This is a genomic window from Saccharothrix saharensis (genome assembly GCF_006716745.1).
GTDB lineage: Bacteria > Actinomycetota > Actinomycetes > Mycobacteriales > Pseudonocardiaceae > Actinosynnema > Actinosynnema saharense.
This window is the reverse complement of sequence record NZ_VFPP01000001.1, coordinates 689,793-747,463: the sequence shown is the minus strand read 5'-3', so window position 1 is coordinate 747,463 and position 57,671 is coordinate 689,793. Positions and strand designations below refer to the sequence as shown.

The 57,671-nt window shown below is 72.7% G+C and carries 44 protein-coding genes and 3 pseudogenes (1 of these 47 only partly in view); 33 read left to right on the top strand and 14 right to left on the bottom strand.

Annotated elements, in window-relative coordinates; all coding sequences use genetic code 11:
• The 8 genes from icmF to FHX81_RS02680 form a co-directional block, all read left to right on the top strand.
• Positions 1-2,934, top strand: partial view of a fused isobutyryl-CoA mutase/GTPase IcmF gene (gene icmF / locus FHX81_RS02715; RefSeq protein ID WP_141975046.1) — the 3' portion only. 306 nt of this gene lie to the left of the window's left edge; 2,934 of the gene's 3,240 nt are visible here — the last part of the coding sequence; the start codon falls outside the window, past its left edge; the stop codon is at positions 2,932-2,934.
• Between the two features lie 85 nt (positions 2,935-3,019).
• On the top strand, positions 3,020-3,574 hold the full coding sequence (locus FHX81_RS02710; protein WP_141975045.1) for a hypothetical protein: 555 nt from the start codon (positions 3,020-3,022) through the stop codon (positions 3,572-3,574).
• Positions 3,571-6,237: a hypothetical protein gene (locus FHX81_RS02705; RefSeq protein ID WP_141975044.1), complete on the top strand. Its 2,667-nt coding sequence runs from the start codon at positions 3,571-3,573 to the stop codon at positions 6,235-6,237. Before FHX81_RS02710 ends, FHX81_RS02705 begins: the two co-directional genes overlap by 4 nt.
• 28 nt (positions 6,238-6,265) lie before the next feature.
• Entirely contained in the window at positions 6,266-7,054 is a 789-nt protein-coding gene (locus tag FHX81_RS02700; protein WP_141975043.1) for an MBL fold metallo-hydrolase, read from the top strand.
• An 85-nt stretch (positions 7,055-7,139) separates the two neighbouring features.
• On the top strand, positions 7,140-7,571 hold the full coding sequence (locus tag FHX81_RS02695) for a hypothetical protein (RefSeq protein WP_141975042.1): 432 nt from the start codon (positions 7,140-7,142) through the stop codon (positions 7,569-7,571).
• On the top strand, positions 7,568-8,737 hold the full coding sequence (locus FHX81_RS02690) for a zinc-dependent alcohol dehydrogenase (protein WP_141975041.1): 1,170 nt from the start codon (positions 7,568-7,570) through the stop codon (positions 8,735-8,737). Before FHX81_RS02695 ends, FHX81_RS02690 begins: the two co-directional genes overlap by 4 nt.
• A gap of 82 nt (positions 8,738-8,819) precedes the next feature.
• On the top strand, positions 8,820-9,323 hold the full coding sequence (locus tag FHX81_RS02685; RefSeq protein ID WP_141975040.1) for a hypothetical protein: 504 nt from the start codon (positions 8,820-8,822) through the stop codon (positions 9,321-9,323).
• Positions 9,324-9,419: 96 nt separating this feature from the next.
• Entirely contained in the window at positions 9,420-10,355 is a 936-nt protein-coding gene (locus tag FHX81_RS02680; RefSeq protein WP_246107590.1) for a hypothetical protein, read from the top strand.
• Between the two features lie 4 nt (positions 10,356-10,359).
• Here FHX81_RS02680 and FHX81_RS02675 read toward each other — a convergent pair whose 3' ends face one another.
• A complete protein-coding gene (locus tag FHX81_RS02675) occupies positions 10,360-11,394 on the bottom strand; it encodes a LacI family DNA-binding transcriptional regulator (RefSeq protein WP_141975039.1) in 1,035 nt (344 codons plus the stop codon).
• A 271-nt stretch (positions 11,395-11,665) separates the two neighbouring features.
• Here FHX81_RS02675 and FHX81_RS02670 point away from each other — a divergent pair, with 271 nt between their 5' ends.
• Genes FHX81_RS02670 through FHX81_RS02655 form a run of 4 tightly spaced genes read left to right on the top strand, consistent with a single transcriptional unit; the run spans position 11,666 to position 16,098 of the window.
• Positions 11,666-12,913, top strand: coding sequence for an ABC transporter substrate-binding protein (locus FHX81_RS02670; RefSeq protein ID WP_141975038.1), 1,248 nt, complete (start codon positions 11,666-11,668; stop codon positions 12,911-12,913).
• Positions 12,913-13,833, top strand: coding sequence for a carbohydrate ABC transporter permease (locus FHX81_RS02665; protein ID WP_141975037.1), 921 nt, complete (start codon positions 12,913-12,915; stop codon positions 13,831-13,833). Before FHX81_RS02670 ends, FHX81_RS02665 begins: the two co-directional genes overlap by 1 nt.
• A gap of 16 nt (positions 13,834-13,849) precedes the next feature.
• On the top strand, positions 13,850-14,731 hold the full coding sequence (locus FHX81_RS02660) for a carbohydrate ABC transporter permease (protein ID WP_141975036.1): 882 nt from the start codon (positions 13,850-13,852) through the stop codon (positions 14,729-14,731).
• Complete coding sequence (locus FHX81_RS02655; protein WP_141975035.1) at positions 14,728-16,098, top strand: GH1 family beta-glucosidase; 1,371 nt, start codon at positions 14,728-14,730, stop codon at positions 16,096-16,098. Before FHX81_RS02660 ends, FHX81_RS02655 begins: the two co-directional genes overlap by 4 nt.
• 72 nt (positions 16,099-16,170) lie before the next feature.
• Here FHX81_RS02655 and FHX81_RS02650 read toward each other — a convergent pair whose 3' ends face one another.
• Complete coding sequence (locus tag FHX81_RS02650; RefSeq protein WP_141975034.1) at positions 16,171-16,965, bottom strand: DUF3152 domain-containing protein; 795 nt, start codon at positions 16,963-16,965, stop codon at positions 16,171-16,173.
• Positions 16,962-18,539 (bottom strand): putative glycoside hydrolase, encoded by a 1,578-nt coding sequence (locus tag FHX81_RS02645; RefSeq protein WP_141975033.1) that lies wholly within the window; start codon positions 18,537-18,539, stop codon positions 16,962-16,964. Before FHX81_RS02645 ends, FHX81_RS02650 begins: the two co-directional genes overlap by 4 nt.
• Positions 18,540-18,668: 129 nt before the next feature.
• On the opposite strand from FHX81_RS02645, the gene FHX81_RS02640 reads away from it, so the two are divergent.
• Positions 18,669-19,712 (top strand): polysaccharide deacetylase family protein, encoded by a 1,044-nt coding sequence (locus FHX81_RS02640; RefSeq protein ID WP_246107589.1) that lies wholly within the window; start codon positions 18,669-18,671, stop codon positions 19,710-19,712.
• 33 nt (positions 19,713-19,745) lie between these two features.
• Here the strand turns inward: FHX81_RS02640 and FHX81_RS02635 are convergent, their stop codons facing one another.
• Both FHX81_RS02635 and FHX81_RS02630 read right to left on the bottom strand, forming a co-directional pair.
• The gene (locus FHX81_RS02635) at positions 19,746-21,752 is read right to left on the bottom strand and encodes a hypothetical protein (RefSeq protein WP_246107588.1); all 2,007 of its coding nucleotides are present in this window, start codon (positions 21,750-21,752) and stop codon (positions 19,746-19,748) included.
• A gap of 97 nt (positions 21,753-21,849) precedes the next feature.
• The gene (locus FHX81_RS02630) at positions 21,850-22,347 is read right to left on the bottom strand and encodes a hypothetical protein (RefSeq protein WP_246107587.1); all 498 of its coding nucleotides are present in this window, start codon (positions 22,345-22,347) and stop codon (positions 21,850-21,852) included.
• Between the two features lie 145 nt (positions 22,348-22,492).
• On the opposite strand from FHX81_RS02630, the gene FHX81_RS02625 reads away from it, so the two are divergent.
• From FHX81_RS02625 to FHX81_RS40250, 7 genes and pseudogenes are all read left to right on the top strand, one after another.
• On the top strand, positions 22,493-25,987 hold the full coding sequence (locus FHX81_RS02625) for an ATP-binding protein (RefSeq protein WP_141975031.1): 3,495 nt from the start codon (positions 22,493-22,495) through the stop codon (positions 25,985-25,987).
• Positions 25,988-26,016: 29 nt separating this feature from the next.
• A pseudogene (locus FHX81_RS42935) lies at positions 26,017-27,345 on the top strand (DNA gyrase subunit A); the annotation flags it as partial.
• 6 nt (positions 27,346-27,351) lie between these two features.
• A pseudogene (locus FHX81_RS42930) lies at positions 27,352-28,239 on the top strand (LAGLIDADG family homing endonuclease); the annotation flags it as partial.
• 390 nt (positions 28,240-28,629) lie between these two features.
• Positions 28,630-30,705 (top strand): annotated as a pseudogene (locus FHX81_RS42925) (DNA gyrase subunit A); the annotation flags it as partial.
• A gap of 271 nt (positions 30,706-30,976) precedes the next feature.
• Complete coding sequence (locus tag FHX81_RS40255; RefSeq protein ID WP_170231903.1) at positions 30,977-31,150, top strand: hypothetical protein; 174 nt, start codon at positions 30,977-30,979, stop codon at positions 31,148-31,150.
• A gap of 105 nt (positions 31,151-31,255) precedes the next feature.
• The gene (locus tag FHX81_RS02615; protein ID WP_141975029.1) at positions 31,256-31,510 is read left to right on the top strand and encodes a hypothetical protein; all 255 of its coding nucleotides are present in this window, start codon (positions 31,256-31,258) and stop codon (positions 31,508-31,510) included.
• Positions 31,507-31,674 carry a hypothetical protein gene (locus FHX81_RS40250; protein WP_170231902.1) on the top strand — a complete coding sequence of 56 codons (168 nt, stop codon included), beginning with the start codon at positions 31,507-31,509 and terminating at the stop codon, positions 31,672-31,674. The genes FHX81_RS02615 and FHX81_RS40250 overlap by 4 nt, the downstream gene beginning before the upstream one ends.
• Before the next feature lie 13 nt (positions 31,675-31,687).
• Here the strand turns inward: FHX81_RS40250 and FHX81_RS02610 are convergent, their stop codons facing one another.
• Positions 31,688-32,752 (bottom strand): acyl-CoA dehydrogenase family protein, encoded by a 1,065-nt coding sequence (locus FHX81_RS02610; protein ID WP_141983681.1) that lies wholly within the window; start codon positions 32,750-32,752, stop codon positions 31,688-31,690.
• 139 nt (positions 32,753-32,891) lie between these two features.
• Between FHX81_RS02610 and FHX81_RS02605 the strand changes: the two genes are divergently transcribed.
• From FHX81_RS02605 to FHX81_RS02570, 8 genes are all read left to right on the top strand, one after another.
• Positions 32,892-33,965, top strand: coding sequence for an LLM class flavin-dependent oxidoreductase (locus FHX81_RS02605; RefSeq protein ID WP_141975028.1), 1,074 nt, complete (start codon positions 32,892-32,894; stop codon positions 33,963-33,965).
• Positions 33,962-34,540: an FMN reductase gene (locus tag FHX81_RS02600; protein ID WP_141975027.1), complete on the top strand. Its 579-nt coding sequence runs from the start codon at positions 33,962-33,964 to the stop codon at positions 34,538-34,540. The genes FHX81_RS02605 and FHX81_RS02600 overlap by 4 nt, the downstream gene beginning before the upstream one ends.
• A 64-nt stretch (positions 34,541-34,604) precedes the next feature.
• Positions 34,605-35,312: a GNAT family N-acetyltransferase gene (locus FHX81_RS02595; protein WP_141975026.1), complete on the top strand. Its 708-nt coding sequence runs from the start codon at positions 34,605-34,607 to the stop codon at positions 35,310-35,312.
• Between the two features lie 48 nt (positions 35,313-35,360).
• Positions 35,361-36,488 (top strand): acyltransferase family protein, encoded by a 1,128-nt coding sequence (locus FHX81_RS02590; RefSeq protein WP_141975025.1) that lies wholly within the window; start codon positions 35,361-35,363, stop codon positions 36,486-36,488.
• A gap of 175 nt (positions 36,489-36,663) precedes the next feature.
• On the top strand, positions 36,664-37,527 hold the full coding sequence (gene hisG, locus FHX81_RS02585) for an ATP phosphoribosyltransferase (protein WP_141975024.1): 864 nt from the start codon (positions 36,664-36,666) through the stop codon (positions 37,525-37,527).
• 185 nt (positions 37,528-37,712) lie between these two features.
• Positions 37,713-38,261, top strand: coding sequence for an NADPH-dependent FMN reductase (locus tag FHX81_RS02580; RefSeq protein ID WP_141975023.1), 549 nt, complete (start codon positions 37,713-37,715; stop codon positions 38,259-38,261).
• A gap of 13 nt (positions 38,262-38,274) precedes the next feature.
• Entirely contained in the window at positions 38,275-39,222 is a 948-nt protein-coding gene (locus FHX81_RS02575) for an ATP-binding cassette domain-containing protein (RefSeq protein WP_141975022.1), read from the top strand.
• Positions 39,219-40,061 carry an ABC transporter permease gene (locus tag FHX81_RS02570; RefSeq protein WP_141975021.1) on the top strand — a complete coding sequence of 281 codons (843 nt, stop codon included), beginning with the start codon at positions 39,219-39,221 and terminating at the stop codon, positions 40,059-40,061. Before FHX81_RS02575 ends, FHX81_RS02570 begins: the two co-directional genes overlap by 4 nt.
• Here FHX81_RS02570 and FHX81_RS02565 read toward each other — a convergent pair.
• Entirely contained in the window at positions 40,046-42,949 is a 2,904-nt protein-coding gene (locus FHX81_RS02565) for an ATP-binding protein (RefSeq protein ID WP_141975020.1), read from the bottom strand. The genes FHX81_RS02570 and FHX81_RS02565 overlap by 16 nt on opposite strands.
• Positions 42,950-43,012: 63 nt before the next feature.
• A complete protein-coding gene (locus FHX81_RS02560; RefSeq protein WP_141975019.1) occupies positions 43,013-43,603 on the bottom strand; it encodes a TetR/AcrR family transcriptional regulator in 591 nt (196 codons plus the stop codon).
• Between the two features lie 79 nt (positions 43,604-43,682).
• Between FHX81_RS02560 and FHX81_RS02555 the strand changes: the two genes are divergently transcribed.
• Entirely contained in the window at positions 43,683-44,576 is an 894-nt protein-coding gene (locus FHX81_RS02555) for an SDR family NAD(P)-dependent oxidoreductase (RefSeq protein WP_141975018.1), read from the top strand.
• Between the two features lie 46 nt (positions 44,577-44,622).
• On the opposite strand, the gene FHX81_RS02550 is transcribed toward FHX81_RS02555, so the two are convergent.
• On the bottom strand, positions 44,623-44,841 hold the full coding sequence (locus tag FHX81_RS02550; protein ID WP_141975017.1) for a hypothetical protein: 219 nt from the start codon (positions 44,839-44,841) through the stop codon (positions 44,623-44,625).
• A 332-nt stretch (positions 44,842-45,173) separates the two neighbouring features.
• On the opposite strand from FHX81_RS02550, the gene FHX81_RS02545 reads away from it, so the two are divergent.
• Entirely contained in the window at positions 45,174-47,246 is a 2,073-nt protein-coding gene (locus FHX81_RS02545; RefSeq protein WP_170231901.1) for a glycosyl hydrolase, read from the top strand.
• Here the strand turns inward: FHX81_RS02545 and FHX81_RS02540 are convergent.
• On the bottom strand, positions 47,236-49,362 hold the full coding sequence (locus FHX81_RS02540) for a putative bifunctional diguanylate cyclase/phosphodiesterase (RefSeq protein ID WP_141975015.1): 2,127 nt from the start codon (positions 49,360-49,362) through the stop codon (positions 47,236-47,238). The two genes, FHX81_RS02545 and FHX81_RS02540, sit on opposite strands and share 11 nt — an antisense overlap.
• Positions 49,359-50,204 carry an SAM-dependent methyltransferase gene (locus tag FHX81_RS02535; RefSeq protein ID WP_141975014.1) on the bottom strand — a complete coding sequence of 282 codons (846 nt, stop codon included), beginning with the start codon at positions 50,202-50,204 and terminating at the stop codon, positions 49,359-49,361. Before FHX81_RS02535 ends, FHX81_RS02540 begins: the two co-directional genes overlap by 4 nt.
• A gap of 152 nt (positions 50,205-50,356) precedes the next feature.
• Here FHX81_RS02535 and FHX81_RS02530 point away from each other — a divergent pair, with 152 nt between their 5' ends.
• Both FHX81_RS02530 and FHX81_RS02525 read left to right on the top strand, forming a co-directional pair.
• The gene (locus FHX81_RS02530) at positions 50,357-51,487 is read left to right on the top strand and encodes a cytochrome P450 (RefSeq protein ID WP_141975013.1); all 1,131 of its coding nucleotides are present in this window, start codon (positions 50,357-50,359) and stop codon (positions 51,485-51,487) included.
• A gap of 18 nt (positions 51,488-51,505) precedes the next feature.
• Positions 51,506-52,504 carry an alpha/beta hydrolase gene (locus tag FHX81_RS02525; protein ID WP_141975012.1) on the top strand — a complete coding sequence of 333 codons (999 nt, stop codon included), beginning with the start codon at positions 51,506-51,508 and terminating at the stop codon, positions 52,502-52,504.
• A gap of 49 nt (positions 52,505-52,553) precedes the next feature.
• Here the strand turns inward: FHX81_RS02525 and FHX81_RS02520 are convergent, their stop codons facing one another.
• Complete coding sequence (locus FHX81_RS02520; protein WP_342787255.1) at positions 52,554-52,940, bottom strand: ATP-binding protein; 387 nt, start codon at positions 52,938-52,940, stop codon at positions 52,554-52,556.
• A gap of 137 nt (positions 52,941-53,077) precedes the next feature.
• Between FHX81_RS02520 and FHX81_RS02515 the strand changes: the two genes are divergently transcribed.
• Positions 53,078-53,914 (top strand): alpha/beta fold hydrolase, encoded by an 837-nt coding sequence (locus FHX81_RS02515; protein WP_141975010.1) that lies wholly within the window; start codon positions 53,078-53,080, stop codon positions 53,912-53,914.
• Here the strand turns inward: FHX81_RS02515 and FHX81_RS02510 are convergent.
• Together FHX81_RS02510 and FHX81_RS40245 are read right to left on the bottom strand one after the other, a co-directional pair.
• A complete protein-coding gene (locus FHX81_RS02510; protein ID WP_170231900.1) occupies positions 53,868-56,744 on the bottom strand; it encodes a DEAD/DEAH box helicase in 2,877 nt (958 codons plus the stop codon). The genes FHX81_RS02515 and FHX81_RS02510 overlap by 47 nt on opposite strands.
• An 86-nt stretch (positions 56,745-56,830) precedes the next feature.
• On the bottom strand, positions 56,831-57,361 hold the full coding sequence (locus tag FHX81_RS40245; protein ID WP_170231899.1) for a hypothetical protein: 531 nt from the start codon (positions 57,359-57,361) through the stop codon (positions 56,831-56,833).
• Positions 57,362-57,671 lie beyond the last annotated feature (310 nt).

Below are 57,671 nucleotides of genomic sequence, written 5' to 3'. Positions count from 1 at the left end.
GGCGTCATCGTGCCGGAGGAGATCGAGCTGCTGCACTCGCGCGGCGTGGCGCGCATCTTCTCCCCGGCCGACGGCCAGCGGCTCGGCCTCGCCCGCATGATCAACACGATGGTGGAGGCGTGTGACTACCCGCTGGCCGAGCGCGCGCCGTCGTCGTGGGACGGCTTGTTCACCGGCGGCGAGGACGTGCTGGCCCGTGCGATCACGCTGATCGAGGCGGGTGCGCTGCCCGCGGACGTGCGCGACCGGATGGCCCACGTCGCGGCCGAACGGCCGGTGCCGGTCCTCGGGATCACCGGAACGGGTGGTTCGGGCAAGTCGTCGCTGACCGACGAGCTGGTGCGCCGGTTCCGGCTGGACCAGCAGGACAAGCTGCGGGTGGCGGTGCTGGCGGTGGACCCGACCCGGCGCAAGGGCGGCGGCGCGCTGCTGGGTGACCGGATCCGGATGAACTGCCTGGACGGTGACCGGGTGTTCTTCCGCTCGCTGGCCACGCGCCGGGCGGGCTCGGAGGTGCCCGAGGGGTTGGCGGACGCGATCGTGGCGTGCAAGGCGGCCGGGTTCGACCTGGTCGTGGTGGAGACGCCGGGCATCGGTCAGGGTGACGCGGCGATCGTGCCGTTCGTCGACCTCTCGCTGTACGTGATGACGCCGGAGTTCGGCGCCGCGTCGCAGCTGGAGAAGATCGACATGCTGGACTTCGCCGACGTGGTGGCGATCAACAAGTTCGAGCGGCGGGGCGCGGAGGACGCGCGGCGGGACGTGGCCAGGCAGCTGGTGCGCAACCGGGAGGCGTTCGGGGCGTCGTGGGAGGACATGCCGGTGTTCGGCACGTCGGCGGCGACGTTCAACGACGACGGTGTGACGGCGCTGTACCAGCACCTGCGCGGTGAGCTGGCGCAGCGCGGGTTGGACGTCGCGGAAGGCGCGTTGCCGGTCGTGGCGGGCCGGGTGTCGACGTCGGCGGCGACCGTGGTGCCCCCGACGCGGGTGCGGTACCTGGCGGAGATCGCCGAGACGGTGCGCGGCTACCACCGCGCGACCGAGACGCACGTGGACGCGGTGCGGCGGGTGGCGCACCTGCGGGCGGCGCGGGCGGAGCTGGAGGCGGCCGGGCACGACACGGCGGCGATCACGTCGTTGCTGGAGTCGGCGCACAAGCAGGTCGACGCGGTGTCGGCGGAGTTGCTGGCGTCGTGGCCGGAGGTGGTGGAGGCCTACAGCGGTGACGAGATGGTCGTGCGGGTGCGGGATCGGGAGATCCACACCAAGCTGACCCGGGAGACGTTGTCGGGCAACAAGGTGCGGCGGGTGTCGTTGCCGCGCTACGAGGACGACGGCACGTTGCTGCGGTTCCTGCGCAAGGAGAACCTGCCGGGTCGCTTCCCGTACACGGCGGGGGTGTTCCCGTTCAAGCGGGACGGTGAGGACCCGGCGCGGATGTTCGCGGGTGAGGGTGACGCGTTCCGGACCAACCGCCGGTTCAAGTACCTGTCGAAGGGTTCGGAGGCGACGCGGTTGTCGACCGCGTTCGACTCGGTGACGTTGTACGGGCGTGACCCGGACACCCCGCCGGACGTCTACGGCAAGATCGGCACGTCGGGTGTGTCGATCGCGACGCTGGACGACATGAAGGCGCTGTACGCCGGGTTCGACCTGACCGCGCCGACGACGTCGGTGTCGATGACGATCAACGGTCCGGCGCCGACGATCCTGGCGTTCTTCCTGAACACGGTGGTGGACCAGCAGGTGGACAAGTTCCGCGCCGAGCACGGCCGCGAGCCGTCCGAGGCGGAGGCGGACGAGCTGAAGGCGTGGGCGTTGTCGACCGTGCGCGGCACGGTGCAGGCGGACATCCTCAAGGAGGACCAGGGGCAGAACACCTGCATCTTCTCCACCGAGTTCTCGTTGCGGATGATGGCCGACATCCAGGAGTGGTTCATCCAGCACGAGGTGCGCAACTTCTACTCGGTGTCGATCTCGGGCTACCACATCGCCGAGGCGGGGGCGAACCCCATCAGCCAGTTGGCGTTCACGCTGGCCAACGGGTTCACCTACGTGGAGTCGTACCTGGCGCGGGGGATGGACGTCGACGACTTCGCGCCGAACCTGTCGTTCTTCTTCTCCAACGGCATGGACGCGGAGTACAGCGTGATCGGCCGGGTGGCGCGGCGGATCTGGGCGGTCGCGATGCGGGAGCGGTACGGGGCGAACGAGCGGTCGCAGAAGTTCAAGTACCACGTGCAGACGTCGGGTCGGTCGTTGCACGCGCAGGAGATGGACTTCAACGACATCCGCACCACGTTGCAGGCGTTGTGCGCTTTGTACGACAACACGAACTCGTTGCACACCAATGCTTACGACGAGGCGATCACGACGCCGACGGAGTCGTCGGTGCGCCGGGCGATGGCGATCCAGTTGATCATCAACAAGGAGTGGGGGCTGTCGGCGAACGAGAACCCGTTGCAGGGATCGTTCGTGATCGAGGAGCTGACGGACCTGGTGGAGGAGGCGGTGCTGGCGGAGTTCGACCGGCTCTCCGAGCGCGGTGGTGTGCTGGGCGCGATGGAGACCGGGTACCAGCGCGGTCGGATCCAGGACGAGTCGATGCGGTACGAGCAGCGCAAGCACGACGGTTCCCTGCCGTTGATCGGGGTCAACACGTTCCTGCCGGAGGGTGGCGAGCGTGAGCACGTGACGATCGAGCTGGCGCGGGCGACGGAGGAGGAGAAGCGGTCGCAGGTGGAGCGGACGCGGGCGTTCGCGGCGGCGCACGCGGCCGAGGCGGAGCCTGCGTTGCGGCGGTTGAAGGAGGCCGCGGCGTCGGGGGAGAACGTGTTCGCGGTGCTGATGGACGCGGCGCGGGTGTGCACGCTGGGTCAGATCACCGAGGCGTTCTTCGAGGTGGGTGGCCAGTACCGGCGCAACGTCTGATCGGCTGAACCGTGCCGCCGGGTTCTTGCCCCGCGCGGCGGAGCCCGGTACTACCCTCCTGATCACCACATCGGGGAGGGGTAGCGTGACGGATCCGCTCGCGCTCTCGGTGCTCGGCGCCGCGGCGCTGACCGAGGGCATCAAGTTCCTGTACGGCCAGGCGACGGAGTTGCTGCGGCGGCGCCGGGAGCGCCGGGACGAGGCGGCGGCGCTGGAGGTGGAGCCCGCCGAGGTGCCCGAGCTGGACGGTGAGCTGCGGCTGCCGTTGCGCGCCGACGGCGCGGTGCTGGAGCGGGTGGAGCCGGACCTGAAGGAGTTGCGCCGCAAGCTCCAGGACTACGCCGACGGCGTCGAGGAGGTCGCCTCGGACGACCGGGGCCTGCTGGAGTCCGCGGACGCGGTGCGGCGGCTGCTGGAGGCGGTCTACGGGCAGCGCATCACGTTCCGGGGCGAGCAGCGGGCGGCGTCCGGGCCGGTGGTCGAGGGTGGGATCGACGTGGACGTGGTCGCCGGGTACGTGGCGGCGGTGCGGGCGCGGGCCGTCACGGGTGGCGCGACCGTGCGGGCGTCGGTGCGGGCGAACGAGGTCGCCGAGGGTGCCGAGGTGATCGGCGTGGACGTGGATCGGATCGGCGGTTGACCGATCCGGGGTTGTCCGGGCTGACCGGGGCCGAGCTGCTCTTCGAGGACGTGGTGCGGGAGCACCTGGCCCGCGGCCTGGTGGAGCGGACGTGGTTGCTGGACCGGGTCGAGCGGCACTTCCGGGACCCGGGGTGCCGGTTCGTGCTGCTGCTGGGCGGTCCGGGCACGGGCAAGAGCACGGTGCTGGCGTGGCTGGCCCGGCGTTACGGCTTGTCGCCGCGGTACTTCCTGTCCGGGCTGCGCGGCGGACCGCCGGCCGGCGGTGACGCGAAGTCGCTGCTGATCCGGCTGGGCAACCAGCTCGCCGCGCTGAGACCCGGGGTGATGGGCGCGGACCTGGACGTGCGGGTCGAGCAGGCCGTGGGGGAGGTGCGCGGTCGGGCGGTCGGCGTGCGGGTCGACGTGCTGAAGGTGTCCCCGTTCCGGCACACGGCGATGCGGGTGGCGCAGCGGGCGGACGTCGTGTCGGGCGAGGTCATCGGCGTCGAAGTGGGGCTCGTGGTGTCGGAGACCCGGCTGCTCCAGGTGCCCGACCTGCAAGAGTTCGCGTTGTTGGACCCGGCGCGGCGGCTGGCCGAGCAGGAGCCGGACGCGCTGGTGGTCGTGCTGGTCGACGCGTTGGACGAGCTGCGGTTCCGGGCGACCGGTGCGGGGACCGCGGACGTGCTGGACTGGCTGGCCGAGGTGCCGGAGCTGCCCGCGAACGTGCGGGTGGTGGCGACCGCGCGGCCCGACGAGCGGCTGTTGGCGCGGTTCCGGCAGGGGCAGGGCCGCTGGATCTGCGAGGAGCCGATCGAGGCGTCGGCCGAGGAGGTCCGGCGCGACCTGGTGGAGCACGCCCGTGCGCTGCTCGCGGACCCGGTGGTGGCCGGGCTGCCGGTGGTGCGGGCGACCGGTGCGGACCGGCTGGCGCGGCGGATCGCCGGTCGGTCGGACGGCAACTTCCTGTACCTGGCGTTGTGGGGCGCGGCGCTGCGGGAGGCGAGCGAGGCGGGTGACGCCGTCCGGGTGGCCGCGTTGGCGGACTTCGAGGTGCTGCCGGCGGGGCTGGACGGGTTCTACGAGTACTTCCTCGCGTTGGTCGTGCGGGCGGTGGAGCAGCACGAGGCGCCGGGTGGGCTGCGGTTCTGGGACGAGGTGTGCCGTCCGCTGCTGGACGTGCTCGCGGTGGCCTTCGCGCCGTTGCCGCCCGTGGCGCTGTTCGCCCTCGCCGGGGTGGCGCGCCGGCGGCGTGAAGCGGCGCGGGCGTTGGACCACCTCGGCGGGCTGCTGGCGCGCGACGGCGACGGGGTGCGGCTGTGCCACCTGAGCTTCGCCGAGTTCCTGACTTCGGCGGAAGATCAACGGGTGGTGGATCATTGGCACGTGGACGCCGACGAGAACCACTACCTGATCGCGGACCGGCTGATCGACCGCTGGGGGTCGGGCTGGGCCGCCTGCACGGACGACTACGCCCTCGACCACACCGTGGCGCACCTGGTCTCGGGGATCCGGACGGCCCGGTCGCCCGAGGTGCGGGCCGACTGCGCCCGCGCGTTGACGGCGTTGCTCGCCGCGCCGGACCACGGGCTGGCCAAGGCGCGCCGGCGGGGGCTGGACGTGGTGCTGTCCGACTACGTCGACGCCGTCACGGCGGTGGACGGGGCGGGGACGGCAGCCGGGTCGGCGCTCGCGGGCGGGCTGAGCGGCGTGGTGGCGCGGCTGGTGGACGACGGCGTGCCGGACCTGGCGGGCGTGCTGCACGCGGTGCTGGGGTACCGGCCGGTCGCGGCCGAGCTGAACCGGGAGGTCCTGGCCCGGCTCACCGACCCGGAGTACCTCGCGGACGCGGTGGCGGACGAGGAGCGGCGGTCGGCCGCGCTGATCGCGTTCTCCCACGGCCAGGCGACCCGGCTGCGTCGCACCGGTGTGCCCGCGGACCTGGAGGAGGCCCGTCGTCTGCTGCTCGACGCGGTGGCGGGGGTGCGGGACATCGACCGGAGCACGTCGACGCGGCAGCGGGCGGTGCTCTACTACGAGCTGGCCTACCTGGAGTTCCTGCACGGCGCGCACGAGCAGGCGGCGTCGTGGTTCGCGCGCTCGGTGGAGGCGGCGCAGGAGTCGGGGGACCTGGTCGGCGCGGCGTTCACGAGGCTGGTCGCGATGCGCGTGGCGCTGTTGAGCGGCACGGTGGAGCACGACGACTACCGGGCCGCGCACGAGGAGGCGTTGGCGTTGTTCGCCGACGGCGGGGTGGGCAGCCCGCACCTGTCGCGGTGGACGACCTCGGCGCACGCCCAGCTGCTGGACCTCGCGCTGTTCACGGAGGACCGGGACGGGGTCGTGGAGCGGCTGGGGACGTTGGCCGAGGACCGGTGGTACGGCGACAGCGGCCGGTCGGACATGTTCGACCGCTACCGGGCGCGCGCGGCGGTCGTGACGGGGGACTGGCCGACCGCGGCGGAGCTGTACGGGCGCCTGCTGGCCGAGGAGCTGGGCGACCCGCCCGCGCACCGCGAGGAACTGGCCCGCGACCTGTACTACTACGGTCGCGCGCTGGCCGGGCTCGGTGACGGTGACCGGGCGCGGCGGGTGTGGGAGCTGGCGTTGCGGTGCCCGGACAACGCGGCCAACTGGCCGTGGAAGCCGCGGGTGGAGGAGGTGCTGCGCGGCCTGGGTTGACCGGTCCGCGTGCGGGCACCCCGCCGTCATGAACTCGCTGTTCTTCGTCGGCAACGCGACCACGGTGCTGCGGTTGGGGCCGTTCACGCTGCTCACCGATCCCAACTTCCTGCGCCGCGGCCAGTGGACCCACATCGGGCAGGGGGTCCTGGCCCGGCGGCGCGTGGACCCGGCGGTGGGGATCGACGACCTGCCGCCGGTGGACGCGGCCGTGCTGTCGCACTTCCACGGCGACCACTTCGACCGGATCGCCGCCCGCCGGCTGGACCGCGACCTGCCGATCCTGACCACGCCGCACGCCGCGCGCCGGTTGGCCCGGCGCGGGTTCCGAGAGCCGGTCGCGCTGTCCACGTGGGCCGACCTGAGCCTGCGCAAGGACGGGGCGAGCCTCACCGTGACGGCGTTGCCCGGCCGGCACGCGCGGGGCCGGCTGGCCCGGCTGCTGCCGCCGGTCATGGGCAGCATGGTCGAGTACCGGGCCGCGCCCACCGCCACGCCGTTGCGCCTTTACATCAGCGGCGACACCTTGGTGCACGACGACCTGCGCGAGATCCGCGAGCGCTACCCGTCGATCGACGTCGCGGTGCTGCACCTGGGCGGCACCAAGGTGCTCGGGGTGCTGCTGACCATGGACGGCGAGCAGGGCGTCGACCTGCTGGAGCTGTTGCGCCCGAAGCAGGCGGTGCCGGTGCACTTCGACGACTACAGCGTGATGAAGTCCCCGCTGTCGGAGTTCGTCGCCGAGGTCGAGCGGCGCAGGCCCCCGGTGGCGGTGTCGTACGTCGACCGGGGTGCGACGTTCGCCCTGCCCGGGTGACGACCACTGCCGACCCGCTCGTCTCCCACCCGAGTGAGTCGCCGCCCGCTGGGTACTCGCTGACTTCGCGACGAAAGGCGGAGTGATGAACGCAACCGTGAAAGCCGTCGCCGTCACCGGCGTGGGTGCGGCGGTGGCGGTCGGCCGGCGGATGACGACCCGTCGGCGCGAACTGCGCCGCAGCCGGTCCGACCACTGGCTCGCGGTGACCGTGGACCGGCCGTTCGACGTCGTGGCCGGGTTGGCGGAGCTGCCCGGTCCGATGGGCGAGCTGCGCGGGCGCGTCGAGGTGCGCCTGCGCCCCGCCCCGGGCGACCGGGGCACCGAGGTGCTGGCCGTGCCCGAGGACGACGACGTGTCGAGGGAGGACCTGCGCGTGGCGTTGCGCAAGACGAAGTCGCTGCTGGAGACGGGTGACGTGATCCGGCCCGACACACCGCCCACCACCCACCCGGGCCCGGCGGGCAAGCTGCTGCGCGCGGTGATCGGCAAGTCGGCGGGGGAGGGGCGGCTGTGAGGGCGTTGTGCTGGGAAGGCGTCAACGACGTGCGGGTGCAGGACGTGCCCGACCCGCGGATCCTCAACGACGGCGACCTCATCCTGAAGGTGCGGCTGAGCACCGCGTGCGGCTCGGACCTGCACCTGCTCACCGGCCACATCCCGTTCATGCAGGCCGGTGACGTGATCGGGCACGAGTTCATGGGCGAGGTCGTCGAGGTCGGGCCCGGCGTGACCCGCCACGCGGTGGGCGACCGGGTCGTCGTGGCGTCGTTCATCGGGTGCGGGCAGTGCTACTACTGCCGCAACGACCTGTGGTCGCTGTGCGACAACACCAATACCAACCCCGGCATCACGCAGGCGCTGTGGGGCGCCGACCCGGGCGGGATCTTCGGCTACTCGCACGCGATGGGCGGCTTCAAGGGCAGCCACGCCGAGTACGTGCGCGTGCCGTTCGCCGACCACAACGCCATCCCGATCCCCGACGGCGTGGACGACCTGAGCGCGGTGTTCGCCTCCGACTCCGCGCCCACCGGGTGGATGGGCGCGGACCTGGGCGGCGTGCGGCCGGGTGACGTCGTAGCCGTGTGGGGCAGCGGCGCGGTGGGGCAGATGGCTGCCCGCTCGGCGCAGCTGCTCGGCGCGGAACGGGTCGTCGTGGTGGACCGCTTCGACTACCGGCTGCGGCAGGCCGAGTCCGTGTTCGGCCTGGAGACCTTGAACTACGAGCACGTCGACATCGGCGCCGCGCTGCGCGAGATGACCGGCGGACGCGGCCCGGACGTGTGCATCGAGGCGGTCGGCTGCGAGGCGCACAGCTACGGCCCCCAGTACGCCTACGACCAGGTCAAGAGCAAGCTGAAGCTGGAGACCGACCGGCCGATCGCGGTGCGCGAGGCGATCCACGCCTGCCGCAAGGGCGGCACCGTCTTCGTGCTCGGCGTGTTCAGCGGGGTGGTCGACAAGTTCCCGCTCGGCGCGGTGATGAACAAGGGCCTGACCTTGCGCGGCGCGCAGCAGCACGGGCAGCGCTACATCCCGATGCTGCTCGACCGGATGGCCTCGGGCGAGCTCACCACCACCCACCTGGCCACGCACGTCCTGCCGCTGGAGGAAGGCGCGCGCGGCTACCGGCTGTTCAAGGACAAGGAGGACGACTGCGTCCGCGCGGTCTTCCGACCCTGAGTCACGCAACGTGTATCCAGCCACTGCTCCGAAACTCCTAAAGAGTGAACCCAGAAGGAGTAACGAGGGCGGGTGAGGCCCAATGAGGTGGTTTACCGGAGAAACGTTCACCGTCCTGGCCTGCACGGTGGCGGCCGGTTGCGCCGCCCTGCCGGGACAGCCGACCCGGCAACGGGCCGACGAGGTCCCGTCCGCGGAACCGACGACGTCGGAGCACTCCGCGCACGGCACCCCGGGGCGGTCCGGGGAGGGATCGGCGACGCGGCCCGGAACCCCGGAGCCGCAGATCCCCACCCCTCGCGTGCCGCAGGGGAGCGCCAACCCGCCCGGCGTGCCCGGCAGCCCGATCAAGTACGACACCACCGAGCTGGTCGGCGCGGGCGTGGAGGAGACGAAGGAGACGATCGAGGGGAGGATCCGAGGCAACCGGGGGTGCGACCGGGACCTGTGCGGCGTGACCGTCGTCGTTCCCCGGGTCGGCGGGAACTGCGTCTCGGAGATCTCGCCGGGTGCGCCTCCCGGCGGCGGTCCCGAGCGTGCAACCGGGTGGAACGGTTCGGATCCACCGGGGCGCGTGCGCCGGTGAGACCACCGGGCAGACCCCGTCGTCGGAGGGGGCGACGCCCGAGACGACACCCGAGGCGACGGCCGGAACGGCGCCCGGGACGACGAGCAGCGGGCCGTGACCGCCGTGACCGCCCGCCGGAGCGCGAGCCCGGCGCAGCCCGCGACCGACCCGGTCGTGCCGCAGACCGGGCCGGCGCGGGCGTCGCGGATCATGGCGTCGGTCGTCGCCGACACCACCCTGCTCACCACCCTGCTGTACTTCTTCGGCCTGGTCGCGACGCAGGTCTTCTTCGCCCACTTCCGGGTGCACTACACGCTGCTCGGCCAGACCCCGGACGAGGTGCTGGCCCGCGGCGCGGACGGGTTGTTCCTGCCGCTGGCCGGCATCGCGATCGCCGTCCTGTCCGGCACGTTCCTGGCCCGGTACGCGCGCACCCGGCTGCCCGCCCGGCAGTGGGCGGCGTTGCCGCGGGTCTGCGCGCCGATCGCCGCCGTGCTCGGCATCGCCCTGCTCGCGGTCACCGTGCCGATCACCGTCCACCCGGAGCCGTTCCGCGCCTACCCGGGCCTGCCGGGGCTGGGGTTCGCGGTCGGCATCGTGCTGCCGGCCTTCGCGTGGCGGCGGTCGAGCGTCACGGCCGGTCGGGGCCGCAGGGGCGCGCGGTTCGGCGTCGCGGAGTCGGTGGCCGCGTTCCTGCTCGTCAGCATCGGTTTGTTGTGGTCGGTCGGGGACTACTCCAGCGCGGTCGGCACCCGGCGCGGGTTCGAGGTCGAGGCACGCGTGCCGGACATGCCCGCGGTGGTCGTCTACAGCGGGGAGGGCCTGAACCTGACCGGTGAGGGCGTGCGCCAGGTCGCCTGCGGACAGCCCGACGGCGCGTACAAGTACCGCTACGACGGGTTGAAGCTGCTGCTCCGGTCCGGCGGCCAGTACGTGTTCCTGCCCGCCACGTGGCGGTCCTCGGCGGGCACCGCGTTCGTCGTGCCCCGCACCGACTCGCTGCGCCTGGAATTCGGCCCGCCGGGCAGCACGCCGGCCCCGACGTGCTGACCGCTCACCGGCTGGAGGACCGCACCACCAGCCGGGTCGGCAGGAACGCGGGCGCGGGCTTGTCCCCGCCGTGCACCATGGTCAGCACGGCCCGCGCCGCGGCCACCCCGATACCGGCCTTGTCCTGCGCCAACGTGGTCAGCGGCGGATCCACCAACGCGGCCAGCTCGATGTCGTCGAACCCCACCACCGCCAAGTCCTCCGGCACCCGCAGCCCCGCGTGGCGCGCGGCCAGCAACGCGCCCACCGCCATCTCGTCGCTGGCGCAGAACACCGCCGTCGGCGGCTCCGGCAACGCGATCAGCGACCGCATCGCCGACTGCCCGCTGGGCCGGTAGTAGTCGCCCTCCACCACGTACTGCGGCGGCACGGCCAGGCCGGCCCCGGCCATCGCCTCGCGGAAGCCGTCCAGCCGGTCCACCGCCGGCCGGTTGGCCCGCGGCCCGGTGACGGTGGCGATGCGGCGGTGGCCCGCCTCGACCAGGTGCCGCACCGCCATCGCCGCACCGCCCACGTTGTCCGACGTCACGTACGTCGCCCGCGGCCCGTCGACGTCCACGTCCACCGCCACGCACGGCAACCCGGACTGGGCGAACGCGGCGAACGCCGGGGCGTCCGAGCCGCTGTCGATGAGCACCAGCCCGCCCAGGTGGTGGCGCCGGGTCATGTTCACGTACGCCACCGGGTCCGCCAGCGACGCGCCGACCGCCCGCAACGCGGCGGACCCGCTCGTGGCCAGCATCAGCAGGTGGTAGCCGTGCGCGCTCAACGCCGACTTCAACCCGATCAGCAGCTCCTGCAGGTACGGGTGCCGCCAACCGGGCCTGCGGTGGTCGGTGTCCCACACCAGGCCGATCAACCCGGACCGCTTGGTGGCCAGCGCGCGCGCCGACTCGTTGGGCCGGTAGTCCAGCTCGCGGGCCACCCGCTCGACCACTTCGCGCTTTTCCTTGCTGACTGTCAGCGGCTGGTTGAAAACGCGTGAAACGGTCGCCACGGACACCCCGCACAGCTGGGCGATCTCACGGATCGTGGTCATCTCCCGCCCTTTCTTTGTAACCGGTTTCAAGCGTTCAGCCGGTGCGTCCTGACCAGGGTGGACACGGTATCACCTGCGGAAACTCCGAAGGAGTGGAACAGGCAGGTTATCGGTTCGTTACTTGACGGTGTCGCGGCCCGGGGCTGTCATGTACACCACACCGGCCGGACGCACGTCCCGGTCGAATTCGCCGGAAACCCCGGAACAACCCCGCGGGTCCCCGGCGTGCCCGAAAACGGCCCGCTTAGTGATGGAGAGGGAGAGCCGCGTTATGAGACGAACTCCGACCTTGGTCGGCGCCGGCCTGCTGGCCGCCGCCCTGGTCGCCGCCGGCTGCGGCAGCGGCGCGAGCGACGGCAAGACCAGGATCACCATCGGGCTGTTCGGCAACTTCGGCTACCAGCAGCTGTTCGAGGAGTACGAGAAGGCGCACCCGGACATCGACATCACCGACCGCACCGCCTCCTACTCCGACCACCACAAGAACCTCGCCGCCCACCTCGCCACCAACAACGGCGCGGCGGACATCGAGGCCGTCGACGTCGGCTACATCAACCAGTTCAAGGCCAACCCCGGCCAGTTCGTCGAGCTCGGCGCCGACGTCAAGGACCGCTGGCTGGACTGGAAGTGGGAGGGCTCGCTGTCCAAGGACGGCAAGCAGATCGGCTACGGCACCGACGTCGGCGGCCTGGCCATCTGCTACCGCCGCGACCTGTTCGAGGCCGCCGGCCTGCCGTCCGACCGCGACCAGGTCTCCGCGCTGTGGCCCACCTGGGAGCAGTTCATGGCCACCGGCAAGCAGTTCGCGGCCAAGGCCCCGGCGGGCGCCAAGTTCTTCGACGGCGGCCCCACCGTGCTCAACGCGATCGTCGGCCAGGCGCCCACCGGCTACTACGACAAGACCGACAAGATCGTGGTCGGCGACAACGCCGACATCCGCAAGGGCTGGAACCTGGTCGCCCAGGGCGTGGCCGACGGCCTGTCCGCCGGGCTGCTGCACAGCACCCCGCAGTGGAACACCGGCTTCAAGCAGGGCCAGTTCGCCACCCTGGCCTGCCCGGCGTGGATGATGGCCAAGATCAAGGACCAGGCGCCCGAGACCTCGGGCAAGTGGGACCTCGCGGCCGTGCCCGGCGGCGGCGGCAACTGGGGCGGCTCCTACCTGACCGTGCCCAAGCAGGGCAAGAACACCGACAAGGCCGTCGCGCTCGCCGCCTGGCTCACCGCGCCCGAGCAGCAGGCCAAGGTCTTCGCCAGCGCGGGCCTGCTCCCGTCCACGCCCAAGCTCTACAGCGAGGAGTCGGTGGCCAAGAAGCAGGACCCGTTCTTCAACAACGCGCCCGTCGGCAAGGTCTTCACCGACGCCGCCCGCGCGCTGAAGCCGCAGTACCAGGGCCCGAAGGCCGGTGACGTGCAGACCGAGATGGGCAACGCCATGCAGCGCGTCGAGCAGGGCAAGCAGAGCCCGGACGAGTCGTGGAACCAGTTCGTGGGCGACGTCAAGAGGCTCGAGAGCTGATGAAGACGGACTGGCGCGAACGCCGCCACCGGTGGGACATCCGGTACGCGCCCTACGCCTACATCGCGCCGTACTTCCTGCTGTTCGCGGTGTTCGGCCTGTTCCCCCTGCTCTACACCGGCTGGGTGTCGATGCAGGACCGCAACCTGCTCGACGGCGACGCCGCCACGTTCATCGGCGTGGACAACTACGTCCAACTGCTCACCGCGGACCCGTACTTCTGGAACGCGATGGGCAACACGCTGAGCCTGTGGCTGCTCACCACCGTCCCGCAGATCCTGTTCGCGCTCGGCATCGCGCAGCTGCTCAACCGGCGGCTGCGCGGCCGGACGTTCTTCCGGATGGGCGTGCTGCTGCCGAACATCACCTCGGTGGCGGCGGTGACGATCATCTTCGCGCAGCTGTTCGGCCGTGACTTCGGCCTGATCAACTGGGTGCTGGACCTGTTCGGCGCGGGCCGGATCGATTGGCAGGCCGGCACCGGCAGCTCCCACACCGCCATCGCCGCGATGGTGGTGTGGCGCTGGACCGGCTACCACGCGCTGATCTTCCTGGCCTCCATGCAGGCCATCCCGACCAGCGTGTACGAGGCGGCCCGGCTGGACGGCGCGAGCGCGTGGCAGCAGTTCTGGCGCATCACCGTGCCCATGCTGCGGCCGCAGATCATCTTCTCCACCGTGATCGCCACCGCGGGCAACATGCGGCTGCTGGCCGAGCCGCTGCTGTTCAACCCCGGCGCCGCCGCCGCGACCGGCGGCTCGGACCGGCAGTTCCAGACCGCCGCGCTCTACCTCTACGAGCAGGGCTTCGCGAAGTTCGACTTCGGCTACGCGTCGGCCATCGCCTGGCTGCTGCTCATCGCGACGGTCGCCATCACCGGGTTGAGCTACCTGGCCGCCCGCCGCATCCGGACCGACTGAAAGGGCAGCCACAACCATGACCAGCGTGCTCGACCGGCCGGCGCCCGCCGCCCGGCCGCCCGCCCGCCGCGGGCGCGGTGCCGTGCGGCTGCCCGGACCGTGGACCTACGCGGCGCTGATCGCGGTGCTCGCCGGGTCGGCGTTCCCCGTGTACTGGTCGCTCGTGGTGTCCTCGCAGACGCCGGACAAGGTGGACAGCGTGCCGCCCGTGCTCGTGCCGGGCGGCAACCTGTTCGCGAACATCTCGCGGGTGTTCGACCAGTCGGACTTCGCGCTGGCGATGATGAACTCGCTGATCGTGGCGGGGACCATCACCGTGTCGGTGGTGTTCTTCTCCACCCTGGCGGGCTTCGCCTTCGCCAAGCTGAAGTTCCGCGGCCGGTCGGCGCTCATGCTGCTGGTGGTCGCCACCCAGGCGGTGCCCACCGAGCTCGGCGTCATCCCGCTCTACATGATGATGAGCGACTTCGGCTGGGCCGGCGAGATCCACGCGGTCATCGTGCCCGGCCTGGTGACGGCGTTCGGCGTGTTCTTCATGCGCCAGTACTTCGAGCGGGCCGTGCCCGACGAGCTGCTGGAGGCGGGCCGCATGGACGGGTGCAGCTCGCTGCGCCTGTACTGGAACGTGGTCCTGCCCGCCGCACGCCCGGCCGCCGCCGTCCTCGGCCTGTTCACGTTCATGCAGGCGTGGAACGACTTCTTCTGGCCGCTGGTCGTGCTGACGCCGGAGAACCCCACCGTGCAGACCGCCCTGTCCACCCTGGCCAGCGGGTACACCACCGACTACACCCTCGTGCTCACCGCGGCGACCATCGGCACCGTGCCGGTGCTCGCGGTGTTCCTCCTGTTCGGCCGGCAGATCGTCGGCGGGATCATGCAAGGAGCTCTCAAAGGATGACCGACTTCCCCCAAGGATTCCGCTGGGGCGTCGCCACATCGGCCTACCAGATCGAAGGGGCCGTGGACGCCGACGGGAGAGGACCGTCGATCTGGGACGCGTTCGGCGCGGTGCCGGGCGCGGTCGCCGGCGGCGACACCGGAGCGGTCGCGTGCGACCACTACCACCGGGTGCCGGAGGACCTGGCGCTGCTCGGCGAGCTCGGCGTGGACGCCTACCGGTTCTCCGTGGCGTGGCCGCGGATCCTGCCCACCGGCGCCGGCCGGGTCGAGCAGCGCGGCCTGGACTTCTACCGCCGGTTGGTCGACGGGCTGCTGGAACGGGGCATCGAGCCGTTCCTCACCCTCTACCACTGGGACCTGCCGCAGGCGTTGGAGGACCTGGGCGGCTGGCGGTCGCGCGACACCGCGCAGCGGTTCGCCGAGTACGCGGTGGTCGTGCACGACGCGCTGGGTGACCGGGTCACCAAGTGGACCACGTTCAACGAGCCGTACGTGTCCTCGATCGTCGGGTACGGCGAAGGCAGGCACGCTCCCGGCGCGCGGGAGGGCCACGGCTCCCTCGCCGCCGCGCACCACCTGATGGTGGCGCACGGGCTCGCGGTCCAGGCCATGCGCGGCACCCCCGGCCACGAGTTCGGCATCGTGCTCAACCAGTCGCCGTCGACCCCGGTCACCTCGTCGGAAGCGGACGTCGCCGCGGCGCGCAGGCACGACCTGCTGCTGCGCCGCCAGTTCACCGAACCGCTGTTCGCGGGCCGGTACCCCGACGACTACGAGGAGACGTTCGCGGGCGTCACGGACCTGTCGTTCCGCCACGACGGCGACCTGGAGCTGATCTCCACCCCGCTGGACTACGTCGGCATCAACTACTACTACCGCCAGCACGTTGCGGACGCTCCGCACCGCGACCCCGACCCGGCCACCCGCACCTCGATCGACGTCGGCATCGACACCACCCGGCTGCCGGACGTGCCGCGCACCGCGATGAACTGGCCGGTCGAGCCGGAAGGCCTCACCCAGACGCTGGTCGGCCTGAAGGAGCGCTACCCCGACCTGCCGCCGGTGTACGTCACCGAGAACGGGTGCGTGTACCCGGACAACCCCGGCTTCGTCGACCAGGAGCGCATCGAGTACCTGCGCACCCACCTCGCGGCGGCGCACGACGCGCTCACCGCCGGCGTCGACCTGCGCGGCTACTTCGTGTGGTCGTTCCTGGACAACTTCGAGTGGGCGCACGGCTACAAGCACCGGTTCGGCCTGGTGCACGTCGACTACGAGACGTTGGTCCGCACGCCCAGGGCGAGCTTCCACTGGTACCGCGACCTGGTCGCCGAGCAGCGGGCCGGGACGGCCGCCGCGGGGTGACCTGCGTGGCTGCCGTCGCGCGGAGGCGCGTCCGCGCGACGGCAGCCGTGCCCCGGGTCGTGCCCGCGACCCTCACGGCCACGGGTTCGGCTCGCACGCCTTCCCGTCGGGGGTGACCGTGACGCCCTGGTCGCTGCCCGTGGTGATCGACGCCAGGCCGTCGTTGTCCACGCTCAGCGTCTGCTGCATCATCACCGGCGCCGGCGCGCCGTCGGCCGGGCACGTCTCGTGGCCGCGGCCCAGGAAGTGCCCCACCTCGTGGTTCACCGCGTAGATCCGGTAACCGCGCAGGTCGTCGCCGTAGGTGCGGGCGCCGCGGAACCAGCGGGCCGTGCTCAGGTGCACGATCGACCCGATCCGGCACGACGTGTCGTAGGGCAGTTCGAACCCGCACAGCGACCGGGCGGTCCGCTGCGACGTCAACCGGATCCGCAGCTCCGGCTGCTCGTCACCGCCCACCCGCCGGAACACGTGCCGCGTCGACCACCCGCGCGGGTGCCGCAACGCGTGGTCCACGACCGCGGCGAACGAGTCGTCGCCGTGCGGCAGCACCACCCCGTCCTCCACCTCGATCGCGTACGGGGTGCCGGTGCCGCCGCCCGGGCCGGCCGGCGGCACCACGTGCCACGTGCCGGAACCGTGCTCGGGGAACGGCGGACCGGGCGGCAGGTCCGCGCCGGAGCGCACCGCGTCGACCGGCGGCGCGCTCCCGTTCCGGTCGGCCGGGGCGGGCGTGGTCGCCACGACCCCGGAAGCGGGCCACGACACGGTCGCCGGACGCGCCTCCATGCCGACGTCCAGCGCCACGACCGCGGTCGTCGCGAGGCCCAGCCCGGTCAGGTACGGCAGCAGGGTCATCGGCCTCATGCGGGCTCCAAGCCGGCCGAGCCGTAGGTGCAGGCGGCGTTCCACAGCAGGAACGACGGCGCGCCCGCCTCCGCGGAGCCCCGCACCTGCGCCTGCACCTCGCCCGGCCCGTAGTTGTGGCCCAGCGAGAACGCCTGCAACCACGGGATCACCGTCGCCCCGGTGTCCTTCGTCATGCCGACGAAGTCCGCGACCGACGCCCGCACGATCTCGTACGGCTGGGCGTTCGGGTTGGGCACGCCGTACTCGTTCGGCCCCCAGTGCGACGGGTAGACCATCGGCGAGACGTAGTCCACGTGCGCCGCGATGGCCGGGATGTCCTGCGCGACGTCGGTCGGGCTGTGCGCGGCGATGCCGAACACCGACGCGCCCAGGTACGCGCCGTGCTTGCGCACCGCCGCCCGGTTCTCCTCCAGGAAGTCCACGATGGACTGCTCGGGGCTGGTGGCCAGGCCCGGGAACACCATCTGACCCAGCGGGCCGTCCGGCCGCCGCACGTAGTCGTACAGGACGTCGTCGAAGCCCAGCGAGGCGGCCTCCTCGGCGATCGCCGTGTTGTACGCGCGCACCTCGGGGTTGGCGAAGTTGGTGAACGCGTACTGGCCGTAGTGCGCCGACCAGGGCGCGCCGGAGGAGTTCTGCGCCACCCGGTCACGCGCGCCCGACTCCCACGACGCCTTGCCCAGCACCGGGTCGCGGAACGCCACCAGCCTGCCCACCACCCGCAGGTTCAGCTTGTGCAGCTCGTCGACCGCCGCGCGGGCGTCGTAGTAGTTGCGGGTCGCGCCGATCTGCCGGGCCAGCGGCACCTGCGAGTCGTAGCCGATCTCGCCGCTCTCGTCCTTGATGTCCAGCTGCACGGTGTCGATGCGGCCCTCGCGCGCCATCGCCAGCACCGGGTCGCGCAACGACGCCGTCGCCCACGCGGCCGCGCTCATGTGCACGCCGCGCATCCCCGGGTGGGTCACCTTCACCGGGACCTCCTGGCGCTGCGCGTTGCCCGCCGCGTCGCTGGCCTCGACCATGACCCTCGCGGGCACCTGCGGCAACGACGCCTCGAACCGGCCGTCGCGCAGCTCCACCCGCTGGTCACCGACCTTGACCGAGTCGGCGCCGTCCGCGCTGCCCCGCACCGTCACCGGTCCGCGCGGCGACGCGGCCTCGACCACGTCGACCCGCAGCGCGGGCGGTGTCGCGTCCACGGTGAACTCCCGCTGCACCTCCACGTCGGGCATCCACGGCAGCGGGTTGGCCGCCCGCACCGCCAGCGTGTGCCTGCCCTCGGCGAGCTTCACCCCGCTCAACGTCATGCGGCCGTCCGCGCGCCGCGCCTGCACCGGCTGTCCGTCCACTTGCACGGTGACACGGTCGAGCCCGCTGACCTCCGCGGTGGTGATGGACACGCGCTCTACACCCGAAGGAGTGACAGCGCTGCCGTCGCCCAGTTCGGCGACGGCGAGCCCGACGCCGCGGCCGTGCACGATCGTCGTGACGACCCCCGCGATCAGCAGCAGCACCACCACACCGACCACGGGGATCAGCACGCGCTTGAGCTTCCGGGGCGAATCCGACATCGGGCGACTCCGATCTGGGCACGGCTGCGGTTACCAGCGACTTGACCGGGTGGTGCGGCACCAAACCCGAGGTCATCCGAAGGGGTGTACCCCGGTGTCGACCTCCCCGCCACGCGGAACCATCCGGTTGTGAACACCACGTCGCGGAGCCCGGTCCGGACCGTCGTGGCGCTGCTCGCGGCCGTGTGCTGCGGGTGCGCCGCCCAACCCGCGGCGGGGCCGCCCGACCAGGCCGCGGCGCAACTGCCGGCGGCGTCCTCGGCCGCCCCGCCGTCGTCCCCGGCGCCACCGGACCCGGCGGCCGTCGGCGCGAACGAGCTCGGCCAGGTCCCGATCCTGATGTACCACCGGCTGGTCGAGCGGACCTCGTCGGTCTACGACCGGACACCCGCCGCGTTCCGGGCCGAGCTGGAGCGGCTGGCCGCCGAGGGGTACGTGCCGGTGACGACCGCCGAGTACGCGACCGGGCGGATCGACCTGCCGGCGGGCGCGCACCCCGTCGTGCTGACCTTCGACGACGGTGACGCGACCCAGTTCGCGCTGGGACCGGACGGCCGGCCCGCGCCCGGCACGGCGATCGCCATCCTGCTGGACGTGGCCGCGCGGCACCCCGGCTTCCGGCCGGTGGCGAGCCTGTACGTCAACGCCGGCCCGTTCGCGTCACCGGACGGCGCGGCGTTGCGCTGGCTGCGCGGCCACGGCTTCGAGATCGGCAACCACACCCGCGACCACACGAACCTGGCGGCGGCCGACGACCGGGGCGTGCAGGAGGCGATCGCGTCCGGGCAGCGGGAGATCCAGCAGGCCCTGCCCGACTACCCGGTGGCGAGCCTCGCGCTGCCGTTCGGCGCGATCCCGGCGAACGGCGCGCTCGCCCTGCGCGGCGGCGTCGAGGGCACGTCGTACGAGTACGCGTGCGTGCTGATGGTGGGCGCGGGACCGGCGCCGTCGCCGTTCGCGGCCGACTTCGACCCGGCGCTCACCCCCCGCATCCGCTCGCAGGACCCGACCGGCGAGGACGCGCGCTACGGCTCCACGGTCTGGCTGGACCAACTGGCCGCCGCGCCGGAGCAGCGCTACACCTCCGACGGCGTGCCGGACCGCATCTCCTACCCGGCCTCGTCCGGCCTCACGCCCGCGCCCCGGTTCGCCGACCGGGCCGTCGCCTACTGAGCCCTGCCGACCCGGTCGCCCGCCGGCCGGGCCTCACGCCGTGGCGCGGGCGTGGTGGCGCAGTGCCACGGCGGCCCGTTCCAAGCTCCCCAGCACACCCGGCGGCAGCTCGTGGTGGCGGCCCACGACCTCCTGCGCCATCACCTGCATCGGCGCGGACTCCTCCGCCTCCACCACCGCGAGCACCTTGAACGCCGTCCCCGGCGCGAACAGCACGCGCTCCTGGACCACGCTGCCGAACGAGTCCACCACCGACACCCGCCGACCCGTCACCGACCAGAGCAGGAACTCCACCCGCCCGTCGACCGGCACCACCGGCCCCGCCACCGTGTTGAGCAGACCGTGCTCCACCAGCACGTCACCCGTCCGGAACCGGCGCGCGTCGCCCCAGCACACCGTCACGCCCTGGTGCACCGGCAGCCGCCGCAACCCCGACACCACCGCCGCCGCGTACGGCCACAACCTGCCCAGCTTCCCGCTGCGCAACGCCTCGACGAGGATCTCCTCGTCGTGCCGCAGGCACGCCGACACCGCCGCCAGGTCCGTCACCACCGCCTCGAACGCCTCCGGGTCGTCCGGGCGCTCCACGATGTGCCGGCACGCCACCGCCGCGTGCTCGCCGTACCGCTCGCCCAGCATCCGGCGCAACGCGTCGCGCTCCTGCTCGGTGCTGCGGTGCTCGACCGGCACGACCTCCTCGCCCGCCAACTCACCCCACTCCGGCGCGGGGGACTCCGCCAGCGGGCCGTCCACGCTCAACGGCACCGGCTCGTCCACCGTCACCAGCGGCGGCGGCTCCTCGGCCACCGGCGGCGTCGGCATCGGCGTCGGGTCGCAGAACACGACCTTCAGCAGCCGCCGCACCTCCGGCTCCAGCCGTTCCACCAGCGACGCGCCCGCCACGGCGACCGCGCCCGCCGTCGTGCGGCCGGGCGTGCCGACGGTCAACCGGGCCCACTCCGGGTCCACCGGCAACGACCGCACCTCGGGGCCGTTGTCCTCCGCCTCGCGCACCCACAACCCGGACGGCACGACCTCCAGCACCACGCCACCGCCCAGGTCGTAGACGCCCGGGTCGCGCTCCACCAGCCCCGGCACCGGCACCCGGTACCCCGAGACGACCGGCGCGCCGGCCGCCGGGTAGCGGACCTCGGTCACGTACGGCCGCCACGTCTGCTGCCCGCGCGGGTTCACCGCCACCACGGCCGCGCCGTTGCGCTGCGACCCCACCGGCAGGCCCGTGTACAGCGAGACCGGCTCGCCGAGCCCCTCCGCCACCGCCTGAGCCTGGTGCTCGCCGCCGTACCAGACCAGCCGCACCCGCGTCCGGGCCGCCGACGGCAGCCCGCCCACCAGGCGGCACACCTCGTCCGCCGGGATCGGCGGCTGGCCCGGACCGCCGACCACGACGGTCAGCACGTCGTCGCGGCACGGCAGCCCGATCACCGCTCGCGCGTCCGGCGCCTGCGGGTCGAACTGCGCGCGTTGCGCCCGCAGCCACAGCCCCGCCGGGATCGGTTCGGAGACGCCCACCTCACCCGTCGGCCACGGCACGTTCGGGTCGACCGCCTCCCAGTTCGGCACGGGGAACCGCCGACCCATCGGCACCGGCGACGCGCCCGGCAGGAACCGCAGCCAGCAGCCGTACCCGCCGTTGCCCGCGACGAACGCCACGCCCGGCACGGTGGTGACCGCGCCGTCCGGCGCGACGACTTCGGTCTGCAACTGCTCGGACAGCCACTGCGCGGGCGCGGTCGGCCGCATCGAGCCCGAGTTCGGCGTCATCAGCCGCACCGGACCCCGGCCCTGCAACGCGGCGGCCACGACCGGCCAGAACGACGTCTCGTCGCCCTGGGGCGGGTCGACCACCACGACCGTGCGGCCGCGGTCGACCGGCAGGCCCCGGGCGAGCGCCACCGCGGCCGGCCCGGCCCCACCGGGCGGCCCGACCACCAGCGTCGCCCCCGCGAACGAGGCCGAGAACTGCGGCGGCGGGGGTGCCGGCGGCGCGGTCTGGACCATGGGCTCTCGCTCGACCACCGGCTCCACCTGCGGGGCACGCTCCTTCGGTGCGGCACGTCGGAACTTCAAGGCGCCCGATCACCTCCATGCACGACAGTGCGGGAACGGCAGCACTCTACGCGGGTGGCACCCGATCGGGGGAAGGCGCACTCCGCCCGCGCTCGTCCACTGTGGACCGCAGCACCGCGCCGACCAGCGCGCCGAACGCCACGTGGTCCGCCCACTGCGCGGCCCGGTGCAGCCCCCGGACCGCCGGGAACCGCCGTCCGAGCACCTCCAGGTCGACCGCCGCGATCACCGCCCCGGCCACCGCGCCCGTCCGCGCGTCCAACCGCCACCGCCGGTCCACGGCCCCCAGCACCGCCGTCCAGAACGCCGACACGCCGAGGTGCGAGACCGCGCCGCGGATCACACCCGTGCCGCCGAGCAGGGACGCCGCCGCCCGCGTCGACCGCAGGACGTCACCACCGGTCCACAGCGCGTGCACGGTCGAGGGCGCGCCGCCGAGCGCCGACGCGACCAGCCACGCCCGCACCAGGCGTGGTCCGGAACCGCGCCGGGTACCCGGCGGGGGAGAATCCGCTCGGGCGCGCTTGCTCCGTCGTGGTTCCATGTTCGAACCTGTGTTCGAGTATGACAAGATCACGGGTGTACCACCGACACCGTAACCGGTCCCGGGGACCCACGCGGCCCGCCCGCGTTCCTCGGCTACCGTGAACGCCGCTCGACACACGCCACGACCTGGGGAGAACGACCCGGTGACCGCTGAGATCCTGTACGGGGCCGACGACCTGACCCACCTGGAGGGTCTGGAGGCGGTACGCAAGCGCCCCGGCATGTACATCGGGTCCACCGACAGCAGGGGCATCAACCACCTGTTCACCGAGGTGGTCGACAACTCCACCGACGAGGGCGTGGGCGGCCACGCGACCAGGATCGTCGTGACGCTGCACGCCGACGGCAGCGTCCAGGTCGACGACGACGGCCGCGGCATCCCCACCGGCACGCACGCCAAGTCCGGCCTGTCCGGCGTCGAGCTGGTGCTCACCCGCCTGCACGCGGGCGGCAAGTTCGGCGGCTCCGGCTACAAGACCTCCGGCGGCCTGCACGGCGTCGGCGCGTCCGCCGTCAACGCCCTGTCCCACCGCTTCGACGTCGTCGTGCGCCGCGAGGGCAAGACGCACGAGATGTCGTTCGCGCACGGCGTGCCCGGCGTGTTCGACGGACCCGGCCCCAAGGCCGCCTTCACCCGCCAGTCCGGCCTGCGCGTGACCGGCCGCACCAAGCGCACCGGCACGTCCATCCGCTACTGGTACGACGCCCGCTACTTCGAGAACGGCGCCGCGCTCGACGTCGAGGCCGTCCGCACCAAGCTGCGCAACACCGCCTTCCTCGTGCCCGGCGTCACCTACGTGCTGCGCGTCGCCACCGACGACGCGATCGACGAGGAGACGTTCCACTACCCGGGCGGCCTGGTCGACATGGTCGACTTCCTCGCGCCGAGCAGCGACAAACCGGTCACCGGCACCCTGCTCATCACCGGCGACGGCGTCTACCACGAGAACGCGGCCGACGAGAACGGCGTGATGCGGTCCAAGGTGGAACGCCACGCCGAGGTCGAGATCGCGCTGCGCTGGGGCACCGGCTACGAGCGCACCGTCGAGTGCTTCACCAACACGATCCGCAACGTGCACGGCGGCACCCACCGCCGCGGCTTCGAGCGCGCCGCGCTCAAGGCCGTCCAGGACGCCATCGGCAAGACCCGGGGCCTGCTCAAGCCCAAGGAGGACCCGCCGACCCTCGACGACGTGCTCGAAGGCATGACCGCCGTCGTCCACGTCCGCATCCCCGAACCGCAGTTCACGTCCCAGACCAAGGACGAACTGTCCACCGCGGGCATCACCAAGGTGACGCTCGGCGTGGTCGAGAAGCACCTCAAGGCCTGGACCGAGGACCGCCGCACCAAGGGCGAGGCCAAGATCGTCCTGCAGAAGGTCGTCGACGCCTCCCGCGTCCGCCTCACGCAGAAGCAGCAGAAGGACGCCGCCCGCCGCAAGACGGCCCTCGAAGGCGCCGCGATGCCCGCGAAACTGGTCGACTGCCGCACCACCGGCGTGGCCCGCAGCGAGCTGTTCCTCGTGGAAGGCGACAGCGCCCTCGGATGCTTCACCGGTGACACGCTGGTGGCCCTGGCCTCGGGGCGTGCGATGAGCTTCGCCGAACTCGCCGCCGACTGGGAACGCGGCGTCACGCACTTCGGCTACACGACCGACCGCGCCGGCCGCGTAGTCGTCGCACCGCTCGTGGAGCCCCGGCTGACCAAGCGTGACGCCCCCCTGGTGCGCGTCACCCTGGACAGCGGCGAATCGGTCCGCTGCACTCCGGACCACCTGTTCCGGCTCCGCGACGGCTCGTACCGGCGGGCGGACCAGCTCCAGGCGGGCGACTCGCTGATGCCGCTGTACCGGTCGGTCTCGGCCAGGAGTTCGGGCGACCAGCTCGAGGGCTACGAGCAGGTCTGGATGAACGACCGCGAGGAGTGGGTCTACACGCACTACCTCGCCGATGCCCACAACCTCCGACACGGCCTGGACAGCGCCGACAACGGCACCGTCCGCCACCACGTGGATGTCGACAAGCGCAACAACGACCCGCGCAACCTCCGGCGGATGACGTGGGACGACCACGCCGCCCTGCACGCCTCGATGATGGGCGAGCACGTCCACGCGGGCTACCGGGCTTGGCTCGCCGAGGGCGGCATCGAGTTCAAGTCGGCGATGCTGTCGGCGCAGTGGAAGGACCCGGACTTCCGCCAGGCGTGTCTGGCGCGGTTGGCGGCGCTGAACCCCGACCCGGAGTTCCGGCGGCGGATCGAGCAGGGCTTCCAGGACTGGTACGCGCAGCTCGACCCGGACCAGCGGGCCGGGTACGCCGAGCGGATGCGTCAGCGGCAGGCGGCCTACTGGGCACACCCCGAACACCGGGAAGCCGCGGCCGAGCGAGTGCGGTCGTTCTTCGCCCAGCCGGGTCGCCGGGCGGAGTGGAGCGAGAGGTCGAAGCGGCAGTGGGCCGATGATGACCTGCTGGCGTGGCGCTCGCGGAAAACGGTCGAGCAGTTCGCCGACCCCGCCGAGCGGGAACGCCAACGGGCCGCGGTGGTCGCGTGGCACGAGGAGCACCCGGAATCCGGAGAACGGCACTCGCTGCGGATGAAGCTGCGGATGCTCGACCCCGACAACGACCACTTGGCCAAGGCGCAGGCGGGGCGACGTCGCTACGTGGAGTCGGTGCCCGGGCCGGAGCGTGTCGCCAAGCAGCGCGAAGGCAGGCGACTGGCCGCGCTCAAGCGACTGCGGCCGTTCCTGACGTTGACCGACGCCGAGATCGCCGCGGCGTACGAGAGGGACCGCTTGGCCAACGCCCGCACGGGTTTGGAGTTCGACCGGCTGCTGGAGGCTTTCGACAGCGACCTCGCTCGGCTCCGGGAGGCCGCTGCCCACGTCAACCACGGGGTGGCCTCGGTCCAACCGCTCACCGAGACGGCGGACGTCTACGACCTGACGGTCGACGGCTACCACAACTTCGCGCTCGAAGCGGGCGTCTTCGTGCACAACAGCGCACGCATGGCGCGCGTGTCGGAGTACCAGGCGCTGCTGCCCCTGCGCGGCAAGATCCTCAACGTGCAGAAGGCCAGCCTGGCCGACACCCTGCGCAACGCCGAGATCGCCAGCATCGTGCAGGTCCTCGGCGCGGGCACCGGGCGGACGTTCGACCTCACCACCATGCGCTACGGCCGGGTGATCCTGATGGCCGACGCGGACGTCGACGGCTCCCACATCCGCACGCTGCTGATCACCCTGTTCGCCAAGTACATGCGCCCCGTGATCGAGGACGGTCGGCTGTACGCGGCGATGCCGCCGCTGCACAAGGTGATGACCAAGGGCCGCAACCCGGAGACCCACTTCACCTTCACCCAGCGCGAGATGGAGCAGAAGGTCGCCAGGCTGGAGAAGGCCGGCAAGACCGTGGTCAAGCCGGTGCCCCGGTTCAAGGGCCTGGGCGAGATGGACGCGGACGAGTTGTGGGAGACCACGATGAACCCCGCCACCCGCTCGGTGCGCCGCATCACCATGCACGACGCCGAAGCCGCCGAGGCCGCGCTGGAGCTGCTGATGGGGGAGAAGGTCGAGCCGCGCCGGGCGTGGCTCGTCGAGTCGGCCGCCCGGGTCGACCAGTCCGCGATCGACGTCTGACACGCCCGACACAGAGGGAACGACCGACCATGGCACGCCGCAAGACCCCCACGACCAGGGTCGACCCGTCCGCCTTCGACCGCGCGGGCGCCCAGGTCTTCGACAACTCCCTGACCACCGAGATCGAGGACTCCTACCTGGAGTACGCGTACTCGGTGATCCACTCGCGGGCGCTGCCCGACGCGCGGGACGGCCTCAAGCCGGTGCACCGCCGGATCCTGTTCTCGATGAACGAGCAGGGCCACCGCCCGACCAGCCCGTACGTGAAGTCGTCGCGCGTGGTCGGTGACTGCTTCGTGCGCGGCGCGCTCGTCTCGACGCCCGGGGGCCTGCGGCCGATCGAGGCGATCGAGGTCGGCGACCTGGTGCTGGACGGCCGGGGCGAGCCGGTCGCGGTCGACGAGGTCTACGAGAACCCGGTGTCGGAGCTGGTGCGCGTCACCTGGTCGGACGGCCACTCGATGCTCGTCACGCCCGGCCAGCGGTTCCACACCGGTGCCGGGTGGGCCGACGCCGACTGGACCGCGGCCCGGGACCTCGCGGGCGTGCGCACGACCGGGTTCGGCGCCGAGCGGCACGCCACCCTGCTCGCCGACGGCGACGCGACCGGGTTCGTGCTCGGCCTGCTCGCCACGTCCGGCGAGGTGCTCGCCGACGGGCGGGTGCGGCTGGAGTCCACCGACGCCGACGCGATCGACACCGCGCACGGCTGGGCCATCGCGCACGACGTGACCACGTCCCGGGAGAAGGACGGCGAGCGGCTCGCGCTCACCTTCGCCCGGCACCCCGCGCTCGCCGCGGCCGCGACCGGCCGGCTGGACGCCGTGCTGCGCGACCGCTCGGCCTGGACGCCGTTCCTGGCCGGCCTGTTCGCCGCCGCGGGCCAGGTCCGGGACGGCATCGTGCTGCCCGGCGGCGACGCGGAGTACGCCGTGCTGGCCGACGCGGGCCTCCGCGCCCGGCGTGACGCGACGACCCTGACGGTCACCGGCCGGGACGCGGCCGCGCTCGCCGTGGCCCTGCTGCGCTGGACCGGCGTCGGCCCGCGCCAGGACGGCCTGGTCCAGGTGATCCGCGCGGCCCGCCACGCCGACGACGCGCCGTTCCCGCACGTGGTGTCGGTCGAACCGGCCGCGCCGGACACCACCTACGACATCCGGGTGTCGAGCCCCGAGCACGCGTTCGTGGTCAGCGGGTTCGTGGTGCACAACTGCATGGGCAAGTACCACCCGCACGGCGACACGGCGATCTACGACGCGATGGTCCGCCTGGCCCAGGACTTCTCGCTGAACACCCCGTTGGTCGACGGGCACGGCAATTTCGGCAGTCCGGACGATGGACCGGCGGCCAGTCGCTACTGCGTCGTGGGTGATACCCGGATCCGGCTCGCCGATGGTGGCAGCCCGCGCATCGCCGACTTGGTGAACCTTTCCGCGGATTCCGAAGCCGATGCCGATTTCGAGGTGTTGGACAAGGACGGCAAGGCCGTGCGGGTCGACAAGGTGTTCAACTCCGGTGTGCACCCGACCCTCCGGATGACGACCGGGTCCGGTTTCTCGGTGCGGGGGAGCGAGAACCACCTCGTCCTGTGCCTGGAAGCCCCGATGGGTGTGCCGATCTTCCAGTGGCGGCGGCTCGACGAGTTGCGGCCGGGAGCGGTCGTCGCGGTCGCCCGGAACGCGTGGTCGCAGGTGGTGCCGACGGCGCAGGAGTACATGCTGGGTGTGCTCGGCGGAGCCTGGGTGTCGGCGGGTTTCGCCAGTGCGGACCGGGCCGGGTTCAACAACACCGACGAACACTTCTTCAACGAGGTGCTCCATGCCTACGACCAGGTGGTCGGGGGCGAGCGTTGCGTGTCCGAGCGTCAGACCCGTCGGGATCGCAAGCTGATCCGGGAACTCGACGTGCAGGAGCACGCGGGCGGGATGGAGGCGTTCCGCAACAGTCCGCTGGCGGAGTTCGTCGGGCACCAGGAACGCGACAAGTTCGTGCCCGAGTTCGTGTGGACCGGTGGTTGGGGGATCAAGCGCGCTTTCCTGATGGCGGCGTTCGAAGGTGACGGCGGTTGTCGTGAGGCGAACAACGGCTTCACGATCCAGTACACGACCTACAGCGCCACACTGGCCGCGCAGATGCAGGAATTGCTGGCGGAGTTCGGCGTGATCGCCGTCCAGCGCCAGTACCGGCGTCCCAGCGGCCCGGTCGAGCACCGCCTGGTCGTGTCCGGGCTTCGCGATGTCCGTGCCTTCGCCGAACGGGTCGGCTTCCTCAGGACCAAGCAGGCCAAGCTCGGCTCCTTGCTCCGGCGGTTCCCGCTGCGGACGCACCGGTTGAGCGCCGACCGGGTGCCGTTCGTCGCCGAGTACGTGCGCGCCGCCCTCGACTTCGACCGTCGGGGCGGTGGCCGCGAGTGGCTGACCCAGCACGACTTCGACCGCGTCGAGCGGTGGGAGACCGAGCGCTTGAGGATCATCGACCGGATCGAGGACACCGAGGTCCTGGCGACGATCCTGCCGATCATGGACTCGGGATACCGCTTCGAGGAGGTGACCGATGTGGTGGCGTGCGCGCCGGCCGAGGTCTACTCCGTTCGAGTGGAGTCCGAGGACCACTCGTTCCTGGCCGGTGGGTTCGTCAACCACAACACCGAGGCACGCATGTCGCCGGCGGCGATGTTGTTGGTGGGGGAGCTGGACGAGGAGACCGTCGACTTCCGGCCCAACTACGACGGGTCGTTGCAGGAGCCGTCGGTGCTGCCCGCGGCGTTCCCGAACCTGCTGGTCAACGGCACGTCCGGGATCGCGGTCGGGATGGCGACGAACATGATCCCGCACAACCTGGGCGAGGTCGTGGCGGCCGCGCGGCACCTGGTGACGCACCCGGACGCGACGCTGGACAAGCTGATGGAGTTCATCCCCGGCCCGGACCTGCCGACCGGTGGCGTGCTGCTCGGGCTGGACGAGGTGCGCAAGGCGTACGAGACCGGGCGCGGCGTGGTGCGGATGCGGGCCAAGGTCGAGACCGGGTTGCTGGAGGGCAGCCGGGGCAGGCAGGCGATCACGGTCACCGAGCTGCCTTACGGCGTCGGCCCGGAGAAGATCATCGAGAAGATCACGGACGAGGTGACCAAGTCCAAGCGGCTGACCGGCATCTCCGACGTCAAGGACCTCACCGACCGGGAGAACGGCACCCGCGTGGTGATCGAGTGCAAGGTCGGGGTGAACCCGCAGGCGCTGCTGGCCGACCTGTACCGGCTCACGCCTATGGAGCAGTCGTTCGGCATCAACAACCTGGTGCTCGTGGACGGCCAGCCGCGCACGTTGGGCCTCAAGGCGCTGCTGGAGGTGTTCCTCAAGCACCGCTACGAGGTCGTCACCCGGCGCACCCGGTTCCGGCGGCGCAAGCGCGAGGACCGGCTGCACCTGGTCGAAGGCCTGCTCAAGGCGCTGCTGAGCATCGACAAGGTGATCAAGCTCATCCGGGGCAGCGAGAACGCGGCCGCCGCGAAGGAGGGCTTGATGAAGTCGTTCAAGCTGTCCGAGATCCAGGCGACCTACATCCTGGACACGCCGTTGCGCCGGTTGACCCGCTACGACTCGCTGGAGCTGGAGGCGGAGCAGGAGAAGCTGCGCGGCGAGATCGCCGAGCTGAGCAAGATCCTGGACGACCCGGCGGTGCTGCGGAAGGTCGTCTCGACGGAGCTGGCGAAGGTGGCCAAGGACCTCCAGCAGGAGCGCCGGACCACGCTGCTCGACGGTGACCTCAAGGAGGTGCTGGCGGCGTCGAAGCCGGCCGGGCCGCTGGAGGTCGCCGACGACCCGTGCCAGGTGATCCTGTCCGCGACCGGGTTGGTGGCGCGGACGGCCGCGGAGTCGGAGGAGTCGTCGGAGGCGCGGCGGCGCAACGGGCGGACCAAGCACGACGCGGTGGCGGCGACCGTGCACACGACGGCGCGCGGCCAGGTGCTGCTGGTGACGAACCGGGGTCGGGCGTTCAAGACCGACGTGCTGCCGTTGCCGGTGCTGCCCGAGCAGAGCGGCACGGTGTCGTTGAGCGGGGGCATGGCGGCCGGTGAGCTGGTGGACCTGCAGGCCGGTGAGCGCGTGGTGGGCATCGCGCCGCTGACCGACACCGAGTCGCCGGGGCTGGCGCTCGGCACCCGGTCGGGCACGGTGAAGGTGTGCGCGCCGGAGTGGCCGGTGCGGTCGGACGAGTTCGAGGTGATCACCCTCAAGGAGGGTGACGAGGTGGTCGGCGCGACGTGGTTGCGCGGCCCGGACGAGACGCTGGTGTTCGTGACGTCGGAGGCGTCGCTGTTGCGGTACCCGGCGTCGCTGGTCCGCCCGCAGGGCCTGCGCGGTGGTGGCATGGCGGGCATCAACGTGGGGTCGGACGCGAAGGTGGTGTTCTTCGGCGCGGTCCGCACGGACGACGACGAGCACGGTGAGCCGATGGTGGTCACGTCGACCGGGCAGAGCGTGAAGGTGACGCCGTTCGCCGCGTACCCGGCGAAGGGGCGGGCCACGGGTGGTGTGCGGGCGCACCGGTTCCTCAAGGGGGAGGCGGCGTTGGCGCTGGCCTGGGTCGGGCCGAGGCCGGCGGGCGCGGCGCGCAACGGGTCGCCGGTGGAGCTGCCCGTGCCGGACGAGCGCCGGGACGGCTCCGGGCACGCGCACCCGGGTCCGGACGTGGTGGGTCACCTGATCGAACGCGACTGACGATCGTTGTCGGCGGCGCTCGGCGGTGTGACCACACCGCCGAGCGCCGCCGACGCCGAGGACCCGCGCCGTGGCCGGGACGCGCGGCGGTAACCGTTCCTGCCGCACCGGGACGAGGCGTTCGCCGTGCCGGCGGACGCCGCCGGCGCTCTACCGCGAGATCCACGACGTGCTCGTGCCGGTGGCGTGGTCGCCAACGCCGACCGGATGCCCGAAGGGCCGATCGTGGGGAGGGCTGCGCCGGCGCACCCGGCGTCGGCCGACGCCGCGCGTGACCGGGGTGGAGGGCGACCCGGCCGACTTCCACCCGCCCGCCTCATGGCACCTCGGCGCCCTGCGCGCGGCCGGGTCCGACGAGGTCGCGGTGCGGTGGCGGCGGGACGACACGGTGTTGGTCGTGGCCCGTCGGCACCTGTGGGGGTGCGGTTGTCCCGCTGACGGGTGACCGCCGTCCGTGGCAGAGTCAGGACGTGATCACCGAGAGCTAAGTGCTGTTGCCGGCCCGCTTCACCGGGCCACCGCAGTCGGGGCAGGGCGGCTACGTGTGCGGATGCTGGCGGGCCTCGCGCCGCCCGCCGAGGGCACCGCCGTGGTCACGCTGCTGCTCCCGCCCCCGCTGGAGCGGCCGATGCGGCTGGAGGCCGGGCCCGAGCAGGCCGTGCTGATGCTCGGCGAGCTGGTCGTCGCCGCGGTCAACTCGACCACCGAACCCGTTCGTCGCCGCGGTCACCTCGGGGCGTGCTGGACTGCCCCGGCGGCTGGACCACCGACCCTCGCGACGACCCGATGGTGCTCACCCGGATGACCGCCGACCTCGTCGGTCCCGTCCGGCTGGGCGAGCCGCACGTGGTCGTGGCGCGGCAGGTCCGGCGCGTCGGCCGGGTCGCCACCAACCTGACCTCGGTGTACGGGCCGGACGGTGCGCTGGTCGGCACGTCGTCGGCCGAGTGGACCGCGTTGCGACCGTGACGCCGGGTCGGCGTCAGCCGCGCGGCCGGTTGCCCAGGAACACCGGGCCGTAGCGCTCGGCGTTGGCGTTGGGGTGCAGGACGGCGTGCAGGTTCACCGCGTGCACGTCCCGCCGGATGCGGTGCAGCGCCGGGCTGCCCGCGCCGAGCACGTCGACCGCGTCGCGGGCCCGCAGGCAGGCCTCGCCGAGGTCGCGGCGCACCCCGGCGCGGTCCTCGGGCGTCCACTCCTCGCCGCCCGCGGCCTTGAGGTCGACCAGGGCGGCGGTGCGGCGGGCGTGGACCTCGGCCTCGTCGGCCAGCACGGTCGCCTCCCGCAGCGCCGACGGCGCCGCCGAACCCCGGGCCACCTCGACCGCCGCACGGGCCAGGCCGACCGCGGGCGCGCTCACCGCGGCGCAGGCGGCGGGCATGAACGGCGCGCGGAACATCGGTTCGGCCGCGTCCGGGTGGGCGCGCAGCACGGGCGCGAGCCGCAACACCCGTTCCGCCGGCACGAACACGTCCTTGGCCACCGTGGTCACGCTGCCGGTCGCACGCAGTCCGGTGGTGTGCCAGTCGTCCACGACCTCCAGGTCGACCAGCGGGATCGCCAGCGCCACCGGCGACTCGTCCGGCAGCAGCAGGGCGGCGTTGGTGGTCCAGTGGCTCTGCGGCGCGCCCGCGGTGAACGCCCACCGGCCGTTGACCAGCACCCCGCCCGCGACCGGCCGGGCGGTCGCGGTGGGGCTGAGGATGCCGGTGACCCGCACGTCCGGCTTGGCGAACACCTCGCGCCGCACCTCGGTCGGGAACTGGCCGACCACCCACGTGGAGATGGCCCACACCGCCGCCGTCCACGCCGCCGACCCGTCGCCGCGCGCGAGCTCGGAGATCACGTCGACCACCGTGGCCAGGTCGGCCTCGTGGCCGCCGTGCTCGGCGGGCACGCGCAGCCGCAACACCCCCGCTTCCGCCATCGCCTCGACCGCGCCCTCGTGCAGCCTGCGGTTCTCGTCACCCCAGGCGGCGTGGGCGCGCAGGACCGGGACGATCTCCGCGGCGCGCCGCACCAGCTCGGGCTGACCCGTCCCGTGCATCACCGTGCCGTGCCTCCCCCAGTGGTGACCCGTGACACACACCTTGGCGTGCTCCGCGCCACCAGACAACACCGGAATAGCCGGCGACCCGGTACCGTTGTGCCGGTTAGTTGAAAGCGCAACTAGTTGAGGAGTGGCCATGCAGTTCGGTGTCTTCACCGTCGGCGACGTGACGCCCGACCCCACCACGGGCCGGACGCCGACCGAGGCCGAGCGCATCAAGGCCATGGTCGCCATCGCGCTCAAGGCCGAAGAGGTCGGCCTGGACGTCTTCGCGACCGGCGAGCACCACAACCCGCCGTTCGTGCCGTCGTCGCCGACGACGATGCTCGGCTACATCGCGGCGCGCACCGAGCGGCTGATCCTGTCCACCGCGACCACGCTGATCACCACCAACGACCCGGTGAAGATCGCCGAGGACTACGCGATGCTGCAGCACCTGGCCGACGGTCGGGTCGACCTGATCATGGGTCGCGGCAACACCGGTCCCGTGTACCCGTGGTTCGGCAAGGACATCCGCGACGGCATCGACCTCGCCATCGAGAACTACGCCCTGCTGCACAAGCTGTGGCGGGAGGACGTCGTGGACTGGGAGGGCAAGCACCGCACCCCGCTCCAGTCGTTCACCTCGACCCCGCGCCCGCTCGACGACGTGCCGCCCTTCGTCTGGCACGGCTCGATCCGCAGCCCGCAGATCGCCGAGCAGGCCGCGTACTACGGCGACGGCTTCTTCGCCAACCACATCTTCTGGCCCAAGGAGCACTTCCAGCGGCTGATCGGCTTCTACCGCGAGCGCTACGAGCACTACGGGCACGGCGCCGCGCACCAGGCGATCGTCGGCCTCGGCGGCCAGGTGTTCATGCGCCGCAACTCGCAGGACGCCGTGCGCGAGTTCCGGCCGTACTTCGACAACGCCCCGGTGTACGGGCACGGCCCGTCGCTGGAGGAGTTCACCGAGCAGACGCCGCTGACCGTCGGCAGCCCGCAGGAGGTCATCGACAAGACGCTGACCTTCCGCGAGCACTTCGGCGACTACCAGCGCCAGCTGTTCCTGATGGACCACGCGGGCCTGCCGCTGAAGACGGTGCTGGAGCAGCTCGACCTCCTCGGCGAGATCGTGCCCACGCTGCGCCGCGAGTTCGCCGTCGGCCGCCCGGCCGACGTGCCCGACGCCCCCACCCACTCCTCGCTGTTGAAGGCAGGTGTCCGATGACCACGCTCGCCGTCGTGCAGGCCGGGCTCGGGTCGCCGTCGTCCACCCAACTGCTGGCGACCCGGCTGGCCGAGGCCACCGAGCGGCTCGTGCCCGGCCTGGAGGTGCGCACCACGCACCTTCGGGACGTCGCGCGGGACATCGCGGACAACCTCGTGACCGGGTTCCCCAGCGCGCGCTTGCGCGAGGTGGTGGAGTCGGTGGTCGGCGCGGACGCGGTGATCGCCGTGACGCCGACGTTCAACGCGTCCTACAGCGGGCTGTTCAAGTCCTTCGTGGACGTGCTGGAGCCCGGGTCGCTGGCGGGCAAGCCGGTCCTCATCGGCGCGACCGGTGGCACCGAGCGCCACTCCCTGGTGCTCGACCACGCGTTGCGCCCGCTGTTCGCCTACATGCGGGCGATCGTCGTGCCGACCGGCGTGTACGCCGCGTCGTCCGACTGGGGCGCGGAAGGGCTGCCCGGCCGCGTCGACCGGGCCGCGGGCGAGCTGGCCGACCTGCTGGTCGGCCGGGCGCCGGCCAAGCCCGCCACCACCGATTTCGTGCCCTTCGACCAACTGCTCGCCGGACGCTGACGGGCCGGTGCGGCGAGGCGGAAATGACGCGACCACCGGCACCCGTGCCGCATAGGGTCGGCCCATGTCCGCCTCGCTGCAGCTCGCGGTGCGCAACGCCGCCGCCCTGACCACCGGGCTCGCCCGCTCCCGCGGGCACGACCTGATCAGCCGGCCGGCGTTCCTCGCGATGAGCGGACCGACGCTGCTGCGCGTGCTCGCGGTGCGCCCGGACCCCGACCCGGACGACTTCGCCGAGCTGGTGCTGCTGGTCAAGCGGGCCGAGGCCCGGGTGGTGGTGGAGGACTCGTTCGGCACGATCGACGGCACCGCCCTCGGCCTCACCGCGCGGTACCTGCCGGTGATGATCCGACCGCCCGACCCCGTGCCGCCACCGGCGCTCGAGATCACACCGGTGCGGACGGCCGAGGAGTGGGCCGTCGCCGAGCAGGTCGTGGTCGACGGCTTCCCGCTGCCCGGCTTCGCGACCGGCGACGCGCTGCCCGTGGCGCTGGGGCACCGCGAGGGCTTCCGGATGCACACGGCGTGGCGCGACGGCGTGGTGGTCGGGGCGTGCCTGACCGTCGTGGAGGACGACGCGGCGGGCGTGTACTGGGTGACGACCCTGCCCGAACACCGATCCCGCGGCGTCGGCCGCGCGCTGATGCACGCGGTGATCACCGGGTTCCCCGTGCCGGTGACCCTCACGGCCGCCAAGGCGGGCCTGCCGCTGTACGAGTCGCTGGGCTTCTCGGTCGTCACCCAGGCCACGTGGTGGTCCAACGCGGACTGACGGACATTTCGCCCTCGTCTCCCGGCCCGCAGCCGTTACCTTGGGCTTATGACCGCAGAGGTGGGGCAGCGGTCCCGGCTGGCCGCGGTGGACAACCTGAAGGTGTTGCTCGTCGCCTGGGTGATCGGCGGGCACGCGCTGCTCGGGTACTCGGCGGTGGGCGGGTGGCCGTACGACGAGGTCAACGAGGTCACCTTCGAGCCGCACGTCGAGGCCGTGCTCGCCGCCGTCCTCGGCCCGTCCGGCCTGTTCCTGATGGGCACCTTCTACCTGCTGTCCGGTCTCTTCACGCCCGAGTCGGTCGCGCGCAAGGGCGCCGGCCGGTTCATCCGCGACCGGCTCCTCCGCCTCGGCCTCCCGTTCGCCCTGTCGGCCCTGCTCGTCTGGCCGCTCACGCTGTGGCCGGCCTACCGGGCCGCCGGGCACGACGTGACGCCGTGGTGGGTGTTCACCCACCGCGACCCGCTGCTGGACTCCGGCTCCCTGTGGTTCGTCGAGATCCTGCTGTTGTTCTCCATCGCCTACGCGCTGGTCGGCCGACCGCGCGCGGAGCCGTTCACGCTGACCGGGGGCCACCTCGTCGTGGTCACGGCGGGTGTCGTGGTGAGCACCTTCGCGGTGCGGCTGTGGTTCCCGGCGCGCAGCGGCCAGATCGGCGACCTGCACGTCTGGTGGTGGCCGCAACTGATCGCCATGTTCGGCGTGGGCATCGTGGGCGCGCGCTCGGGCCTGGCGCAGCGGGTGCCGGACCGGATGTGGCGCGGCAGCCGGGTCGTCGCGGCGCTGACCTTCGTGTCCGTGCCGGTGGCCGCCGTCGTCCTGGGCGTGTCCGACCTCGCCGGGCAGGCGGGCCCGTTCCTCGGCGGCTGGCACTGGGAGGCGCTGCTGTTCGCCGTCGTGGAAGCCGTGCTGGTGGTCGGCGGGTCGCTGTGGCTGCTCGGCCTGGCGCAACGGCGGCTGACCCGCGACGGTCCGCTGGCCGCGGCGCTCGCCCGCGGCGCGTTCGCCGCGTTCTTCATCCAGGGGCCGGTGCTGATCGTGCTCGCGGTCCTCGCCCGGCCGCTGCCGTTCCCGGCCGAGGTGAAAGCATTCCTGGTGGCCGCGGTGGCGATCGCGGTGTCTTTCGGGGCCGGCTGGCTATTGACCGCGCGCACCCGGCTCGGCCGCTTTCTCTAATGCGTTTGACTGTCGGCGTTTAATGCGTTAAATAGGCTCCTCGGGTACCCGGTGTTCACGTGGTGGGAACCACGGACGGGTGACGTCGGCGCCACACCGCGTGGTTTCCACACCGTGGGACACCTGGGCATACCCGAGACGGGGTCACGCGTCCGCGTGTGGGAGACTGCGCGCCATGGCTCCTCTTCGCTTCGCCCTGCCCAACAAGGGCTCGTTGAGTGCTCCCGCGGCGCAAATGCTGGCCGAAGCGGGTTACCGGGTGAACAGGTCCGGCCGTGAGCTGATCGTGGCGGACCCGGCAAATGATGTGCAGTTCTTTTTCCTGCGTCCCCGCGACATCGCGGTGTACGTGGGCGAGGGGTCGTTGGACGTCGGCATCACCGGTCGTGATCTGCTGCTCGATTCCACCGTGTCGGCGAAGGAAATCCTGCCGCTCGGCTTCGGCCGGGCGTCGTTCTACTTCGCGTCCAGGCCCGGCGGCATCCACGACGCCGCGGGCCTGGAGGGCAAGCGGATCGCGACCAGCTACCCGAACCTGGTCGAGCACCACCTGTCCGACCTCGGCATCAAGGCGCACCTCGTGCGGCTCGACGGCGCGGTGGAGACCGCCGTGGAGCTGGGCGTGGCCGACGCCATCGCCGACGTGGTGGAAACCGGCATCACGCTGAAGACCTCCGGCCTGGAGACGTTCGGCTCGCCGATCCTCAAGTCCGAGGCCGTGCTGATCCAGGGCGACACCGTCGCCGACGCCCCGGACGCCGTGCGCGCGGTCGAGATCCTGCACCGCAGGCTGCAGGGCGTGCTGATCGCCCGCCGCTACGTGATCCTCGACTTCGACTGCCCCGTGGAGGCGCAGGAGGAGGCGTTCAAGCTGGTGCCGGGCATCGAGTCCCCGACGGTCTCGCCCCTGGCCCGCGAGGGCTGGGTCGCCGTCCGCTCGCTCGTGCCGCGCGACGACGCGCCGTTCATCATGGACGAGCTGTGGCGCGTGGGCGCCCGCGCGATCCTGGTCAGCTCCCTGGACACCTGCCGCATCTAGCAAGCCCACCCGGACTCCACGTTCCCGCACGTCAACGCGTGCGGTGACGTGGAGTTCGCCGTTGCGAGCGCCGAACTCACGCCTGGCGGACGGAGGACTCGCGCGCCGCGGACGCGGGACTCCCGCGGGTGCTAGATCCGGTCTGGCGGGGGATCTCGCGCCTCCTCGGTGAGAGGAGGTGGCCGATGCAGCGGTCGCGCATCGCGGTGATCGTCGGCAGCACCAGGGAGGGACGTGTCGGCGACGGCGTCGGCCGGTGGGTCGCCGACGTCGCGGCCCGACGCGCCGACGTCGAACCGGTCGTGCTCGACCTGGCCGACTACGACTTCCCACCGTGCTACCCGAGCCGACCGACCCCGGAGATCCGGCGGTTCACCGGCCAGGTCGCCGACGCGGACGGGTTCGTCGTCGTCACGCCCGAGTACAACCGCAGCTTCCCGGCCTCGCTCAAGCAGGCCATCGACTACGCCTACGACGAGTGGCACGCCAAGCCGGCCGGGTTCGTCTCCTACGGCTACCGGTCCGAGGGCTTCCACGCCGTCGAACACCTCCGCTCAGTTTTCACCGAGTTGCACGTCATGACAGTGCGGACGAACGTCGGCGTCAACCTGCTCGCCGACGAGCCGCTCGACACCGAGCACCGCCGCCGCGCCGCGGACGCGATGTTCGACCAGCTCACCTGGTGGGCGTCGGCCCTGAAAGATGCCCGCACCCGACGCCCGTACGTCTCCTAGGGGAAGGAATTCCATGAACGCCATCGAAACGTCGGGCCTGGTCAAGGTCTTCGGCGACACCCGAGCGGTGGACGGCGTCGACCTGACCGTGCCCGCCGGGACGGTGTACGGCCTGCTCGGCCCGAACGGCGCGGGCAAGACGACGACGGTCCGCATGCTCGCCACCCTGCTGCGCCCGGACGGCGGCGAAGCGCGGGTGTTCGGCCACGACGTGCGCGCCGACCCGAACGCGGTCCGCCGACTGGTCAGCCTCACCGGTCAGTACGCCTCCGTGGACGAGGACCTGACCGGCACCGAGAACCTGATCCTGCTGGCCAGGCTCCTGGGCCACACCCGCGTCCACGCCCGGGCCCGCGCCGCGCAACTGCTCGAGGCGTTCGGCCTCACCGACGCCGCCGCCAAGCAGGTCAAGCACTACTCGGGCGGCATGCGGCGGCGGCTGGACATCGCGGCCAGCATCCTCAACACGCCGAAGCTGCTGTTCCTGGACGAGCCGACCACCGGCCTCGACCCGCGCAGCCGCAACCAGGTCTGGGACATCGTCCGCGCGGTCGTCGCGCACGGCACCACCGTGCTGCTGACCACGCAGTACCTGGACGAGGCCGACCAGCTCGCGTCCCGCATCGCGGTGATCGACCACGGCAAGGTCATCGCCGAGGGCACCAAGGGCGAGCTGAAGGCGTCCGTCGGCGTCGGCGCGGTGCACCTGCGACTGCGTGACGCCGACCAGCGCCCCCACGCCCAGCAGGTCCTGGCCCGCGCCCTGGCGACGGACGTGCAGCTCGACCACGACCCGGTCGCCCTGACCGCGCGGCTGTCCGGCCGGGCCACCGAACAGGCCGCCGAGGCGTTGGCCCAGCTCGCCCGCGAGGGCATCACCGTCGACACGTTCTCCCTCGGCCAGCCCAGCCTGGACGAGGTCTTCCTGGCCCTCACCGACAAGAAGGAGGCGGCGGCGTGACCGTCACCAAGGAAGTCGAGCTCCTGCCCGCGCCCAAGGCGGAGGACTTGGCGGCGGTGCTGCTGGAGACCGAGCAGCCGCGCCGTCCCAGCGCGCTCTCGGCGTCGCTCACGTTCGGCTGGCGCGCCGTGCTCAAGATCAAGCACGTGCCGGAGCAGCTGTTCGACGTCACCGCGTTCCCGATCATGATGATCCTGATGTTCACCTACCTGTTCGGCGGCGCGCTGGCCGGGTCACCGGGGGAGTACATCCAGTACCTGCTGCCCGGCATCACGGTGACCAGCGTCGTCATGATCACGATGTACACGGGCGTCGCGGTGAACACCGACATCGAGAAGGGCGTCTTCGACCGGTTCCGCACGCTGCCGATCTGGCGTCCCGCGCCGATGGTCGGCTACATCCTCGGCGACCTGCTGCGGTACGTGCTGGCGTCCACCGTGATCATGGTCGTCGGCCTGGTCCTCGGGTTCCGGCCGGACGGCGGGTTCGTCGGCGTCGTGCTCGGCGTGGCGGTGCTGGTGGCGTTCTCGTTCGCGTTCTCCTGGATCTGGACGATGTTCGGCCTGCTGATGCGCAGCGAGAAGTCCGTGATGGGCATCAGCATGCTGGTCCTGTTCCCGCTGACGTTCCTGTCCAACGTCTACGTCGACCCGGCGACGATGCCGAGCTGGCTGCAGCCGTTCGTCAACGTCAACCCGATCAGCAAGCTGGTCGAGGCGGTCCGCGCCCTCATGGCCGGTGGCGTCGACCAGGACGCCCTGCTCTGGACCCTCGGCTACGTGATCGTCTTCACCGCCGTCTTCGGCGCCTGGACGATGCGCCTCTACAACCGCAAGTGACCTGAGTAGACGCACGTCGCCCCGGTCGACACGGTCTCCCGCAGGTGGGCCGCGAGACCGGGGTGGCGTCCGTCCAGCTTCCGCAACGCGTCCCGGATCCGCGCGGTCACCGCCTTGCGGGCCCGTTCCGCGTCATCACCGAGCCTGCGCGTGCGCCCCGCCAACCCCGCCGCGGCACGCAGCTCGTCGAGCAGCGCGGCGCGTTCCCGATCCAGGGCCGCCGCCCGCTCGTCGTCGACCGCGTGGTCGATCTCCTCGTCCAACCGCGCCAGCCTGCGCCGGTACCTCGCCTTCGCCTCGTCGTCCAGCACCGGGTCGCCACCCAACCGGGCCGACGCCACCGCCTCCGGCGCGAGCAACGCCACCGCCGCCACCGGCTCACCCGGGCTGCTCACCAGCACGTGCAGGTCGCGCAACCCCTTCGAATCCGGCATCCGCACGGTCACCCCGTCGTACGACAACGCCCACACGTCGCCGTCACGCCGGAACTCGACGTCCCGCACCACCGTCGGCGCGGGCACGTCCGCCAGGTAGCGCCGCGCCCGCTCCGCCCACGGCCGCGCCCGCATCCGCTCGGCCGACCGCTGCGCCGCCCCGAGCTCCTCGACCGCCTCCTCGTACCGGTCGAGCGCCAGGTCCACCACGCCGAGCCACAGGTCGACCGGCCCGCTCACGTCGCACCCGTACAGCGACACCAACCACTTCCCCCGGTGCGGCGCCAACCGCTCCCGCACCCGCACGGCCAACTCCCGATCACCCGCCGCGTGCGCGAACTGCGCCAGGAACCGCAACCACAACGGCTCGAACGCCGGCTGGTGGCGGTCGTCCTCGACGTGCAACCGCGCGGTCGCCACGTCACCCCGTTCCAGTGCCGCGATCCCCGCGAGCAACCCGGGGAACGGGTGGCTGCTCGCCAGGATCTCGGGCGCCAACGCGTCCACCGCGGCGAACTCGCCCCGCATCACCAGGAACGCCCACCGCAGGTGCAGGTACATCATCCGGAACCCGGCGTGGCTGCTCGCGCCCATCTCCGTCGCCTTGGCCAGCAACGCCTCCGCCTCGGCGAACCGCCCCTGCATCGCCGCGATGATCGACTGGTCGATGGCCGCCGAGAAGTGGAACCGGGTCATGCCCAGCCGCTCCGACAACGCGACGAACGCGTGCACCTGGTCGATGTACCGCGGATCGCCGAGCTCGACGAGCGCCACCCACCGGAACGACGTGGCGAAGTGCTCGACCGTGTGCGAGCCGCTGCGCCGCGACACGCTGATGAGCTCATCGGTCAACGCCAACCGCTGGTCGGCGTTCCCGATGCCCATCGTGGTGTCGTGCACCGCCCACAGCCCGGAGACCAGCGCGTCGTCGTCACCGCCACCCCGCGCCGCCTCGGTCGCGTGCAGGCTCATCTCCCGCGCCAACACCTCCGTCGGCACGTCCGGCGGCGGCCCGATCAACCTGCCGTACGCCTCCCGCACCAACCCGCCGGCGCGCCCCTCGTCCTCCGCGAACCGGTACACCGCCAACGCGACCTGCGCGAAAGGACCGGGATCGGCCACCTCCCGCGCCTGCGCCGCCGCCTCCTCGAAGATGCGGCGCGCCTCGACGGGCTCCGCGCAGTGGTACAACTCGTTGCCCAACTCCAACGCCACCGCGATCCGCCGCCTGCCCTCGGCCCGTTCCAACGCCCGTCGGTAGTGCCCCGCGGCCTCCTCGACCGCCATCCGCCGACTGGCATCCCGCGCCGCCGCCACGATCAGGTCCACCGCGCGATCGGCGGCCACCCTCCCACCGGCCAGGTACGCGTGCCGAGCCAGGTCCGCCGGCAACACGTGCTCGGCCAACTCCCCGTCCAACGCGCACACCACCGCCGCGTGCCGCTCGTCCACATCCGACAACGCCGCGTACAACGTCTCGCGCACCAGGTCGTGCGCGAACGAGAACCGCCCCCCGCCCGACCCCAGCACCAACCGGGCCTGCGCCGCCTGGTCGAGCAACCGGTCCACCACCGGCACGGGCAACGACGCCGTCGCCGCCAACACCTTCCGGTGGAACTCCCGCCCCAGCACGGCCGCGGTGGTCAACAACCCGCCCACCTGCCCCGGCAGCAACGACAACCGACGCCGCAACGCGTCGCGCACGCCCGGCGCGACCGCTGTCACCGGCCCGCCACCGTGCCAGAGCCGAGCGGTCTGCTCCACGAAGAACGGGTTGCCGCCGGTCCGCCGGTGCACCTCGGCCACCAGCCCCGCCGCCGGCTCGCGGCCCGCCGTCCGCGCCATCAACTCGCCGACCTCATCCGACGACAACCCCGCCAACGCCACCGTCGCCGCACGGCTGAGCAACGGCCGCAACGGGTGCTCCTCCCCGTCCACCTCGTTGTCGCGATACGTCCCGACCAGCAACACCCGCTCGAACCACGTGTGCTGCGCCGCGAACTCCAACAACTTCACCGACGCCGGGTCCGCCCAGTGCAAGTCCTCCAGCACGACGACCACCAACCGGTGGCGTGACGCCGACACCAACGCCGACGTCACCGCGTCGTACAGCGGAAAGCTCTCCGGCGTGTGCTCCGACGGCGCCTCGCCCAGCAGCACGGCCAACGGTCCCGAACCGACCTCGCCCCACTCCTCGGCGGTCACCGCCCGCCGCAACGCCCGGATCACCTGCACCCAGGGCCAGTACCCCGGCGCGCTGTCGGAGTCCCAACAGGACCCCCCGAGCACCAGCGCCCCCAACCGCCGCGCCTGCTCGGCCACCGCCGTCACCAACGCCGTCTTGCCGATCCCCGCCTCACCGGCCACCAACACCAACCCGCCATGACTCCCCACCGCACGCTCGACCTCCGCGCGCAGCACCCCCACTGCATGATCACGTCCGATGAGTTTCATGGCAGCTGAAACCTAACCCATCACCCCGACACGAACCGCCCGATCCACCCCACCCCTGTGCCCTCACCCCTCCGCCCCCAACTCACTCAAGCGCCCGAACGCCGCATCCACCGCCCCCGCCAACAGGTCCGGATCCCCGTCCGCCAACGCGTTCCCCGCCGCGTAGCAGGCCAACGCGATCTGCGGGGCCAACACCGCCACCTCCGCCGACGCCCCGCGCTCCACCAGCGCGGCCCGCAGCATCTCCCCGAGCCTGGCGAACTTCCGCGCCGCCCGGTCCCGCAACTCCGGGTTCTCCCGCAGCAACCGCTCATGCGCCCGGTAGTGCTCGCCATCCGCCGTCAGCTCTCGGCACAAGCCCACCGCGACCTCGCGCAACTGCGCCACCGCACCCGCGAGATCGGTCACGGCAGGCAACGCCCGGTGCCGCTCGGTCACCCCCTCCACGATCGCCTGCTCGTCCGAGAAGACGACTTCCTGCTTGTCCCCGAAGTACCGGAAGAACGTCGTCCGCCCCACCTCGGCGCGCTCGGCGATGTCGGTGACCGTCACCGCCGCGAACCCGCGCTCGGCGAACAGCTCGAACGCCGCCTCCACGATCTGCTCCCGCGCTCGCTGCTGCTTGAGCTCTCGCAGCGGCACCCGTTCCGACATGCCCAGAGCATAGCGTCCCGGCATCAAGTCCTATACGGTACTGAGTACCACTTAGAACTCAATGCCAGCGGAGGCTGCCATGGGCACGACCTTGATGACCGGCGCGAGCCGAGGCCTCGGCCGCCACGCCGCCGAACACCTCCTGCGCCACCACCCCGACTGCCACCTGCTCGTGTTCAACCGCCGCGCCGGCCTCGCCGCCGAACTGGCCGCCGCCACCGGCAACCCCAACGTCTCCGAGGTGATCTGCGACCTGGCGTCGTTCGGCGACATCCGCCGCGCCGCCGCCGAGGTGGACCGGCCGCTGGACGGCTTCCTGGGCAACGCGGCCCTGCAGATGGCGACCACCCGCAAGCTGACCGCCGACGGCGTCGAGATGACGTTCGGCGTGAACGTGCTGGCCTACCACCTGCTGCTGAACCTGCTCCGACCGCGCTTCACCAATCCGGCGCGCATCATCGTCGTCGGCAGCGACGTGCACGACAGCGCGCACAACAGCATGGGCCTGATCCCGCCACCGCGCTGGGACGACCCGCGCGAGCTGGCCAAGCCGGGGGAGGGCACCGCGAAGGCGGGCCGACGCGCGTACGCCACCAGCAAGCTCGGCGTGGTCTACCTCGTCCACGCGCTCCGGCGCCGCCTGCCCGACGGCGTGGACGTCTACTCCTACAACCCCGGCCTGGTGCCCGACACGGAACTGTCCCGCGACGCCGGCCGGCTGGGCCGCGCCGTGTTCCGCGCCGTCGGCAGAGCCCTGGTCGCCCTCCCGGTCGCGACCACGGCGGTCAGGGCGGGCCGGCTGCTGGCGGAGACGATGGCGGGCCCCCGCCCCGGCGACAGCGGTTCCTACATCAGCCGGGGCGAGGTGATCCCGTCCTCTCCGGAGTCCTACGACGAGCGGCGCGAGGAGGAGCTGTGGACCGCCGCCACCGCGCTCACCGGCCTCAGCCGCACGCCACACCGTTCAGCGTGAACCCGCTGGGCGCCCGACGACGACCCGGTGGCCCGATACCCGACCGTCACGCTCTGCCGGGCGCGAGGTTCCAGCCGCTGGTCGCCGCCACCCCGGCCCGTTGTCCTGCGACGTCGTGGTCGTCGTGGTCCCCCGGGTGGCTGCCCCGGATCGGCAACTCCGCCGCGTCCCGCTCGGACCGGTTCGGGTCCTGCGAGAGGTCGTCCGGCACATTCCGGTACCCGCTCACCGTCGCGTGGCCGACGTCGCCCGACACCGTGCCCATCCGGCCGGTCCTGCGGCGGCAGTCCGCTGCCCGACGAGCAGGTGCCGTAGTGGCAGCCCCGTAGGTCGACGGGTAGCCGACCGGCGCGCCGTTGGTCGGGAGGTCGACGGTGGTCGCGGCGGAGGCCTGCGGCGGGCTGACGGGTGACCGCCAGGCCGGCCACCACGCCGGCGACGGCCAGTCCCGGCGCGGCCGATCGGGGAACTCGTGGAGGCGTCGACGAACAACTCCTTTGTTGTGCGTGTCCTGCGGCCTATGCTCGCTGGGAGCGCTCCCAGACACGGGGGACGAGGCCGGCGCCCAGACCAACGACGGTGAAGGGACCAGACGACGTGAGGTTGTTGCTGCTCGTCTCCCTGATAGCCCTGACCCTCACCCCACCGGCCACCGCTTCCCCGGCGGCCTGGATCGAGGCCGAGACCGGCACCCTCACCGGCACCACCGTCGACACGGCCACCGAGGGCTTCTCCGGCACCGGCTACGTGACCGGGTTCGACGAGCCCACCGACAGCCTGACCATCACGATCCCCGACAGCCCCGGCGGCCTGCACGACCTCACCATCCGCTACGCCGCCCCCCACGGTCCCAAGCAGACCGCGGTCTCCCTCAACGGCACCTCGATCGGCGAAGCGGCCCTGGCCGCGAGTGCCACCTTCACCGAGGCGACGGGCGTGAAGCTGGCGCTGGCCGAGGGCGACAACACGCTCACCTTCACCACCGCCTGGGGCTGGTACCTGATCGACGCGATCAAGGTGACCCCGAGCGCGCCTCCCGCGCCGGGCGTCCACGAAGCCGAGGACGGCGTGCTCGACGGCACCGTGGTCGAGTCGAGCGTCGCGGGCTTCTCCGGCCGCGGTTACGTGGCCGGCTTCGACACCGGCACGGACCGCGTCACGATCACCATCCCGGACAGCCCCGGCGGCCTGCACGACCTCACCATCCTCTACGCCACCCCGTACGGCGCGAAAACGGCCTCGCTCTCGCTCAACGGCGCGGGCCTGGGCGACGTCCAGTTCCCCGAGCACCCCACCTTCACGTCCATCCCGGCGGGCAAGGTCCTGCTCCGCGGCGGCGACAACACCGTCACCATCACCAACAACTGGGGCTGGTACCTGATCGACGCGATCAAGGTGACCCCGAGCGCGCCGCGCGCTCCGCACCAGGTGACGGGCGCGCTCACCGACCCGGCCGCGACCGCCGAGGCCAAGGGCCTGATGCGCTACCTGGCCGGCAACTACGGCACCACGATCCTGTCCGGCCAGCAGGACCAGGCGAGCATCGACTGGGTCGAGCAGAACACCGGCAAGGTCCCGGCCATCGGCGGCTACGACCTGATGGACTACTCGCCCAGCCGGGTGGAGCGGGGCACCGTCGGCCGCGACGTCGACCACGCGCTGGCCCACGACGCCCGCGGCGGCATCGTCACCCTGGCCTGGCACTGGAACGCGCCGTCCGGCCTGATCGACCAGCCGGGCAAGGAGTGGTGGCGCGGCTTCTACACCGACGCCACGACGTTCGACCTCGCCGCCGCGCTCGCGGACCCGACCTCGACCGACTACCGGCTCCTGATCCGCGACATGGACGCCATCGCCGTGCAGCTCAAGCGCCTGGCCGACGCCGAGGTCCCGGTGCTGTGGCGACCGCTGCACGAGGCCGAGGGCGGCTGGTTCTGGTGGGGCGCGAAGGGCCCCGAACCGGCCAAGGAGCTGTACCGGCTCCTGCACCAGCGGCTGGTCGGCCACCACGGCCTGCACAACCTGATCTGGGTGTGGAACTCCGTCTCACCCGACTGGTACCCCGGTGCCGACGTGGTCGACGTGGTCAGCATGGACTCCTACCCGCCGCAGGGCGACCACGGCCCGGTGATCGGACCGTACGAGCGCCTGGTGGAGCTGGGCGGCGACCGCAAGCTGGTCGCGCTGGGCGAGGTCGGCTCCATCCCGGACCCGGACCTGGTGCGCGCCTACGAAGCCCGCTGGTCGTGGTTCGTCACCTGGTCCGGCTCGTTCATCCAGGACGGCGTGGTGAACCCGCGCGACTTCGTGCAGCGCGTCTACGACCACACCGATGTCATCACGCTCGACGAGCTGCCCGACTTCAAGGAGACCCCGGGCGACTGCACCGCGACCATGCGCGTCATCGCGCAGTGGGGCACCGGCTACCACGTCGAGATCACGGTGCGGCACCAGGAGAACTCGCCGTCCGCGGGCTGGCGGGTGACCTGGCCGTTCGCGGACGACCGGATCCGGCACGCCTGGGGCGCGACCATCACCACCGACGGCACGACCGCGACGGCGAAGAACGTCTCGTGGAACGCGGCCGTCAAGCCGGGGGAGAGCACCACCTTCGGCTACCTCGCCAGTGGCTCCCCGACAGCGCCTGCCTTGACTTGCGCTATCGGGTGATCACGTCCGGTGGACCGGCGGGAGCGAACAGGGGACCGGACGCGGTGTCCGCACCCACCTCCCGCCACCACCGGGCTTGTTCCGGTGTCGTGACGCCGGCCGCGGTCACACCGATGCCGGCGTCACGCACCACGCCCAACACCCCGGCCAACACCCGCGCCACCGCCGACCCGGGCCGCGCCGCGGGGGACTGGGCCACCCGCACCGCCCGCACCGGCACGCCGTCGAGCAGCCGCGCCACGTCGTCCGGCGCGGCGGTGAAGTCCTCCACCTCGATCCCCACCCGCTCCTCGGCGAGGTACCCCAGGTTGTCGACCGCCTCACCCCTCGCCCCGAACGGCGCCCGCCCGGACCGCCCTCGACCGAACAGCGCCTGAGCGGGCACCCCGAGCCGCAGCGACGCCGCCGGCAACCCCGTGTCGGACAACGCCTCGCGCACCACACCGTGCAGGTCCGGGTCCGCCGCCTGGCTCGGCGTCAACGCCCACCGCACCGGCACGTCACGGCCCGCCTCCCGCCACGACCGGGCCTGCTCGCACGCCACCCGCAGGGCCCACCCGCCCAACGGCACGACCAGCCCGGTCTCCTCGGCCGGCGCCAGGCACTGCTCGTGCGGCAGCGCGCCCAACGCCGGGTGGTCCCACCGCAGCACTGCCTCGGCCGACTCCACCCGGCCGTCCGAGAGCCGCACCACCGGCCGGTACAGCACCCGGATCGAGCCGTTCTCCCACGCGCCCGGCATGGTCGCGGCCAGGGTGAACGCGTGCCGGTCGCGCTCGTCCCGCGCCGGATCGGACAGCTCCCACTGCCTGCGCCCGTTGCCGGCGGCCCGCCGCAGCGCCAGGTCGGCCGAGTCGAGCACGTCCGACGGCGTCGCGTCGCGCGGCGGCCGGTGCACCACGCCGATCGTCGCCGACACCGCCAGCCGCTTCCCGCCGGCGTGGAACGGCACGGCCAGCAGGTCGTTGATCCGCCGCACCAGGGTGACCACGTCAGGCGTCGTCGGGGAGTTCTCGACCAGGACCGCGAACTCGTCGTGCCCGAACCGGGCCACCATCGCGTTCTCCTCGGCCACGACCGCTTCCAGCCGGCCGGCCACGACCTTGAGCACGTGGTCGCCGACCGCGCGGCCGAGGCCGCCGGTGACGCGGGAGAAGCCGTCGAGGTCGAGGTGGAACACGGTGACGCCGGCGCCGGGCTCGGCCGTGCGCAGCGCCTGCTCCAACCTGCTGGTGAAGTACTGGCGGTTGGGCAGCCGGGTCAGCACGTCGTGCAGCGCCTGGTGGTTGAGCTGGCCCTGCAGCAGGTTGACGTCGGTGGCGTCCTCGGCGAGCACGATCACCTGGGGACGGCCTTCGAGCCGGCGCAGCGGGGACAGGGTCAGCACGACCCAGGCCGGTTCGCCGTCGGCGCGCAGCAGTTGGCGCGGCTGGGTCGTCGAACCCGTGCCACCGTCGACCAGTCGCGCGAAGTCGACCCGCAACGCCACCCTCTCGTCGGGGTGCGCCAGGTCGAACAACGACGACCCGGCCAGGTCCTCGGGCATGCGGTCCACGATCCGGGCCAACGCGCCGTTCGACCGCACCAGCACGCCGTCCTCGTCGGCGGTCGCGATGCCGGTCGACAGGTGGTGCTCCAGCAGCTCGAACCTGGACTCGGCGTACTGCAGCTCCACCTGAGCCTCGCGCATGGCCTTGTAGAGCGACCGGCCCAACTGCTCCTGCTGCGCCAGCACGGACGCGCGGGCCCGGTCGGCGAACCCGGCGGCGAGCGAGGCGACCACGTCGACCACGCGCTCGCGCAGCCGGTCCGGCGGCGCGAGCGCGGGCATGCCGAACAGACCCTTGCCGACGACCTCCAACGACAGCTGCAACGCCTCGGCCGTGGTGCAGTTCAGGTCGACCAGGGCGTCGCCGACCTCGCGGCCGGCCCGCTGCGCCAACGACTCGCTCGCCACGCCCGCGCACAGCCGCTCGACCAGGCCGAGCAGCCGTCGTTCGAGCTCCGCGCTGCCGAGCGGCACGAACGTCCGGGAGCTGAGCAGGTAGGCCCACTTCTTGGCGAGCTTGGTGCGGGCCCGCACCCCGTCCGCGTCCTGGGGGAGCGCAGCGGTCACGAACGGCCTCCGGTCACCGGCCCGCGACCCGGTTTCCGGCCCACGCCCGCCCACACCTGGGTGTTGTCCTCCGCCCGGTCGGCGATGTCGCCCGCACCGCCGGGCCGCCACAGCGCGTGCCCCACCACGCCCGGCGGGACCAGGTCGTAGCCGTCGAACAGCCCGGTCACCTCGGCGTGCGTGCGGTACACGAGGTTGTCCTTCGACCTGCTCTCCCGCACGGTGTCGGCGGCACGGCGCATGGTGTCGGCGCGGTTGTCGGCGGTGGCGTGCGAGATCACCACGAAGCTTCCCGGCGCCAGCCGGTCGCGGTAGCGGGCCAGCAGCCGTCCCGGATCCTCCTCCGGCCGCACGAAGTGCACGACCAGCAGCAGCAACAACCCGACCGGCTCGTCGAAGTCCAGCAGCCGGGTCACCTCGGGCCGGCCCAGCACGTCGTCCGGCTCGCGCAGGTCCGCCTGGACCGCCGCGCTGTCCGGGTCGCCGGCCAGCAGCAGCCGGCCGTGCGCGGTCGCCACCGGGTCCTTGTCGACGTAGACCACCCGGCAGCCGGACGTCACCTCCTGCGCGATCTCGTGCACGTTGCCCGCCGTCGGGATGCCCGAGCCGATGTCGAGGAACTGCCGCACCCCGCGCTCGGCCAGGTAGGTGACCGCGCGGCGGAGGAAGGACCGGTTCAGCCGGACCAGGTCGCGCGCGCCGGGCAGGACCTGGAGCATCTTCTCGCCCATCGCCCGGTCGACGGCGAGGTTGTGCGCGCCGCCGAGCAGGTAGTCGTAGGTCCGGGCCACGCTCGGCACGGTGGTGTCGATGCCGTCGGGCACCCAGTCCAGGTCGCTCATCGGGGCGCTCCGGGTGTTTATCGCGGATCGGGTCGGAGATGGGCGGACCAGGACATACAACCGCCTTCGTGCGGTCGGCACCAGCGGATTCGACAACTTAACTCCAATGCGTGATCCCGTCCGGCTCCGAATGGCGCATAGAGTGCACGCCGATGACTCGCCGTCCGAAAACCGGGCACACCGGGAAAACCGAGCCGTCCACGGTTCCCGGTCGACCACCGCTGCTCGGCCACACCGCGGCCCTGTTGCGCCGACACCTCGCGTTCCGCGCTGACCTGCGCAAACGTGGCCCGGTCGCGCGGATCCACCTGGGCCCGCTGCCGCTGCACCTCGTCACCGCGGCCGAATTGGCGCACCAGGTGCTCACCGGCGAGACGGCCAAGTTCGACAAGGGCATCTCCGCCGACAAACTGCGTCGTGCGTTCGGCAACGGGCTGGTCGGCATCAACGGCGATTTCCACCGCCGACAACGCCGGATGATCCGACCCGCGTTCCACCGCCGTTCCCGCACCCGCTATTCGGAGACGATGACCGCACCGGCCGCCGACGTGGCGAATTCCCGGCGGGATGGACAAGTCCTGCGGCTGGACCGCGTGGTGCGGGACCCGGCGATCTCCGTGGTCGGCCGCACGGTGTTCTCCGCCGACTCCGAGTTGGCGGTGAGTGCTGAGATCCGGGCGCACCCGCCGACGTCGATCCGGCTCGGCGCGGTCCACGCGCTGTCGCCCGCGGGGCTCGAGAAGCCGCCCATCCCGGAGAACCGCCGCGTCGACCCGGCGGTCGCGCCCGTGCACCGGGTCGTGGACGACGTGCTCGTCGACCGTGCCGCCACGGTCGACGACCTGCGCCGGCCGCCGAACCCGCGGCGCGTGATCAGCGAGGTGCCTCGCCGCTACCCGCCGTGGCTCGTCCTGCGGCGCACCAACACGTCGGTGCCGCCGGCCGGCGTGCGGGTTCCCGCGGGCACGGAGGTCGGGTTCAGCGCGCACGCGCTGCACCACGACCCGCGCCACCACGACGACCCGGCGCGCTCCGACCCCGACCGCCGGCTCCCCGACCGCGCCGCCCTGCCCAAGGGGGCGTACGTGCCGTTCGCCGGCGGCCCGCACCACTGCCCGGGGCACGCGTTCGCGCACATCGGGATCGCGGTCGTGGCGGCCACCCCGGCCGCCCGCCGGCGGCTCGTGCCCGTGCCGGGCGTTCCCGTCCGACCCGGGGTGACCGGTCTGCTCGACCCGAACCGGCTGCCGATGACCGTTCTTTCCCGCCGTTGTGCCGCCTGACGATGGAGGTCGTCCTTCTTGCGTAACCCACTCGCCGCCGGGGTGGTGGCGTTGCTGCTGGCATCGCTGACGCCCGCGCCCGCCTCGGCCGCCGCCTCGTGCCGTGAGGTCGACGCGCCGGTGACGGTCCTCGGCCGCACCGAGGTCGTGCACGGCACGCTGTGCGTCCCGGCGCCCGGCGCCACCACCGTCCAGCTCCTCGTCCCCGGGTCGACCTACAACAGCTCCTACTGGGACTTCCCCGACGGCAGGCACTCGTTCCGCGCCGCGCAGAACGCCGCCGGCATCGCCACCTTCGCCGTCGACCGGCTCGGCACCGGGCGCAGCTCGAAGCCCCTCGCCGTGACGCTGACCGCGTTCGTCCAGGCCGACGCCCTGCACCAGGTCGTGCGGGGGCTGCGGTCGGGGGAGTACGGGCCGCGGTTCGGCCGGGTCGTGATCGGCGGGCACTCCCTCGGCGCGGCGATCAGCGCGGTCGAGGCGGCCACCTACCGGGACGTGGACGGCGTGCTGCTGACCGGCATGACGCACCGGGTGAACCCGGCCGGCGTGGCCGCGGCGTTCGCGAACTTCCGCCCGGCCAACCTCGACCCGAAGTTCGGCCTGCTGCACCCGCCCGGCTACCTGACCACCGCGCCCGGCACCCGGCACGCGAGCTTCCACGCGCCGGGCCCGCTCGTGCCGGACGTGGCGGAGCTGGAGGAGACCACGAAGGACGTGTTCTCGCCGACGGAGGCCGCCGACGGCCTGGGCGTGGCCGTGCTGCTGCCGTACACCCTGCTGATCGACGTGCCGGTGATGACCGCGGTCGGTTCGCGGGACGGCGCGGTGTGCGGCCTGCTCGCCACCGACTGCTCGACCGCGGCAACCCTGCACGCGGCCGAGTCGCCGTACTTCGGCGGCCCGCTGCGGGCCTACGTGCTGCCCGACTACGGGCACTCGATCAACCTCGCGCCCAACGCGCGGGACTACTACTCGGCGGTCTCCTCCTGGGTAGCGCGGGAGGTGGACCGCTGACCGGTGGTGCGGGGTCCGCACGCGCCGCGGACCCCGCACCACCGCGGCCTCACCCGGTGGGCACCTCGGCCCACACCACCTTGCGGTCCTCGTGGCGGTCGAACCCCCAGTGCACGGACAGCCGGTTGACCAGCAGCAGCCCGCTACCGGCGGCCGGGTCGTCCGGCCGGCCGAGCACGGGCAGCAGGCTGGGGCTGCGGTCCTCCACCTCGACCCGCACGACGCGCCGCTCGGCCACCCGCAGCAACCGCATCCGCCACGGCCCTTCGGCGTGCTGCCGGGCGTTGCCCACCAGCTCGGCGGCGATCAGGGCGAGGTCGGTGACCCTCCGCTCGTCCACCTCGTACCCGACCTGCCGCACCAGGGCGGCGATGTCGTCGGGTGTTCGGTCGCCGCCCAGCGCCAGGTCCAGCCCGTCGTCAGGCAGGTCCACCATGTTCACGGCACGCTCCTCCGGCACCCTGTTTGCTCAAGGCGCAGCCACGAGGTAACCGCTCGGCCGACCTGCCAAACCACGATTTCGATCTCTTTTTCGCGAGCTGTGCGGCACCGACCCGCTGTTAGGCTCGGCCCGTGGTGACGGAGATCGACATCCGCCTGGACGACGGTCGCGCGCTGCACGCGTACGACGCCGGTGAGGACGCCGGTGACCTGGCCGTCTTCTGGCACCACGGCACGCCGAACACCGGCGCGCCGCCCGCACCGCTCTTCCCCGCCGCGCGCCGGCTGGGCCTGCGCTGGGTGTCCTACGACCGCCCCGGCTACGGCGGGTCGACGCCGCGTCCCGGCCGGGACATCGCGTCCGCCGCCGGTTGCACCGAGGCGGTCGCCGACGCGTTGGGCATCGACCGGTTCGCCGTGGTCGGCCACTCCGGTGGCGCGCCACACGCCCTCGCGTGCGGCGCGTTGCTGCCGGGACGGGTGGTCGGCGTGGTCGGCGTGGCCGGGCTCGCGCCCTTCGAGGCGGACGGGCTCGACTGGTTCGCGGGCATGACGGCGTCCGGGGTGGCGTCGTTGCGCGCGGCGCACGCGGGACGTGCGGTCAAGGAGCGGTTCGAGGCGTCGGGCGTGGTGTACGACCCGGAGTTCACCGAGGCGGACCTCGCCGTGCTCGAGGGTGACTGGTCGTGGTTCACCGAGGTCGTCGGCCCGGCGGTGCAGGCGGGACCGGCCGCGCTGATCGACGACGACCTGGCCTACGTCAACCCGTGGGGTTTCGACCCGGCGGACGTGACGGTGCCGGTGCTGCTGCTGCACGGCGGCCGTGACCGGGTCGTGCCCGCTTCGCACGCCGAGTGGCTGGCCGGCCGGTGCCCCGCCGCGGAACTGAGGCTGTCGCCGGACGACGGCCACCTCTCGATCGTCAGGTCGGCTCCGGCCGCCCTGGACTGGCTGCGCGCCCGGGTGTGACCACCGGCGTGACCACCGCGGACCCGGCGGGTCGCGGCGCGAGTTCCTGCGCCAGCTCCACCGCGGCGCGCGCCGGGTCGTGTCCGAAGCGGCTCGGGAACGCGTCGTGCACCCGCCAGCCCGCGCCGCGCAGGGCACGCCACCGGGCCAGGTGCGCCGCCGTGCCGTCCGGGTGCGGTCGGGTGTCGACGGCCACCGCCGACGCACGGTCGCCCACCACCAGGTCGACCCGCCACCGGCCGACCGGGTAGCCGGTGCGCGGCGCCAGGCCGAGCGCGGCCAGCTCCGCCGCCAGCCGGGTGGTCCACTCGTCGGACGGCGCCACGCCCCCGGTCCCGGTCGGCGGCACCTCCGCGTGCCGCAGGTAGTCCGCGACGAGCCCGACCGGCCGCGCGGCCGACGTGATCACGTGCACCAGGCGTCGGGCCCTGGTCGTCAGCACGGCCAGCAGGGTGGGGTCGTTGGCGAAGCGCCAGGCGGCGGGTGGGTCGGCGTCGGTCAGCGCCAGGCTGATCACGACCTCGTCGAACTCCGAGCCCTGAACGCCGTGCACGGTGCCGACGCGCACCCCACCCGTGGTGATCTCGTCCAGGCTCAGCCGGTCGAGCAGGGCCTGTTCCACCGCGTCGGCCTGCGCCCGGAACGGCGTCACGACGCCGATCGAGCGGACGCCCGCGGCGATCCGGCGGCGCAGGTGGGCGAGCACCGCGTCCACCTCGACCGCGTTCACGCCCTTGTCGTCGCGCACGCCCTCGACGTGCTCGACGTCGATGCAGTCGGCGTCCGCGATCGACGGGTGCGTGGTGAGCAGCGAGATCCGGTCCTCGTAGAACCGGGTCGCGGCGAACCCGATCAGGTGCGGCGGGCAGCGGTGGTGCTCGGTGAGCCAGTGCACGTTAGCCGCCGCCGCGCCCGCGTCGAACAGGCTGACCTTCGGCACGTCGAGCCGGTCCGCCAGCGCCACCGTGCCCTCCGCGGTCACCGCCTCGCGCACGGCCTGCTCGCCGACGAACGACACGTGCCGCAGTTGGCGCGGGTCGCCGGCGATCACGACGCGCCTGCCGCGCAGCAGCGCGGGCGCGGCCAGCGGCTGGTCGACGTGGCTCGCCTCGTCGACCACCACCAGGTCGAACATGCCCGGCACGGCGGGCAGGATGTCCTCGACGTCGGCCAGCGTGCCCACCCACAGCGGCAGGGCCTGCACCAGGTGCTCGGTCGAGACGTCGGTCAACGCCCGCCGGCGCGCCGCCCGGCCCGACCGCAGCGCCGTCGCCAACGCGGCCACCGCCCGCCGGGGCCCCGCGCCGCGCCGGCTGACCGCCAGCACCGCCAGCCACGCGGCGACGGCGGCGTGCCCGCGTGCGTCCTCCTCGGCCAGCAGGCCGCGCAACGCCTCCAGCGACGTGCCGCCGTTCGCGGCGACGCGGATCTGCGCGGCGGACTGCTCGGCCGCCCGCACCGCCGCTTCCAGGTCCGGCACGTCGACGTCGTCCGCCGCGCCGGTCAGCCTCCGCGCCGTCCGCAGCGCCCACCGCGTGCGCAGCCCGCCGAACACGCCGTGGCGCGGGCGCAGCACCCCGTGCAACCGCTCGAAGTCCACGCCGTCGCCGAACGCGAGCGGCGCGACGGCGCGGTGGGCGGGCATCAACGCCTCGAACCGCACCGCCGCCTCGACCAGTTCCTCGTCCCGCAGCGCCGCGCCGACCGCGCGCTCGACCCGCGCCACCGCCGCGACGGCGCCGCGCCTGTTCCGGTCGAGCCGGTCCACCTCACCCTTGGCACTGGTGGCGGCCAGGCCGGTGCTCAGCTCCTGGGCCACCTTGTGCCGCAGCTCGGAGTCGCCGAACAGGACCGGCACCGGGCCTCCCGCGCGCCGCAACGCCTCGCCGAGCACGTCGGCGGCGTTGCGCGTGCGGCTGGCCAGCAGCACCGAACGACCGGACGCCACCGCGTCCAGCGCGATCGCCGCCACCGCGTGGGTCTTGCCGCTGCCCGGCGGCCCGCCGACCACGGTCACCGGCGCGGTGCGGGCCGCCACCACCGCCGCCCGCTGGCTCGGGCTCAACGGCACCGCGCCGGGCACCACGTCCTCACCGGTGGAGTCACCGGCCGTCGCGTCCTCGGCCGACGAGTACAGGGCCGACGAGTACAGGGCGGCCAACGCGGTCGCCTCCACGCCGGACCGGCGGGCCCACGTGCGGAGCGCCGCGCCGCGTTCGGTGCCGACCACCGGCTCGCCCGCGTGCAGCCCGGCCCCGGCCACCACGACCAGCTCGTCACCGCCGATCAGCGTCCGCGGGTCGTGCTCGGGCCCGAGCACCGGCACGTCGGCGAACCCGCTCGCCGCCAGCGTGGCCGCGATCCACTCCTCGCCCCTGTCCAACCGCGTTTCCAGCTCTGCGGCCTTGGACCGGTCGGCCGGCAGCGGGAACACCGCCACGTCACCGGCGACGTGGAACGCGTAGCTCCGCCCGACCGGGCGCAACCGGACCGGTCGTGACACCAGCGGCAGGCACACCCGCCGGCGCCGCCCGTCCACCGCCGTCGGTCCGCACAGGAACGCCCAGCCCAGCCGCAGCAGCCGGTCCTCCTGGTGCAGCGCGTCGAACGACGCCAACCGGTCGATGGCGCCGCGCCGGCCGGGGTGCGGTGTCCACGGCGCCGGTGTCCAGGCGGGTGGCTCCACGTCCGTGGTGAGCGTCCGCCACGCGGCCTCGTCGGCGCCCAACCACACGAGCCCGGCCGTCCTGGTCAGGTCGAGCCGCACCCGCTGCGGCTGCTCGGACGCGCTGAGCCGGGCCAGCGTGCGCAGCACTGCGGGAACGGTCACGGGCGAATCCTGCCACCCGGGTCCGACAGCGGACCGCGGATCGGGCGCACCGGAGGAAGCCGAACGGCGTCCTGCGGGGCGCGACTTCAGGCGCGGCCGTAGAGGCCGGGGTAGCCGGTACCGGCGAAGTGGTCGGCGAACGGGCGGATCGCGGTGGCGAGCCGGATCAGCGCGCCGTCGCGTTCCAGCGCCTGCTGGATCACGGGCCGGTGGCCGGGGTGCGCGCCGAGCACCACGATCACCTCGGCGACGTGCTCGGCCTTCACCGCCTCGCCGACCGGGGCCAGGCACTCGCGCACGGCCAGCGCGTCGGTGCGGGCGATGCGGCGGCCCAGGCCGGCCATCCGGACCGGGTCGGCGGCCAGCGCCGCGGTGAACCCGGCCACCGCGACCTCGTCCCGGGCCAGGTCGCCGAAGTCGGCGAGCAGCGCCAACGACAGCATCTCGTAGCCGGTGCGGAGCCGCTCGGCGCCGATCGAGTGGGTGTCGACGCGGAACGCCCGCACCAACCGCTCGGCCGCCGCCACGACGTCCCGCCGCCGGACGACGCCGTCGGCGTTGGAGTCGAACAACCGCAGCCGGCGCGTGAACCGCCCGACGAGGTCACCGTCCGGCATGAGGAACCTCAGTGCGATGCATGGCGCCCCCTGCACCGATGTTATCGGCCGTGGAGCACCGTTTTCACTGTCCGAAGGGATGAACGCGGCCCGGCGGCGCGATCCCCTCCCGGGTCCGCCCGGCGCGGTCGGGTAGGATCCCCGCCGGTGCGGCTCGGCCCGCCCCGCGACCGGTGTCGACGACGTCCCGGCGGCAGACCCCCTCTTCCGGACAGGAGACGACGCGTGCCCATCCCGCCTCGCGCCCTGTCCTGCCCGCCGTAGCGGGCCGTTCCCCCTCAGCTCCCCGTACCGCCGCGGCAACGCCCGG

What these genes read in the sequence shown, in the direction of transcription:
- FHX81_RS02645 (WP_141975033.1), bottom strand. Translation starts at nt 18,539, where the DNA reads ATGTCGGATTCGCCCCGGAAGCTCAAGCGCGTGCTGATCCCCGTGGTC.
- FHX81_RS02695 (WP_141975042.1), top strand. Translation starts at nt 7,140, where the DNA reads ATGAACGCAACCGTGAAAGCCGTCGCCGTCACCGGCGTGGGTGCGGCG.
- FHX81_RS02665 (WP_141975037.1), top strand. Translation starts at nt 12,913, where the DNA reads ATGAAGACGGACTGGCGCGAACGCCGCCACCGGTGGGACATCCGGTAC.
- FHX81_RS02555 (WP_141975018.1), top strand. Translation starts at nt 43,683, where the DNA reads ATGGGCACGACCTTGATGACCGGCGCGAGCCGAGGCCTCGGCCGCCAC.
- FHX81_RS40250 (WP_170231902.1), top strand. Translation starts at nt 31,507, where the DNA reads ATGACCGCCGACCTCGTCGGTCCCGTCCGGCTGGGCGAGCCGCACGTG.
- FHX81_RS02600 (WP_141975027.1), top strand. Translation starts at nt 33,962, where the DNA reads ATGACCACGCTCGCCGTCGTGCAGGCCGGGCTCGGGTCGCCGTCGTCC.
- FHX81_RS02565 (WP_141975020.1), bottom strand. Translation starts at nt 42,949, where the DNA reads ATGAAACTCATCGGACGTGATCATGCAGTGGGGGTGCTGCGCGCGGAG.
- hisG (WP_141975024.1), top strand. Translation starts at nt 36,664, where the DNA reads ATGGCTCCTCTTCGCTTCGCCCTGCCCAACAAGGGCTCGTTGAGTGCT.
- FHX81_RS02700 (WP_141975043.1), top strand. Translation starts at nt 6,266, where the DNA reads ATGAACTCGCTGTTCTTCGTCGGCAACGCGACCACGGTGCTGCGGTTG.
- FHX81_RS02630 (WP_246107587.1), bottom strand. Translation starts at nt 22,347, where the DNA reads ATGGAACCACGACGGAGCAAGCGCGCCCGAGCGGATTCTCCCCCGCCG.
- FHX81_RS02575 (WP_141975022.1), top strand. Translation starts at nt 38,275, where the DNA reads ATGAACGCCATCGAAACGTCGGGCCTGGTCAAGGTCTTCGGCGACACC.
- FHX81_RS02655 (WP_141975035.1), top strand. Translation starts at nt 14,728, where the DNA reads ATGACCGACTTCCCCCAAGGATTCCGCTGGGGCGTCGCCACATCGGCC.
- FHX81_RS02550 (WP_141975017.1), bottom strand. Translation starts at nt 44,841, where the DNA reads ATGGGCACGGTGTCGGGCGACGTCGGCCACGCGACGGTGAGCGGGTAC.
- FHX81_RS02590 (WP_141975025.1), top strand. Translation starts at nt 35,361, where the DNA reads ATGACCGCAGAGGTGGGGCAGCGGTCCCGGCTGGCCGCGGTGGACAAC.
- FHX81_RS02675 (WP_141975039.1), bottom strand. Translation starts at nt 11,394, where the DNA reads ATGACCACGATCCGTGAGATCGCCCAGCTGTGCGGGGTGTCCGTGGCG.
- FHX81_RS02580 (WP_141975023.1), top strand. Translation starts at nt 37,713, where the DNA reads ATGCAGCGGTCGCGCATCGCGGTGATCGTCGGCAGCACCAGGGAGGGA.
- FHX81_RS02560 (WP_141975019.1), bottom strand. Translation starts at nt 43,603, where the DNA reads ATGTCGGAACGGGTGCCGCTGCGAGAGCTCAAGCAGCAGCGAGCGCGG.
- FHX81_RS02610 (WP_141983681.1), bottom strand. Translation starts at nt 32,752, where the DNA reads ATGCACGGGACGGGTCAGCCCGAGCTGGTGCGGCGCGCCGCGGAGATC.
- FHX81_RS02535 (WP_141975014.1), bottom strand. Translation starts at nt 50,204, where the DNA reads ATGAGCGACCTGGACTGGGTGCCCGACGGCATCGACACCACCGTGCCG.
- FHX81_RS02660 (WP_141975036.1), top strand. Translation starts at nt 13,850, where the DNA reads ATGACCAGCGTGCTCGACCGGCCGGCGCCCGCCGCCCGGCCGCCCGCC.
- FHX81_RS02530 (WP_141975013.1), top strand. Translation starts at nt 50,357, where the DNA reads ATGACTCGCCGTCCGAAAACCGGGCACACCGGGAAAACCGAGCCGTCC.
- FHX81_RS02605 (WP_141975028.1), top strand. Translation starts at nt 32,892, where the DNA reads ATGCAGTTCGGTGTCTTCACCGTCGGCGACGTGACGCCCGACCCCACC.
- FHX81_RS02520 (WP_342787255.1), bottom strand. Translation starts at nt 52,940, where the DNA reads ATGGTGGACCTGCCTGACGACGGGCTGGACCTGGCGCTGGGCGGCGAC.
- FHX81_RS02685 (WP_141975040.1), top strand. Translation starts at nt 8,820, where the DNA reads ATGAGGTGGTTTACCGGAGAAACGTTCACCGTCCTGGCCTGCACGGTG.
- FHX81_RS40245 (WP_170231899.1), bottom strand. Translation starts at nt 57,361, where the DNA reads ATGCCGGACGGTGACCTCGTCGGGCGGTTCACGCGCCGGCTGCGGTTG.
- FHX81_RS02595 (WP_141975026.1), top strand. Translation starts at nt 34,605, where the DNA reads ATGTCCGCCTCGCTGCAGCTCGCGGTGCGCAACGCCGCCGCCCTGACC.
- FHX81_RS02650 (WP_141975034.1), bottom strand. Translation starts at nt 16,965, where the DNA reads ATGAGGCCGATGACCCTGCTGCCGTACCTGACCGGGCTGGGCCTCGCG.
- FHX81_RS02670 (WP_141975038.1), top strand. Translation starts at nt 11,666, where the DNA reads ATGAGACGAACTCCGACCTTGGTCGGCGCCGGCCTGCTGGCCGCCGCC.
- FHX81_RS02615 (WP_141975029.1), top strand. Translation starts at nt 31,256, where the DNA reads ATGCTGGCGGGCCTCGCGCCGCCCGCCGAGGGCACCGCCGTGGTCACG.